Annotated in this window: 53 protein-coding genes and 2 tRNA genes (1 of these 55 running past the window's edge); 37 read left to right on the top strand and 18 right to left on the bottom strand. The window is 70.5% G+C overall.

What is annotated here, in order from left to right; genetic code table 11:
* The 3 genes from tpiA to WFJ36_RS06365 form a co-directional block, all read left to right on the top strand.
* Positions 1-223 carry the end of a triose-phosphate isomerase gene (gene tpiA, locus WFJ36_RS06375; protein WP_071329583.1) on the top strand. Its footprint begins 569 nt before the window's first position, so the window shows 223 of its 792 coding nt (coding positions 570-792); its start codon lies beyond the left edge, outside the window; its stop codon occupies positions 221-223.
* Positions 224-303: 80 nt separating this feature from the next.
* Positions 304-552 carry a preprotein translocase subunit SecG gene (gene secG / locus WFJ36_RS06370; RefSeq protein ID WP_025105023.1) on the top strand — a complete coding sequence of 83 codons (249 nt, stop codon included), beginning with the start codon at positions 304-306 and terminating at the stop codon, positions 550-552.
* Complete coding sequence (locus WFJ36_RS06365; RefSeq protein ID WP_025105022.1) at positions 552-905, top strand: RNA polymerase-binding protein RbpA; 354 nt, start codon at positions 552-554, stop codon at positions 903-905. The genes secG and WFJ36_RS06365 overlap by 1 nt, the downstream gene beginning before the upstream one ends.
* Before the next feature lie 56 nt (positions 906-961).
* On the opposite strand, the gene WFJ36_RS06360 is transcribed toward WFJ36_RS06365, so the two are convergent.
* Both WFJ36_RS06360 and WFJ36_RS06355 read right to left on the bottom strand, forming a co-directional pair.
* On the bottom strand, positions 962-2191 hold the full coding sequence (locus WFJ36_RS06360) for a hypothetical protein (RefSeq protein WP_336642918.1): 1230 nt from the start codon (positions 2189-2191) through the stop codon (positions 962-964).
* Between the two features lie 71 nt (positions 2192-2262).
* Positions 2263-2336: transfer RNA gene (locus WFJ36_RS06355), tRNA-Gly, on the bottom strand.
* Between the two features lie 94 nt (positions 2337-2430).
* Here WFJ36_RS06355 and WFJ36_RS06350 point away from each other — a divergent pair.
* The 11 genes from WFJ36_RS06350 to WFJ36_RS06300 all read left to right on the top strand — a co-directional run bounded on the left by WFJ36_RS06350 (position 2431) and on the right by WFJ36_RS06300 (position 12282).
* Positions 2431-2504 (top strand) — tRNA-Pro (locus WFJ36_RS06350).
* Between the two features lie 60 nt (positions 2505-2564).
* Positions 2565-4043: a trigger factor gene (gene tig, locus WFJ36_RS06345; RefSeq protein ID WP_071329581.1), complete on the top strand. Its 1479-nt coding sequence runs from the start codon at positions 2565-2567 to the stop codon at positions 4041-4043.
* Positions 4044-4115: 72 nt separating this feature from the next.
* On the top strand, positions 4116-4610 hold the full coding sequence (locus WFJ36_RS06340; RefSeq protein WP_336642917.1) for a tetratricopeptide repeat protein: 495 nt from the start codon (positions 4116-4118) through the stop codon (positions 4608-4610).
* A gap of 81 nt (positions 4611-4691) precedes the next feature.
* On the top strand, positions 4692-5279 hold the full coding sequence (locus WFJ36_RS06335; protein ID WP_025105018.1) for an ATP-dependent Clp protease proteolytic subunit: 588 nt from the start codon (positions 4692-4694) through the stop codon (positions 5277-5279).
* A gap of 17 nt (positions 5280-5296) precedes the next feature.
* Positions 5297-5938, top strand: a complete 642-nt coding sequence (locus WFJ36_RS06330; RefSeq protein ID WP_025105017.1) for an ATP-dependent Clp protease proteolytic subunit — start codon at positions 5297-5299, stop codon at positions 5936-5938.
* Positions 5939-6091: 153 nt separating this feature from the next.
* Entirely contained in the window at positions 6092-7027 is a 936-nt protein-coding gene (locus WFJ36_RS06325; RefSeq protein WP_060921184.1) for a sugar-binding transcriptional regulator, read from the top strand.
* Positions 7024-8025, top strand: coding sequence for a deoxyribose-phosphate aldolase (gene deoC / locus WFJ36_RS06320; protein ID WP_143049305.1), 1002 nt, complete (start codon positions 7024-7026; stop codon positions 8023-8025). Before WFJ36_RS06325 ends, deoC begins: the two co-directional genes overlap by 4 nt.
* A 10-nt stretch (positions 8026-8035) precedes the next feature.
* Positions 8036-9478, top strand: a complete 1443-nt coding sequence (locus WFJ36_RS06315) for an aldehyde dehydrogenase family protein (RefSeq protein ID WP_336642916.1) — start codon at positions 8036-8038, stop codon at positions 9476-9478.
* Positions 9475-10326, top strand: coding sequence for an aldehyde dehydrogenase family protein (locus tag WFJ36_RS06310; protein WP_071329578.1), 852 nt, complete (start codon positions 9475-9477; stop codon positions 10324-10326). Before WFJ36_RS06315 ends, WFJ36_RS06310 begins: the two co-directional genes overlap by 4 nt.
* 147 nt (positions 10327-10473) lie before the next feature.
* Positions 10474-11742, top strand: coding sequence for an ATP-dependent Clp protease ATP-binding subunit ClpX (gene clpX / locus WFJ36_RS06305; RefSeq protein WP_025105011.1), 1269 nt, complete (start codon positions 10474-10476; stop codon positions 11740-11742).
* Positions 11743-11745: 3 nt separating this feature from the next.
* The gene (locus tag WFJ36_RS06300; protein WP_336642915.1) at positions 11746-12282 is read left to right on the top strand and encodes an NUDIX hydrolase; all 537 of its coding nucleotides are present in this window, start codon (positions 11746-11748) and stop codon (positions 12280-12282) included.
* 15 nt (positions 12283-12297) lie between these two features.
* Here the strand turns inward: WFJ36_RS06300 and WFJ36_RS06295 are convergent, their stop codons facing one another.
* The 3 genes from WFJ36_RS06295 to WFJ36_RS06285 are packed head-to-tail and all read right to left on the bottom strand — an operon-like array spanning position 12298 to position 15808.
* Positions 12298-12795 (bottom strand): GyrI-like domain-containing protein, encoded by a 498-nt coding sequence (locus WFJ36_RS06295; protein ID WP_336642914.1) that lies wholly within the window; start codon positions 12793-12795, stop codon positions 12298-12300.
* Positions 12796-12814: 19 nt separating this feature from the next.
* Positions 12815-14866, bottom strand: coding sequence for a M3 family metallopeptidase (locus WFJ36_RS06290; protein ID WP_336642913.1), 2052 nt, complete (start codon positions 14864-14866; stop codon positions 12815-12817).
* A 9-nt stretch (positions 14867-14875) separates the two neighbouring features.
* A complete protein-coding gene (locus WFJ36_RS06285) occupies positions 14876-15808 on the bottom strand; it encodes a LysR family transcriptional regulator (RefSeq protein ID WP_071329574.1) in 933 nt (310 codons plus the stop codon).
* Between the two features lie 81 nt (positions 15809-15889).
* Here WFJ36_RS06285 and tdh point away from each other — a divergent pair, with 81 nt between their 5' ends.
* From tdh to WFJ36_RS06265, 4 genes are read left to right on the top strand one after another with little or no spacing between them, the layout of a single operon-like run.
* Positions 15890-16933, top strand: coding sequence for an L-threonine 3-dehydrogenase (gene tdh / locus WFJ36_RS06280; protein WP_071329573.1), 1044 nt, complete (start codon positions 15890-15892; stop codon positions 16931-16933).
* Positions 16933-18111, top strand: a complete 1179-nt coding sequence (locus tag WFJ36_RS06275; RefSeq protein WP_336642912.1) for a glycine C-acetyltransferase — start codon at positions 16933-16935, stop codon at positions 18109-18111. Before tdh ends, WFJ36_RS06275 begins: the two co-directional genes overlap by 1 nt.
* 54 nt (positions 18112-18165) lie before the next feature.
* Positions 18166-18789, top strand: a complete 624-nt coding sequence (locus tag WFJ36_RS06270; RefSeq protein ID WP_292791259.1) for an ArsR/SmtB family transcription factor — start codon at positions 18166-18168, stop codon at positions 18787-18789.
* Positions 18786-19004 carry a hypothetical protein gene (locus WFJ36_RS06265; protein WP_292791257.1) on the top strand — a complete coding sequence of 73 codons (219 nt, stop codon included), beginning with the start codon at positions 18786-18788 and terminating at the stop codon, positions 19002-19004. Before WFJ36_RS06270 ends, WFJ36_RS06265 begins: the two co-directional genes overlap by 4 nt.
* Before the next feature lie 83 nt (positions 19005-19087).
* Here the strand turns inward: WFJ36_RS06265 and WFJ36_RS06260 are convergent, their stop codons facing one another.
* Together WFJ36_RS06260 and valS are read right to left on the bottom strand one after the other, a co-directional pair.
* On the bottom strand, positions 19088-19297 hold the full coding sequence (locus WFJ36_RS06260) for a hypothetical protein (RefSeq protein ID WP_071329569.1): 210 nt from the start codon (positions 19295-19297) through the stop codon (positions 19088-19090).
* Positions 19297-21891 carry a valine--tRNA ligase gene (gene valS, locus WFJ36_RS06255; protein WP_071329568.1) on the bottom strand — a complete coding sequence of 865 codons (2595 nt, stop codon included), beginning with the start codon at positions 21889-21891 and terminating at the stop codon, positions 19297-19299. The genes WFJ36_RS06260 and valS overlap by 1 nt, the downstream gene beginning before the upstream one ends.
* Before the next feature lie 157 nt (positions 21892-22048).
* Between valS and WFJ36_RS06250 the strand changes: the two genes are divergently transcribed.
* Positions 22049-23098: a P1 family peptidase gene (locus WFJ36_RS06250; RefSeq protein WP_336642911.1), complete on the top strand. Its 1050-nt coding sequence runs from the start codon at positions 22049-22051 to the stop codon at positions 23096-23098.
* Between the two features lie 96 nt (positions 23099-23194).
* Here the strand turns inward: WFJ36_RS06250 and WFJ36_RS06245 are convergent, their stop codons facing one another.
* The 8 genes from WFJ36_RS06245 to WFJ36_RS06210 all read right to left on the bottom strand — a co-directional run bounded on the left by WFJ36_RS06245 (position 23195) and on the right by WFJ36_RS06210 (position 32738).
* The gene (locus WFJ36_RS06245; protein ID WP_336642910.1) at positions 23195-24007 is read right to left on the bottom strand and encodes a serine hydrolase; all 813 of its coding nucleotides are present in this window, start codon (positions 24005-24007) and stop codon (positions 23195-23197) included.
* Complete coding sequence (locus WFJ36_RS06240; RefSeq protein WP_336642909.1) at positions 24004-24837, bottom strand: serine hydrolase; 834 nt, start codon at positions 24835-24837, stop codon at positions 24004-24006. The genes WFJ36_RS06245 and WFJ36_RS06240 overlap by 4 nt, the downstream gene beginning before the upstream one ends.
* The gene (locus WFJ36_RS06235; protein ID WP_336642908.1) at positions 24834-25796 is read right to left on the bottom strand and encodes a S66 peptidase family protein; all 963 of its coding nucleotides are present in this window, start codon (positions 25794-25796) and stop codon (positions 24834-24836) included. The genes WFJ36_RS06240 and WFJ36_RS06235 overlap by 4 nt, the downstream gene beginning before the upstream one ends.
* Positions 25793-27442 carry an ABC transporter ATP-binding protein gene (locus WFJ36_RS06230; RefSeq protein WP_336642907.1) on the bottom strand — a complete coding sequence of 550 codons (1650 nt, stop codon included), beginning with the start codon at positions 27440-27442 and terminating at the stop codon, positions 25793-25795. Before WFJ36_RS06230 ends, WFJ36_RS06235 begins: the two co-directional genes overlap by 4 nt.
* 1 nt (position 27443) lies before the next feature.
* Positions 27444-28358, bottom strand: a complete 915-nt coding sequence (locus WFJ36_RS06225) for an ABC transporter permease (protein ID WP_082758500.1) — start codon at positions 28356-28358, stop codon at positions 27444-27446.
* A complete protein-coding gene (locus tag WFJ36_RS06220; RefSeq protein WP_060921166.1) occupies positions 28355-29398 on the bottom strand; it encodes an ABC transporter permease in 1044 nt (347 codons plus the stop codon). Before WFJ36_RS06220 ends, WFJ36_RS06225 begins: the two co-directional genes overlap by 4 nt.
* Positions 29399-29470: 72 nt before the next feature.
* The gene (locus tag WFJ36_RS06215) at positions 29471-31276 is read right to left on the bottom strand and encodes an ABC transporter substrate-binding protein (protein ID WP_336642906.1); all 1806 of its coding nucleotides are present in this window, start codon (positions 31274-31276) and stop codon (positions 29471-29473) included.
* Between the two features lie 313 nt (positions 31277-31589).
* Positions 31590-32738, bottom strand: a complete 1149-nt coding sequence (locus WFJ36_RS06210) for a M20/M25/M40 family metallo-hydrolase (protein WP_336642905.1) — start codon at positions 32736-32738, stop codon at positions 31590-31592.
* 93 nt (positions 32739-32831) lie between these two features.
* Between WFJ36_RS06210 and WFJ36_RS06205 the strand changes: the two genes are divergently transcribed.
* The 11 genes from WFJ36_RS06205 to WFJ36_RS06155 all read left to right on the top strand — a co-directional run bounded on the left by WFJ36_RS06205 (position 32832) and on the right by WFJ36_RS06155 (position 44710).
* Positions 32832-33608, top strand: coding sequence for a GNAT family N-acetyltransferase (locus WFJ36_RS06205; RefSeq protein WP_336642904.1), 777 nt, complete (start codon positions 32832-32834; stop codon positions 33606-33608).
* A complete protein-coding gene (locus tag WFJ36_RS06200; protein ID WP_025104992.1) occupies positions 33605-34294 on the top strand; it encodes a MurR/RpiR family transcriptional regulator in 690 nt (229 codons plus the stop codon). The genes WFJ36_RS06205 and WFJ36_RS06200 overlap by 4 nt, the downstream gene beginning before the upstream one ends.
* Positions 34291-35439 carry an o-succinylbenzoate synthase gene (menC, locus tag WFJ36_RS06195; RefSeq protein WP_336642903.1) on the top strand — a complete coding sequence of 383 codons (1149 nt, stop codon included), beginning with the start codon at positions 34291-34293 and terminating at the stop codon, positions 35437-35439. Before WFJ36_RS06200 ends, menC begins: the two co-directional genes overlap by 4 nt.
* Positions 35440-35471: 32 nt before the next feature.
* Positions 35472-36359: an aminotransferase class IV gene (locus tag WFJ36_RS06190; RefSeq protein ID WP_336642902.1), complete on the top strand. Its 888-nt coding sequence runs from the start codon at positions 35472-35474 to the stop codon at positions 36357-36359.
* Positions 36343-37473 (top strand): dipeptidase, encoded by a 1131-nt coding sequence (locus tag WFJ36_RS06185; protein ID WP_336642901.1) that lies wholly within the window; start codon positions 36343-36345, stop codon positions 37471-37473. Before WFJ36_RS06190 ends, WFJ36_RS06185 begins: the two co-directional genes overlap by 17 nt.
* Entirely contained in the window at positions 37470-38183 is a 714-nt protein-coding gene (locus tag WFJ36_RS06180; protein WP_336642900.1) for a type 1 glutamine amidotransferase, read from the top strand. The genes WFJ36_RS06185 and WFJ36_RS06180 overlap by 4 nt, the downstream gene beginning before the upstream one ends.
* Complete coding sequence (locus WFJ36_RS06175; RefSeq protein WP_336642899.1) at positions 38180-39706, top strand: serine hydrolase domain-containing protein; 1527 nt, start codon at positions 38180-38182, stop codon at positions 39704-39706. The genes WFJ36_RS06180 and WFJ36_RS06175 overlap by 4 nt, the downstream gene beginning before the upstream one ends.
* Before the next feature lie 82 nt (positions 39707-39788).
* The gene (locus WFJ36_RS06170; protein ID WP_336642898.1) at positions 39789-41402 is read left to right on the top strand and encodes an ABC transporter substrate-binding protein; all 1614 of its coding nucleotides are present in this window, start codon (positions 39789-39791) and stop codon (positions 41400-41402) included.
* A gap of 46 nt (positions 41403-41448) precedes the next feature.
* A complete protein-coding gene (locus tag WFJ36_RS06165) occupies positions 41449-42396 on the top strand; it encodes an ABC transporter permease (protein WP_336642897.1) in 948 nt (315 codons plus the stop codon).
* 20 nt (positions 42397-42416) lie between these two features.
* Complete coding sequence (locus WFJ36_RS06160; RefSeq protein ID WP_336642896.1) at positions 42417-43205, top strand: ABC transporter permease; 789 nt, start codon at positions 42417-42419, stop codon at positions 43203-43205.
* On the top strand, positions 43202-44710 hold the full coding sequence (locus tag WFJ36_RS06155) for an ABC transporter ATP-binding protein (RefSeq protein ID WP_336642895.1): 1509 nt from the start codon (positions 43202-43204) through the stop codon (positions 44708-44710). The genes WFJ36_RS06160 and WFJ36_RS06155 overlap by 4 nt, the downstream gene beginning before the upstream one ends.
* Here WFJ36_RS06155 and WFJ36_RS06150 read toward each other — a convergent pair.
* On the bottom strand, positions 44700-45341 hold the full coding sequence (locus tag WFJ36_RS06150) for a pentapeptide repeat-containing protein (RefSeq protein ID WP_336642894.1): 642 nt from the start codon (positions 45339-45341) through the stop codon (positions 44700-44702). The two genes, WFJ36_RS06155 and WFJ36_RS06150, sit on opposite strands and share 11 nt — an antisense overlap.
* A gap of 260 nt (positions 45342-45601) precedes the next feature.
* On the opposite strand from WFJ36_RS06150, the gene WFJ36_RS06145 reads away from it, so the two are divergent.
* From WFJ36_RS06145 to ndk, 6 genes are all read left to right on the top strand, one after another.
* Complete coding sequence (locus WFJ36_RS06145) at positions 45602-46234, top strand: hypothetical protein (RefSeq protein WP_336642893.1); 633 nt, start codon at positions 45602-45604, stop codon at positions 46232-46234.
* On the top strand, positions 46222-46443 hold the full coding sequence (locus tag WFJ36_RS06140) for a DUF559 domain-containing protein (RefSeq protein ID WP_336642892.1): 222 nt from the start codon (positions 46222-46224) through the stop codon (positions 46441-46443). Before WFJ36_RS06145 ends, WFJ36_RS06140 begins: the two co-directional genes overlap by 13 nt.
* A 312-nt stretch (positions 46444-46755) precedes the next feature.
* Positions 46756-50160 carry an isoleucine--tRNA ligase gene (gene ileS / locus WFJ36_RS06135; RefSeq protein ID WP_336642891.1) on the top strand — a complete coding sequence of 1135 codons (3405 nt, stop codon included), beginning with the start codon at positions 46756-46758 and terminating at the stop codon, positions 50158-50160.
* Positions 50157-51509, top strand: coding sequence for a bifunctional folylpolyglutamate synthase/dihydrofolate synthase (locus WFJ36_RS06130; protein WP_336642890.1), 1353 nt, complete (start codon positions 50157-50159; stop codon positions 51507-51509). Before ileS ends, WFJ36_RS06130 begins: the two co-directional genes overlap by 4 nt.
* The gene (locus WFJ36_RS06125) at positions 51506-51922 is read left to right on the top strand and encodes a DUF4233 domain-containing protein (protein ID WP_256209470.1); all 417 of its coding nucleotides are present in this window, start codon (positions 51506-51508) and stop codon (positions 51920-51922) included. The genes WFJ36_RS06130 and WFJ36_RS06125 overlap by 4 nt, the downstream gene beginning before the upstream one ends.
* 1 nt (position 51923) lies before the next feature.
* A complete protein-coding gene (gene ndk / locus WFJ36_RS06120; protein ID WP_071329548.1) occupies positions 51924-52340 on the top strand; it encodes a nucleoside-diphosphate kinase in 417 nt (138 codons plus the stop codon).
* A gap of 67 nt (positions 52341-52407) precedes the next feature.
* Here the strand turns inward: ndk and WFJ36_RS06115 are convergent, their stop codons facing one another.
* Positions 52408-53019: a vitamin K epoxide reductase family protein gene (locus tag WFJ36_RS06115; protein ID WP_292791185.1), complete on the bottom strand. Its 612-nt coding sequence runs from the start codon at positions 53017-53019 to the stop codon at positions 52408-52410.
* Between the two features lie 282 nt (positions 53020-53301).
* On the opposite strand from WFJ36_RS06115, the gene WFJ36_RS06110 reads away from it, so the two are divergent.
* A complete protein-coding gene (locus tag WFJ36_RS06110; RefSeq protein ID WP_336642889.1) occupies positions 53302-55737 on the top strand; it encodes an Rne/Rng family ribonuclease in 2436 nt (811 codons plus the stop codon).
* Here the strand turns inward: WFJ36_RS06110 and WFJ36_RS06105 are convergent.
* Positions 55699-55968, bottom strand: coding sequence for a DUF4031 domain-containing protein (locus WFJ36_RS06105; protein ID WP_071329545.1), 270 nt, complete (start codon positions 55966-55968; stop codon positions 55699-55701). The two genes, WFJ36_RS06110 and WFJ36_RS06105, sit on opposite strands and share 39 nt — an antisense overlap.
* Between the last annotated feature and the right edge of the window lie 196 nt (positions 55969-56164).

The following is a 56164-nucleotide window of genomic DNA, read 5'->3' as shown; positions in this document are numbered from 1 at the left end:
GGCGCAGGACGTCTGCGCGGCGCTCCGCGGTGTGATCGCGAAGGTCCTCGGCGACGAGGCGGCGGCCCGCACCCGCATCCTCTACGGCGGATCGGTCAAGGCGGCGAACATCGCCAGCTTCATGCGCGAGCCCGACGTGGACGGCGCTCTGGTCGGCGGCGCGAGCCTCGTCGTCGACGAGTTCGCGGCGATCATCCGCTTCGAGAAGCACGTCGGCGTGTGAGTGCGGCGGGGCTTCGGCCCCGCTGCACCGTATACTTGACCGTTACGGGGGCGCTCCGGCCCCAGCGAAAGGCTCTTTCCGTGGCAATTCTCGAGTTCGTCCTGCAGGTCGTGCTGGGCATCACCAGCGTCCTGCTGACTCTCCTCATCCTCTTGCACAAGGGTCGCGGCGGCGGCCTGTCCGACATGTTCGGTGGCGGCATGACCACTGCGGTCGGCTCCTCCGGTCTCGCGGAGCGGAACCTGAACCGCTTCACCGTCGTCCTGGCGCTCACGTGGTTCATCGCCATCGTGGCGCTAGGCCTCATCACGAAGTTCGAGGTGATCTGATGGCTACCGGTGGAAACGCGATCCGCGGTACCCGTGTCGGTTCCGGTCCCATGGGGGAGCAGGACCACGGCTACCACGCCGACCGCATCGCGGTGTCGTACTGGGACGGTCTCGGCAACGAGACGGTCCGCTACTTCGCCGCCGGTCTCCCCGAGGAGGAGATCCCGGAGATCATCGATCACCCGCAGTCGGGTCTTCCGGCCGGGCGGGATAAGGAGAACCCTCCCGCGGTCGCCAAGGCCGAGCCGTACAAGACGCACCTGGCCTACGTGAAGGAGCGTCGCACGGACGAGGAGGCCGTCCAGCTCCTGGAGGACGCCCTCACCCAGCTCCGCGAGCGTCGGGGTCAGTGACCGCCGACTGAGCGAGAGGAGAAGCCGCCGTGGCGACCACGGCGGCTTCTTCCGTCTCAGCGGCAGCCGGCCGCCGCGTCGATGTAGTTCTGCGGGGGATACCCGTAGGCCCAGACCCCGTTCGCATCGTCCGTGAAGCCCATGCTGATCGCCCAGGCCGTCGCCCACTTCTCGATGCTGTCCTGGGTGGATGAGTCGTACAGGTCCTGACATTTGACGCTGATGGCGTGGCCCACCTCGTGGGCGACGAGCGCCTTGCTGCGTTCCGCTGGCCACTGCTCCGCGACCGAGTCCGACAGCTCGATGACTGCGCGTCCCGGCGTGTCCCACCACCAGGTCGTGTATCCGCCCATGCTGCCGTTGTACCCGGCGCCGTTGACGACGGGGGCCCAGTCGAACTCCAGCAGGACCCCGGGGGCGAGGGACCGGGCGAAGGCCTCGATCGCCAGTCGGGCGGCGCGGAGCGGTCCCGCCTTCTCCGCCAGTTCCGCCTTCTCCGCCGAGACGACCTCGGTCGCCGCCTTCTGCAGGGCGACGTAGGCCGCCGCGGCCGCGTCGTCGACCTCGGTGACGGCGAGAGCATCCGCGGCGGCTCCGCGCAGAGCGATCACGGCGGCGTTGCGGGTCGACGGATGCGCGCTCTCGAAGGCACCGGCGGCCTCGGCTGCGGCGGTGAGCACGGCCACGCCGTTCGTCCGGACCGCGTCCACGCTCGCGGCGGCGGACGTGGAGGCACTGTCCATCGACTCGGCGACGTCGCGCAGGATGCTCTGGTCCTCGGCGAGACGGCTCGTCGCGGCGAAGAGGTCCCAGAACCAGCCGGGTTTCGTCTCGTCCGCCGGGAGCCGCGTCGCGAGGACGTCCTCAGCCTCGGCGCCGGTGGCCTCGCCCTCCGCCACGGCGGAGTCCAGGGCCGCCCAGAGGTCCTCGGGAACGGCGAGCGCGGGCGCGCCGGTGTCGATGATGACGTGGCCGGCATCCGTCGCCGCGATCAGATCGGCGGTCCGCTGCCGGAGTTCCGTCTGCTGGGCGGTCACCGATCGAGTGGCGTCCTCGACCCCGCTGGCGGCCTCGTCATATCCCTGGTTCGCGACGAGCTGCGTGATGCCGAGACCCGTCAACACCGCGACCGTGCCGACGGTGCCGGCGAGGACGCCCCTGAGCCGTCGCCGGTCACGCGGCGATCGTGGCGGGACGGGAGCGGAGGAGACGACGGGAGGGAGACGGTGCCCGCCCGGAGCCGGCCCCGAGGCGGTCGCGGCCACCGACGGGGGAGGGACGGTCACGAGGCGCTCATCTCGGCAGGCCTTCCGGTCGGGAGCTGATCCTGTCAGCGTATTCGACCGAGGTGACGACGTGGAGGGGGTGACGGGAATCGAACCCGCGCAATCAGTTTGGAAGACTGAGACTCTACCATTGAGCTACACCCCCGGAACCGGAGTCCGGACTCCATCGATCATAGCGGACGGTCGGGCGTGCTCCTGTCCGTTAGACTCGATGGGGCTGAATCTGCGTGCGGATTCCCCGGGGCGTAGCTCAGCTTGGTAGAGCGCCCGCTTTGGGAGCGGGAGGTCGCAGGTTCAACTCCAGTCGCCCCGACTCGACCCCACGACCTTCCAGCCGCGTTCCGCGCGGAAACCACAAGGAGAACACACCAGCATGGCGAACAGCACCGTCGAGAAGCTGACCCCGACCCGGGTCAAGCTCACCATCACGGTCACCCCGGACGACCTCAAGCCCAGCATCGCGCACGCCTACGAGCACATCGCGCAGGACGTCCAGATCCCCGGCTTCCGCAAGGGCAAGGTGCCCGCTCCGATCATCGACCAGCGCATCGGCCGCGGCGCCGTCATCGAACACGCCGTGAACGAGGGCCTGGACAAGTTCTTCCGCGAGGCGACCGCCGAGCACAAGCTCCGCATCGTCGGCCGCCCGTCGGCCGAGATCACGCAGTGGCCGAACGAGAAGGACTTCTCGGGCGACCTCCTCGTCGACGTCGAGGTCGACGTCCGCCCGGAGATCGAACTGCCCGACTACGCGGGCATCACCCTCGAGGTCGACGCCGTGGAGGCCGACGAGGCCGCCCTCGACGCGGAGCTGGAGAACATGCGCGCCCGCTTCGGCACGCTCATCCCCGTCGACCGCCCCGCGGCCACGGGCGACTTCGTCGAGCTGGACCTCGTCGCCACCATCGACGGCGCCGAGATCGACCGCGCCGAGGGCGTCTCGTACGAGATCGGCTCCGGCGAGCTCCTCGAGGGCATCGACGACGCGATCGAGTCGCTCACCGCCGGTGAGGACACCACCTTCCGCTCCGCCCTCGTCGGCGGCGACCACGCCGGCAAGGAGGCGGAGGTCTCCGTCACCGTCAAGGCGGTCAAGGAGCGCGAGCTCCCCGAGGCCGACGACGAGTTCGCGCAGATCGCGAGCGAGTTCGACACGATCGCCGAGCTGCGCGACAGCCTGCGCGAGCGCGTGGAGCAGCAGGGCGTCTTCACGCAGGGCTCCGCCGCCCGCGACAAGCTCGTCGAGACGCTGCTCGCGCAGATCGAGATCCCCGTCCCGCCGCAGCTCATCGAGGACGAGGTGCACAACCACCTCGAGGGCGAGGGTCGTCTCGAGGACGACGTGCACCGCGCCGAGGTGACCGAGGCCAGCGAGAAGCAGTTCCGCACGCAGGTGCTGCTCGACACGATCGCCGAGCAGGCCGACGTGCAGGTCTCGCAGGAGGAGCTCTCGCAGTACCTCATCCAGTCCGCCGCGCAGTACGGCATGGCGCCGCAGGAGTTCGTGGAGGCGCTGCAGTCCTCGAACCAGCTCCCCGCGCTGGTCGGCGAGGTCGCCCGGAACAAGGCGCTCGCGATCGCCCTGGGCAAGGTCAAGGTCGTGGACACCAACGGCAAGGCCGTCGACCTCTCCGACTTCGTCGTGACCGACGACGAGGCCGAGGCCGAGGGCGAGAAGGCCCCCGAGGCCGAGGAGAAGCCGGCCGCGAAGAAGAAGGCCCCCGCCAAGAAGCCGGCCGCCAAGAAGGACGCCGACGCGGACGAGAAGCCCGCCGCGGAGAAGAAGCCCGCCGCCAAGAAGCCGGCGGCGAAGAAGGCTCCGGCCAAGAAGGACGCCGACGCCGCCGAGTGATCGGCATAGTCGAGTGAAGAGGGCGGGTGCTGCGGCATCCGCCCTCTTTCTCATCGAGGGAAGGATCACGGGATGACGAGCTGGGACGATTGCATCGAGCAGGTGTGGGCGGAGGCCTCCGGAGAGGAGGTCGGCGACGAGACGATCGCCCGCATCGACGCTCTCGCCGCCGAACGGGGTGCAGACGACGCCCGGGCCGAGTTCGAGCGCGCCGGTGCTCGCGATTCCGCGGGACGCCCGGCGGAGGCCGTAGAGCTGTACCGCCGCGCTCTGGCCCTTGGCCTCGACGAGGAGCATCGCCCCCAGTGTGTGATCCAGCTCGCGAGCTCGCTGCGCAACCTCGGAGACTACGACGAGGCGCTACGGGTGATCCGCGCCGAGGAGGAACTGGCGGCGGACGGGCCGTATCGCGACGCGGTCGCGGTGGTGCACGCCCTCATCCTCGCGAGCGCCGGCCGGCCCGCTCAGGGCCTGTCGGTGGCCATCCTCGCGCTCGTCCCGCACCTGCCGCGCTATCACCGGTCGATGACGGCGTACGCGCACGAGATCGCCGCCAGCGACACCTGATATGCCGACGGCGAACACGACCTAGGGGCTGTGCGCGCGCCGGTAGATTCGAATCACTGAAACACGGAAGCAGGAGCTGACATGGCTGAACCCCTCGTCGCGACAAGCGTCTTCGACAGGTTGCTGAAGGACCGCATCATCTGGCTCGGCTCGGAGGTGCGAGACGACAACGCCAACGAGATCTGCGCGAAGATCCTCCTTCTCGCCGCCGAAGACTCCGAGAAGGACATCTACCTCTACATCAACTCGCCCGGCGGGTCGATCACCGCGGGCATGGCGATCTACGACACGATGCAGTTCGTGCCGAACGACATCGTCACCGTCGGCATCGGCATGGCCGCGTCCATGGGACAGCTGCTGCTGACCAGCGGCACCAAGGGCAAGCGCTACATCACGCCGAACGCCCGCGTGCTGCTGCACCAGCCGCACGGCGGCTTCGGCGGCACGGCGAGCGACATCCAGACCCAGGCGCAGCTCATCCTGTCGATGAAGAAGCGCCTCGCCGAGATCACCGCCTCGCAGACCGGCAAGCCCGTCGAGCAGATCAACGCCGACGGCGACCGCGACCGCTGGTTCACGGCGGAGGAGGCCCTCGAGTACGGCTTCGTCGACCACATCCGCGAGCACGCCAGCGACGTCACCGGCGGCGGCGGCACGGGCGTCGAGTAAGGATTCGAGAGGACACCATGTACACACCCACGTTCCAGTCCGCCGGAAACCTGCCCTCCAGCCGTTATGTGCTGCCGCAGTTCGAGGAGCGCACCGCCTACGGCTTCAAGCGCCAGGACCCGTACAACAAGCTGTTCGAAGACCGCGTGATCTTCCTCGGCGTGCAGGTCGACGACGCGTCGGCCGACGACGTCATGGCGCAGCTCCTCGTCCTGGAGAGCCAGGACTCCGAGCGCGACATCACCATGTACATCAACTCGCCCGGTGGCTCCTTCACCGCGATGACGGCGATCTACGACACGATGCAGTACGTCGCGCCGCAGATCCAGACCGTCGTGCTCGGCCAGGCGGCCTCGGCCGCCTCCGTGCTGCTCGCGGCGGGTGCCCCCGGCAAGCGTCTCGCGCTGCCGAACGCCCGCGTGCTGATGCACCAGCCGGCGATGGGGGAGGCCGGACACGGTCAGGCCTCCGACATCGAGATCCAGGCGGCGGAGATCCTCCGCATGCGCACCTGGCTGGAGGAGACCATGGCCCGTCACACCGGCAAGCCGGTCGAGCAGGTCAATCGCGACATCGATCGCGACAAGATCCTCTCGGCCAACGAGGCGCTGGAGTACGGCATCGTCGACCAGGTGCTCACCTCGCGCAAGCGCGCGTAGTCCGCATCCGCAGAAGAGGACGCCCGTCGGTCGACGGGCGTCCTCTTCGCGTCTCCGGCGGATGCGCGCGGGAGGATGGCGGGACTGCGCATATGAGCAGATGGGTGCGCGAACGCTGAATCCGGCCTACCCTGGAGGAGGAAGGAGGACACCGTGGAAGAAGATCTGCTCATGGTCCGGGTCGCCGAGCTGTACTACGACGAGGACAAGACGCAGGACGAGATCGGTGGTCTCCTGAAGATCTCCCGCTGGAAGGTCGGGCGCCTCCTCACGCAGGCGCGGCAGCGCGGCATCGTCCGCATCGAGATCGTCCACCCGCGCGCCCGTCGGCTCGGCCTCGAGCGCGAACTCGTGGAGCGCTTCGGGCTCACCGACGCCGTGGTCGTCCCCTCGCCGGAGGGCGACGAGGGCACCCTGGAGCGCGTCGCTCAGGCGGCGGCCGACTTCCTGACCGCCCTCCGCCCTGTTCCGCGCACGCTCGGCGTGAGCTGGGGCAAGACGCTCCGCGCCGTGGCCGAGGCCCTGCCCGACGGCTGGGCGAACGGCGTCACCGTCGTGCAGCTCAACGGCGGCGTCAGCCTCAACCGGCGCTCGGGCGGGGCGGCGGGACTCGCGGTGACCATCGCCCAGCGCGCCTCCGGCCAGGTCTCGCTGCTGCCGAGCCCCGCGATCCTGGAGCACGTCGAGACGAAGCAGGCCATCGAAGGCGACCGCACCGTCGCGGCGGTGCTGGAGGAGGCCGCGGACGCCCAGGCGTTCCTGTTCACCGCCGGACCGTGCGATGCGACCTCCGCCCACGTCGAGAACGGCTATCTCACCGCCGCCGATGTGGAGGAGCTGGCGCGCCGCGGTGCCGTCGGTGACGTCCTCGGGCGCTACGTCGACGCCGAGGGCAACATCGTCGACCCGCAGCTGGATGCCCGCACGGTCGGCGTCTCGCTCGACCGCCTGCGCGGCGCCGCGCGGGCCATCTTCGTGACGGCGGGCCCCGCCAAGCACGACATCGCGCGCACGGTCGTGACCAGCGGCCTGTGCGGGGTCCTGGTGACCGATGAGACCACAGCACGAGCATTGTTGGAGGAACAGTGACGACGACAGAACTCAGCCGCAGGACGGCGGTGGACGTCCTCGGCGGTGAGCCGGACGACGCGACCCTCCGTCGCTTCCTGCACGGCCTCCCCGGCGTGGACGCCGTCGGGCTGGAGCAGCGCGCTGCCGGCCTCGGCACCCGCTCCATCAAGACGACGTCGAAGGCGTGGGCGCTCGACACGATCATCACGCTGATCGACCTGACCACCCTGGAGGGCGCGGACACCCCCGGCAAGGTGCGCTCCCTCGTCGCCAAGGCGAAGAACCCCGACGCCGCCGACCCCTCGACGCCCCGCGTCGCTGCGGTTTGCGTCTACGGCGACATGGTCGCCGGCGCGGTCGAGGCCCTCGGCAGCCTGCACGGCGACCCCGATGACGGCCTCATCTCGGTCGCCGCGGTGGCGACCGCCTTCCCGAGCGGCCGGTCCTCCCTCGCGATCAAGCTCGCCGACACCGCGGAGGCGGTCGCGGCCGGTGCGGACGAGATCGACATGGTCATCGACCGCGGCGCGTTCCTGTCCGGGCGCTACGGACTGGTGTTCGACCAGATCGCCCAGGTCAAGGAAGCCTGCCGTCGTGAGGACGGCTCGTACGCCTCGCTCAAGGTGATCCTCGAGACCGGCGAGCTGAACACGTACGACAACATCAAGCGCGCCTCCTGGCTCGGCATCCTCGCTGGCGGCGACTTCATCAAGACCTCGACGGGCAAGGTGCAGCCGGCGGCGACGCTGCCGACCACGCTGCTCATGCTGGAGACGGTGCGCGACTGGTATCGCGGGACGGGCGAGCGCATCGGCGTGAAGCCCGCCGGCGGCATCCGCTCGTCCAAGGACGCGGTCAAGTACCTGGTGACCGTCGCCGAGACCGTGGGGGAGGAGTGGCTCCAACCGCACCTGTTCCGCTTCGGCGCCTCAAGCCTGCTCAACGACGTGCTCCTGCAGCGCCAGAAGCTCACCACCGGCCACTACTCCGGCCCCGACTACGTCACGATCGACTAGGAAACCCGACATGTCATTCCTGGAATACGCTCCGGCTCCGGAGTCCACGGCGGTGCTGAACCTCAAGGACAGCTACGGGCTGTTCATCGACGGCGAGTTCGTCGACGGCTCCGGCGCCCCCTTCCGCACCATCTCCCCGGCGACGGAGAAGGACATCGCCGAGATCGCCTCCGCCGACGACGCGGACATCGACCGCGCCGTCGCCGCGGCCCGTCGCGCCTACGACAAGGTCTGGTCGCGGATGAGCGGCCGCGATCGGGGCAAGTACCTGTTCCGCATCGCCCGGCTCGTGCAGGAGCGCGCCCGCGAGCTGGCCGTCGCGGAGAGCCTCGACAACGGCAAGCCGATCAAGGAGAGCCGTGATGTGGACGTGCCGCTCGTCGCGTCCTGGTTCTTCTACTACGCGGGCTGGGCCGACAAGCTCGACTACGCCGGTCTGGGCGCGAACCCTCGCGCCCTGGGCGTTGCCGGGCAGGTCATCCCGTGGAACTTCCCGCTGCTGATGCTCGCGTGGAAGCTGGCGCCCGCGCTGGCGGCCGGGAACACGGTCGTGCTCAAGCCGGCCGAGACCACGCCGCTGACGGCGCTGATCTTCGCCGAGATCCTGCAGCAGGCCGATCTTCCCGCCGGTGTGGTGAACATCGTCACCGGAGCCGGGGCGACCGGTGCCGCCCTGGTGCGTCACCCGGACGTCGACAAGGTCGCCTTCACCGGCTCGACGGGTGTCGGTCGCGACATCGCCCGTGCCGTGGCGGGGACGAACAAGAAGCTGACGCTGGAGCTGGGCGGCAAGGCTGCGAACATCGTGTTCGACGACGCGCCGATCGATCAGGCGGTCGAGGGCATCGTCAACGGCATCTTCTTCAACCAGGGTCACGTGTGCTGCGCCGGGAGTCGTCTGCTCGTGCAGGAGTCGATCCGCGACGAGGTCGTCGACCGACTGAAGAACCGGCTGTCGACGCTGCGTCTCGGTGACCCGCTCGACAAGAACACGGACATCGGCGCGATCAACTCGGCGGCGCAACTCGCCCGCATCCGCGAGCTGAGCGACATCGGTGAGGCCGAGGGCGCGGAGCGCTGGACCGCCGACTGCGCGATCCCGGAGCAGGGCTTCTGGTTCGCCCCGACGATCTTCACCGGCGTCGAGGCTTCGCACCGCATCGCCCGTGACGAGGTCTTCGGCCCGGTGCTGTCGGTCCTCACCTTCCGGACGCCCGCCGAGGCGATCGCGAAGGCCAACAACACCCCGTACGGTCTCTCCGCCGGCATCTGGTCCGACAAGGGCTCGCGCATCCTCGCGGTCGCTGATCGGCTGCGTGCGGGCGTCGTATGGGCGAACACGTTCAACCGTTTCGACCCGTCGAGCCCGTTCGGCGGCTACAAGGAGTCCGGGTTCGGCCGCGAGGGCGGTCGCCAGGGACTCACCGCCTACCTCAAGGGAGCCGCAGCATGAGCAAGCGACTGACCGTTCCGAAGACCTACAAGCTCGCCATCGGCGGGGCCTTCCCGCGCAGCGAGTCCGGACGCACCTACGAGGTCGTCTCCCGCAAGGGTGCCTTCCTCGCCAACGCCGCCCAGGCTTCTCGCAAGGATGCCCGCGACGCCGTCGTCGCCGCGCGCGCCGCCGTCAAGGGCTGGTCGGGGGCGACGGCCTACAACCGCGGCCAGGTGCTCTACCGGGTCGCCGAGGTGCTCGAAGGGCGTCGCGCGCAGTTCATCGACGAGATCGTGGCGCAAGAGGGCATCTCGACCTCGGCGGCCACGACGCAGGTCGACGAGGCGATCGACCTCTGGGTCTGGTACGCCGGCTGGTGCGACAAGTACGCCCAGGTGGCGGGCAACGCCAACCCCGTCTCCGGTCCGTACTTCAACATCTCGGTGCCAGAGCCCACCGGTGTGGTCGCCATCGTGGCCCCGCAAGACTCGGCGCTGCTCGGCTTGGTCTCGGTGGTCGCCCCCGCCCTCGTCGCCGGGAACACCGTCGTCGTGGTCGCGAGCGAGCAGTACCCGCTGTCCGCGATCAGTCTCGCGGAGGTGCTCGCGACCAGCGACGTGCCAGGGGGCGTGGTGAACGTGCTCACCGGCTCGCCGGCGGAGATCGCGCCGTGGCTCGCCTCGCACCAGGACGTGAACGCCCTCGACCTCGCCGGCGCGGGCGCACTGGAGTGGGTCGACATGCAGATCGCCGCCGCGGAGACGCTGAAGCGCGTGCTCGCCCCCGGCGACGTGGTCGCCTCGCCGGAGCGGATCGCCGCCTTCACCGAGGTCAAGACGGTCTGGCACACGAAGAGCATGGTCTGACGACCGCCACCGGGGAGCCCCGTCGCGATGCCCGCGTCGGGGCTCTTCGCGCAGGAACCGCCGAGCGACCCGTCGCCAATGCGGCCCGGTGTCGTATGCAGCGGTTAGGCTCGAAGAACGATCCTGATCCCCCCGAGGAGGACGCGCATGGCCCGCATCGGTGAAAGCGCTGACCTGTTCAAGTGCTCTTTCTGCGGAAAGAGCCAGAAGCAGGTGCAGCAGCTCATCGCCGGACCCGGCGTGTACATCTGCGACGAGTGCGTCGAGCTCTGCAATGAGATCATCGAAGAGCGCATGGCGGAGTCGTCCGCCGAGGGTGTCGCCGAGTTCGAGCTGCCGAAGCCCCGCGAGATCTTCACGTTCCTCGAGGAGTACGTCGTCGGACAGGAACCCGCGAAGCGCGCGCTGTCCGTCGCCGTCTACAACCACTACAAGCGCGTGCGCGCGCACGGCACCCTGCAGCCGGCCGAGCAGAAGGCCGAAGAGGTCGAGATCGCCAAGAGCAACATCCTGCTCATCGGCCCGACAGGCTGCGGCAAGACCTACCTGGCGCAGACGCTCGCCAAGCGCCTCAACGTGCCGTTCGCCGTCGCCGACGCGACGGCACTGACCGAGGCGGGCTACGTCGGCGAAGACGTCGAGAACATCCTGCTCAAGCTCATCCAGGCCGCCGACTACGACGTGAAGCGCGCCGAGCAGGGCATCATCTACATCGACGAGGTCGACAAGATCGCCCGCAAGGCCGAGAACCCGTCGATCACCCGCGATGTGTCGGGTGAGGGCGTGCAGCAGGCGCTGCTGAAGATCATCGAGGGCACGGTCGCCTCGGTGCCGCCGCAGGGGGGCCGCAAGCACCCGCACCAGGAGTTCCTGCAGATCGACACCTCGAACGTGCTCTTCATCGTGGCCGGGGCCTTCGCCGGGCTGGAGGACATCGTCTCGGCGCGCGTCGGCAAGCACGGTGTCGGCTTCGGCGCTCCGCTGCACGACAAGGGCAAAGACCTCGACCTGTTCAGCGAGGTGCTCCCGGAAGACCTCCACAAGTTCGGTCTCATCCCGGAGTTCATCGGTCGTCTGCCCGTCGTGACGAACGTGTCACCGCTCGACCAGGCCGCCCTCATCGACATCCTCACCGGTCCGCGCAACGCCCTCGTGAAGCAGTACCAGCGCATGTTCGAGCTCGACGGCGTCCAGCTGGAGTTCGAGGAGGACGCGCTGCGGTCGATCGCCGACCTCGCCGTCGAGCGCAAGACCGGGGCCCGCGGACTCCGCGCCATCCTGGAGGACGTGCTCGGTCCGGTGATGTTCGAGATCCCCTCTGCCGAAGACGTCGCGAAGGTGATCATCACGCGCGCGGCCGTCGACGAGGGCGCCCCGCCCACCATCGTGATGGAGCGCAAGCGCAAGAGCGCCTGATCCATGGGTGCCGACCCCGTTCCATGGACGACCGTCGCGCGGACGACGCTCGTCGCCGATCGGTGGATCACGGTGCATGCGGATGAGTGCCTGGACGAGAAGGCCCGGCGGATCGCGCCGTACTACGTCCTCGAGTACGGCGAGTGGGTCTCCGTCCTCGCCGTCGATCGCGACGGCGACGCGATCGTGGTCGAAGAGTACCGCCACGGAGCGGGAGTCCTCGCGTTGGGCACCGTCGGAGGGGGAGCGGAGCCGGGGGAGAGTCCGGAAGACGCGGCGACGCGCGAACTCCGGGAGGAGACCGGATGCGTCGCGGATGAGCTGGTGGCTCTCGGCGCGACGTGGGCGAACTTCGGAACGCACACGAACAAAGTGCATCACTTCCTCGCTCTCGGCTGCACGCGCGTCACTGAGCAGTCCCTGGACGAGCACGAGGCCATCGTCGTGCGGTCCCTGCCTCTCGACCGGGTGGGGGAGCACCTCACCCAGAGCTACCACCAGCTCACCTGGTACAAGGCGATGGACCGACTCCGGCGATAGGAGCTGAACGCCTGCTCAGGCCACGGGCATGAGCAGGTCGGTGCGGAGTTCGTCGGGAGCGACACCCGGGTCCGAGACGTAGACCTCGATCCAGACGCCGCGCGGGTGCAGCCCCGCCTCTTCGGCGCGCGCGACCAGCCCAGCCCAGCCGGCGCCGAGGCCGTCGTAGGAACCGAAGACGGTGGTCGCGACGGCCTGCCCGGTCGGCAGGGCCGACGCCACGATGGCAGTTCCGTCGCCCGTGGCGATCGGGTCGGAGGGTGGAGCCTGCACGGGGAAGCCGAGCTCCAGATCGAACACGCCCATCGGATCGCCGTGGTAGATCGCGACTGCCGGGCCGGCGGGAATCAGGGTGCCCGCAGCGAAGGCAGCACCGATCGCCGCGTATCCGGAGTCGAAGGCATCGCGGAGGTCGGAGATCCGGATGCCCCCATGACGGATGACGGCCAGCGGAACGGGCTCCAGCTCCAGACTGTCCGTCGGGCCGAAGGGAGCGTCAGGGAATGCGTCCATGCGCTCAGGGTCTCACGACTCAGGAATCCAGTCCACGGCGTTTCAGGAGCGGCCCGATCTCGGCATCCCGCCCGCGGAAGTCGCGGTACGCGGCCAGCGGGTCCTTCGAGCCTCCGACCCCGAGCAGCCGGTCGCGGAAGCGGTCCCCAGTGGCGCGGGTGAGGCCGCCGTTCTCCCGGAACCACTCCACGGCGTCGGCGTCGAGCACCTCACTCCAGATGTACGAGTAGTACCCGGCGCTGTACCCCCCGGAGAACACGTGGGCGAAGTAGGTGGAGGAGTACCGGGTCGGAACGGCGGGGTCGTCGAGCCCGATGTCCGCCAGCGCGGCCGCCTCGAAGCCTGCGACATCGTCCACCGTGTCCTCGGCGGAGAGCCGGTGCCACGCCTGATCCAGCCACGCCGCGGCGAGGTACTCGCTGGTCGCATGACCCTGGTCGAAGGTCGCGGTCTCCCGCAGCCGCTCCACGATGGCGGGATCCAGCGGTTCCCCGGTCTCGTGGTGCCGGGCGTAGTGGTCGAGGACCTCGGGCCAGAGGATCCACATCTCGTTCACCTGGCTGGGGAACTCGACGAAGTCGCGGAACACGTTGGTCCCGGCGAAGTGCGGGTAGGTCACCGTGGCGAACAGGCCGTGCAGCGCGTGCCCGAACTCATGGAAGAGCGTCGTCACCTCGTCGAGCGTCAGCAGCGTGGGCTCGCCGTCCCCGGGCTGCGGGACGTTGAGGTTGTTGACCACGACCGGGGCGCTGCCGCGCAGGCGGGACTGGCTCACGATCGCGTTCATCCAGGCGCCGCCGCGTTTGGAGTCGCGGGTGTAGAGGTCGAGCACGTAGAGCCCGAGCGGCGAGTCGTCGGCGTTGCGCACCTCGAAGACGCGGGCCTGCGGGTGGTAGGCAGCGAGGTCGTGCCGTTCGTGGAAGGTCACCCCGTACAGGCGGGTCGCCGCGAAGAAGACGCCATCCTGCAGCACGCGCTCCGCCTCGAACCAGGGGCGCAGGGCGGCGGTGTCGATGTCGTAGCGCGCAGTGCGCACGCGCTCCGTGTAGAACGCCCAGTCGTGGGCCGCCACGGGGAAGGGCTCCGGTTCGGTCTCGTCGACGATCGCCTGGAGGGCGGCACGTTCGGCGCGGGCGTTCCGCGCAGACGGCGTGGCCAGCCGGCGCAGCATCTGCTCCACGGCCTCCGGGGAGCCCGCCGTCTCGTCGGCGGTGATGTACGCGGCATGCGACGGGTACCCGAGGAGGCGCGCGCGCTCGGCGCGGAGGCGCACGATCTCGCGCAGCACCGGGCGGTTGTCGTTGCCGTTGTCCCGTGATCCGCGCGCGCGGGACGCCGCCATGATCCGGTGGCGGGATTCCCGCACCGCGAGCCGGGCGAGCGCCGGATGGCCGGTGAACAGCGGCAGGGTGAGGAGGTAACGGCCGTCGAGCCCGCGGTCGGCCGCGGCGCGCGCGGTGGCGGACAGCTCACCCGGGCTCAGGCCCTCCAGCTCGGCGGCGGAGTCGAAGACCACGGCGAGGTCGTTCGTATCGCTCAGCAGGTTCCGCTCGAACGTATTCGTGAGCACCGACAGCTTCTGGTTCAGAACCGTGAGCTGCGCCTTCGCCTCGTCGCCGAGCGCGGCGCCGGCATGCGTCATCTCGCGGTGGTAGCGCTCCACGAGATAGCGCTGCTCAGGATCGAGGTCGAGGGTGTCGCGTTGCTCGTACACAGAGGCCACGCGCGCGTAGAGCGCCGCATCGAGTGTGATCGCATCCTGATGGGCAGCCATGAGCGGCGCGAGCTCCTCGTCGATCGCCTGGATCTCCGGTGTGGCATCGGCGGAGCTCACCGTGTAGAACGTGTGGGCCACCCGGTCGAGGAGCTCGCCGGACCTCTCCAGTGCCTCGAGGGTGTTCTCAAACGTCGGCATCGACCGTACGCGGGTGATGTTCGCGACCTCGGCGAGCTGCTCCGCGAACCCGGCGCGGAAGGCGGGGAGGTAGTGCTCCGGGCGGATGGCCCGATAGTCCGGGAGCCCGAAGGGGAGGGTCGACGGCTGCAGCAGCGGGTTCGTGGCGTCGCTCATCCTCCGAGCCTAGCCATCGCCGTCCCCGGAACGCTCCGCGCTCAGACGGGTCATCACCTCTCGCAGGGCGTCCACGACGACCCGAACGGAGCGGCGGCGCAGGTTCTCCGGGCGCGCGAGGACGTCGATCATGCGGTGCGTGCTCACGCCTCGGAGCGGGATGCGTACGATGTCGCGATCGTCGACGCTGCGCGAGGTGAACCGGGGGAGCATCCCCACGACGCCCCCGGCGGCGACCACCGCCGACACCGCACCGTAGTCGTTGATGCGGTGCCGGACCTCGACCGGGCGGCGGGCGACGGCGGCGACCGCGCGGAGCACGTCGTCCGGGGAGTAGCCGACGCGGCTCGTCACCCACTGCTCGTCGGCGATATCGTCCGGTGAGAGAGTGCGGCGATCGGCGAGAGGGTGGTCGGTGGCGACGGCGACGTCCAGGGGTTCCCGGATGAGACCGACGGTGCGGATGCCGTCTTTCGGCCACGGGGCGGAGTGCTCCATCCGGTGAGCGAGGACGAGGTCGTACCGCGCGGTGAGGCCGGGGAACTCGCTCTGCGCGACGTCCTCGTCCGTGAGGCGGACGGTCGGCGCGTGCTCCTTCCCGGACAGCTCGCGGACGAGCGGGCCGAAGAGCGCTTGACCGACGCTGTGGAAGCCGCTGACGCTGACCTCTCCCGTCGCCGCGCCCTCGAAGTCGTCCAGGGCGTGGCGCGCCGCCGCCATCGCATCGATGGCCTCGGCTCCGGCTGCTGCCAGTACCTCGCCGGCGGCGGTCAGCACGAGGGTGCGCCCCTGGCGACGGGTGAGCGGGGCCGGGAAGGAGCGCTGCAGCGCGGCGAGCTGCTGCGAGACCGCGGAGGGGGTGACCCGGAGCGCTTCGGCGACGGCGGTCGCGCTGCCCAAGGCTCCAAGCTCGCGGAGGATCTGGAGCTGATGGAGTTCCACTCCTATAGTTTAGACGGCGCTATAGAGACAATGCAGAAGATGACGATTGTTCTACAGCAACGGATGCGATGAGATCAGAGTATGAGAGCTCTGTTCAAGGAGGAACCCGGCGCGGGCCTCGCGCTCGTGGAGCGTCCCGACCCCGTCGCGGGTCCCGGAGAGGTCGTCATCCGTGTCCTCCGCACCGGCATCTGCGGTACCGATCTGCACATCCGTCGCTGGGACGACTGGGCGGCCTCCGCGATCGCCGCGCCCCTCATCCCGGGACACGAGTTCTACGGGGAAGTCGTCGAGGTCGGGCCGCTCGTCCACGACATCGCCGTCGGCGACCGGGTGTCCGGCGAGGGGCACATCGTCTGCGGCACATGCCGGAACTGCCGTGCCGGACGCCGGCAGATGTGCATCCGCACGATCGGACTCGGGCTGCAGCGCGACGGCGCCTTCGCCGAGTACCTCTCGCTTCCGGCGACGAACGTGTGGGTCCACCATTCCGAGGTCGCCCCGGAGCTCGGCGCGATCTTCGACCCGCTCGGCAACGCCGTGCACACCGCCCTCCGCTTCCCCCTCGTCGGCGAGGACGTGCTCGTCACCGGGTGCGGGCCGATCGGCCTGATGGCGATCGCCGTCGCCCGGCATGCGGGCGCCCGCTTCATCGTCGGGACCGACGTGAGCGCGCCGCGGCTGGAGATGGCACGAGGGATGGGAGCCGACGAGGTCGTCGACGTCTCCCGCCAGGAGATCCGCGACGCGCAGCGGGCGCTCGGGATGCGCGAGGGGTTCGACATCGGCTTCGAGATGTCCGGCGCGGCATCGGCGCTCCCGGCGATGATCGACAACATGAACCACGGCGGACGCATCGCCATGCTCGGGCTGCCGTCGACCGGGTTCGACATCGACTGGGGCAAGCTCGTCACGCACATGCTCACGATCACCGGGATCTACGGCCGGGAGATGTTCGAGACCTGGAACGCCATGGGGGCGATGCTGCAGACGAGTGCGACGTTGCGCGAAGCGATCGCCCGGGTGATCGCCGAGGTCGTACCGGCGCGCGACTGGGAGCGCGGATTCGCGGCGGCGGAGTCCGCCGGCACGGGCAAGATCATCCTCGACTGGACGGAGCTGTGATGTACGCGACCTTCAAAGACCATGTGGCGCAGGAGCTGGCGGGGATCGAGGAGGCGGGGCTCACCAAGCACGAGCGCGGCATCCGCGGCCCGCAGCGGGCGGAGATCACGGCCGATGGCGTCGAGGTGCTCAACTTCTGCGCCAACAACTACCTGGGGCTGGCCGACGACCCCCGGATCCTCGCTGCGGCGCGCACGGCGCTCGACGAGTGGGGGTATGGGCTCGCGAGCGTCCGCTTCATCTGCGGTACGCAGGAGCAGCACCTCGAACTCGAGCGTCGGCTCGCGGACTTCCTCGGCACCGATGACGCGATCCTCTACTCCTCCTGCTTCGACGCGAACGGCGGTATCTTCGAGACGCTGTTCTCCGCCGAGGACGCGATCATCTCGGACGAGTTGAACCACGCGTCCATCATCGACGGGATCCGGCTGTCGAAGGCACGCCGGCTCCGCTACCGCAATCGCGACATGGCGGACCTGGAGGAGCAGCTGCGGGCGGCCGCCGATGCCCGCTTCCGCGTGATCGCGACCGACGGCGTCTTCTCGATGGACGGCTACATCGCCCCGTTGGCCGAGATCTGCGACCTTGCGGAGCGCTACGACGCCCTCGTCTTCGTGGACGACTCGCACGCGGTCGGCTTCGTCGGCGACAACGGACGCGGAACGCCGGAGCTGTGCGGCGTCGCGGATCGCGTGGACATCTACACCGGCACGTTCGGCAAGGCGCTGGGCGGCGCCTCCGGCGGGTACGTCGCCTCGCACGCCGAGATCGTCGCGCTGCTGCGTCAGCGCTCCCGTCCGTACCTGTTCTCGAACACCCTCGCTCCGGCCATCGTGGCCGGAACGCTGACCGCGCTCGACCTGGTCGAGGGATCGGCCGACCTTCGGGCGCGGCTGCGGGACAACGCGGCCCTGTTCCGTGCCCGGATGGCGGAGGAAGGGTTCGACCTGCTTCCGGGCGAGCACCCGATCGTGCCGGTCATGTTCGGCGATGCCGCCCTCACCGCCCGGATCGCCGCGGCGATGCAGGATCAGGGTGTCTACGTGACGGCGTTCAGCTTCCCGGTCGTGCCGCGGGGCAAGGCGCGTATCCGGGTGCAGCTCTCCGCCGCGCACACCCCCGACCAGGTGGAGCGCTGTGTGGCGGCCTTTGTCGCGGCGCGGGATACGGTGAGCTGACCAGATGCAAAGAAATGCTTGCAAAGAGTTGTTTGCAAGTGTATCTTTGCATTCATGACGAACGAGACGCAGGTACGGACGCTGGATGCGAGGGCGCTCAAAGCGCTCGCGCATCCGCTGCGGGTCAAGATCTTCGATCTGCTCGCCTCTCGTGGTCCTCAGACGGCCAGCTCTCTCGCGGCCCTCGTGGGGGAGACCTCGGGATCCACCAGCTATCACCTCCGCGCTCTCGCGGCCCACGACCTCATCCGCGAGGTGGAAGGCCGGGGCACGGCACGGGAGCGATGGTGGGAGCGTCCGAAGGGACGCATCGACCTGCCGGGCCCGGACGAGCAGATGTCGCCGGCCAACCGTGCCGCGGCGCAGATCGTGACGTCGGAGTTCTTCCGGCTCCGGCACGAGACGCTGATGCAGTACCTCAACCGCCCGGAGTCCGAGGTCCCCGAGGGGTGGCGGGACGTGGGCATCACCGTCACGACACACCTCGACGTCACGCCGGCGCAGGCCATGGCGCTGCGGCAGGAGATGGAGGACCTCATCGAACAGGCCATCGAACGCTATCGAGGTCAGACCGGGCCCGATGTCCGGCGGGTCTCCGTGCGGGCCGAGCTGTTCGATCTGCCGACATCGCCGCGGGCGAGCACCGCCGATGCGGGCGAGACGACGGAGGCATCATGACCGCCGCGACCCTGCACCTTGTCAGTCCCACACGGACGGAGCGTGGACTGCTGCGCCTCGCAGACCGGGTCACCGCCGCGGTCGAACACCGGATCGAGCGTCGCGCACAGCGGCGGACCCTCGCCCTCGATCTCCTCCGCGAACAGCAGGCCCGCCGTCACGACCCGCACGCCGTAGATCATCTCCTCGCGCAGCTCGGTGCCCCGCGTCGCTGACCCGAGACCCCGGGTACGCATCGAGACCCCCTCTTCTCTTCGCGGGAAGGAGGGGGTCTCGACGATGAAGCGGGGTCTCGCGATCAGAAGGGGCGGGCGATGACCTCGCCGGAGGGGGTCTGGAGGACCTCCCAGCCGGCATCGAGCTCGGCGATCGCGCGGCCCTCCAGCCAGGTGAGGGTCCAGTGGCCGGTAAGGCCCCGGGACTCGACCTCGGCGATCGCGGGACGCAGCGCCTCGGGGACCGACGCGGGCGGCTGAGCACCCGTCGCCCAGCGCGTGCCGAGCTGCATCAGGAGGCCTCGACCGGGGCGAGCTCGATCGCGGTGACCGCGAACTCCTCTGCCTCGGTGATCTCGAGCTCGGCGATGCGGCCGACCGCGCGGAGGTCGTCCGCGGCGGCGCGCAGGGCCTCGACCTTCGCGGCGGGAGCGGCGATGGCGGCACGGGAGACCGGGGTCTTCTGCGATGCCTTCGCCTCGGTCTTCGCGCGCCGGATGCCGATGAGCGCCTCGCTCGCGGCGGCCAGCACGGCCGGGTCGCCCTCGATGCCGAGCTTCTCGGGCCAGGCAGCGGTGTGCACGGAGCCCTCCTCGAACCACGACCAGGCCTCCTCCGTGGCGAAGGAGAGCACCGGCGCGAGCAGGCGGAGCAGCGTGGACAGGGCCAGACGCAGCGCGAGGGCGGCCGAAGCCTGACCCACGTCGTTCTGGTTGTAGGCGCGCTCCTTCACGAGCTCCAGGTAGTCATCGCAGAACGTCCAGAAGAACGCCTCGGTCAGCTCCAGCGCCCGGGCCGCGTCATACCGGTCGAAGGCCGCGGTGGCCTCGGCCACCACGCCGTCGAGCGCCGTGAGCATCGACGCGTCGAGCGCGTGCGTCACCTGAGCGCCCGCGGGCACCGGGAACGACAGCACGAACTTGGCGGCGTTGAGCACCTTGATCGCCAGACGCCGGCCGATCTTCACCTGCGTCGGGTTCTGCGGGTCGAAGGCCGCGTCCATGCCGAGGCGGCTCGACGCCGCCCAGTACCGCACCGCGTCCGAGCCGTGGGCGTCGAGCACGTCGGCCGGGGTGACCACGTTGCCCTTCGACTTCGACATCTTCTTGCGGTCGGGGTCGACGATGAAGCCGGAGATGGCGGCGTTCTTCCACGGGGCGCGGCCGTCTTCGAGCGTGGAACGCAGCATGGTCGAGAAGAGCCAGGTGCGGATGATGTCCTGTCCCTGCGGGCGCAGGTCGAACGGAGCGGTGAGCTGCCACAGCTCCTCGTCGCGCTGCCAGCCGCCCGCGAGCTGCGGGGTCAGCGACGACGTCGCCCATGTGTCGAGGATGTCGGCCTCGGCGTCGAACCCGCCCGGCACCCCGCGCTGGTCCTCGGTGTAGCCGGCCGGGACATCCGTGGTCGGGTCGATGGGCAGCGCGGCCGCATCCGGGGTGAGCACCCGGTCGTAGTCGCGCTCCCCGTTCTCGTCCAGCGCGTACCAGAGCGGGATAGGCACGCCGAAGAATCGCTGCCGGGACACGAGCCAGTCGCCGGTGAGGCCGCCGACCCAGTTCTCATAGCGGACCCGCATGAAGTCGGGATGCCACGCCAGCTCGGTACCGTGCGCGAGGAGCTGATCGCGCAGCTCGCCGTCGCGGGCGCCGTTGCGGATGTACCACTGCCGGGTCGAGACGATCTCGAGCGGGCGGTCGCCCTTCTCGAAGAACTTCACGGCGTGCTGGAAGGGCTTGCCGACGGCGGTCATGTCGCCGGTCTCCTGCAGCTTCTCCACGATCGCCTTGCGGGCGCTGAAGACGGTCTTGCCTGCCACGTTCTCCGCGTACCAGGCGCGCGCGTCGGCGTCGGCCACGATCGACGGGGCCTCGGGCAGGAAGCGGCCGTCGAGGCCGATCGTCGTCATGTTCGGCAGGGACTCGCCGGCGGTGGTGCGCAGCTCGCGCCACCAGATGATGTCGGTCACGTCGCCGAAGGTGCAGACCATCGCGGCGCCGGTGCCCTTGTCGGGCTGGGCGAGGTGGTGGCCGTGGATCTCGATCTCGGCGCCGAAATAGGGCGTGCGCACCGTGGTGCCGATGAGGTGCTTGTGCGGCCCCTCGGGGTGGGTCACGATCGCGATGCACGCGGGGAGGAGCTCCGGGCGCGTGGTGTCGATCGCGATCGAGCCGGAGCCGTCCGCGAAGGGGAATTCGATTGTGTGGTACGCGGCCTGCTGGTCGCGGTCCTCGAGCTCGGCCTGCGCGATCGCGGAGCGGAAGTCGATGTCCCACAGCGTCGGCGCGAGGGCCTGGTACGCCTCGCCGCGCTCGATGTTGCGGAGGAAGGCGAGCTGGCTCTGCCGGATCGTGTCGTCGGAGATGGTGCGGTAGGTCTGCGTCCAGTCCACGCTCAGCCCGAGCTGACGGAACAGCGCCTCGAACTGCTTCTCGTCCTCGATCGTGAGGCGCTCGCACAGCTCGATGAAGTTGCGGCGGCTGATGGGCTGCTGGTCGGCAGCCCGGCTCGACTTGTTGTCGCCGCCCTCGAAAGGCGGGGTGAAGTCGGCGTCGTAGGGGAGCGACGGGTCGCAGCGGACGCCGTAGTAGTTCTGCACGCGGCGCTCGGTGGGCAGACCGTTGTCGTCCCAGCCCATCGGGTAGAACACGGTCTTGCCGCGCATGCGCTCGTACCGGGCCTTGACGTCGGTGTGCGTGTAGGAGAACACGTGACCGATGTGGAGGCTGCCCGAGGCGGTGGGCGGCGGGGTGTCGATCGAGTAGACGCCCTCACGACCGAGCTCGGCGGCGCGCAGACGGTCGAACAGGTACGTGCCCTGCTCCGCCCAGGCGGCGTCCCACTTCGCTTCGAGACCTTCGAGTGCGGGCTTGTCGGGAATGGCGGACATGGAGGTCTCCTCGAGCGATGTATGCGGCACTGTGTGAGCGTGCCTGAGTGTGGGTGGTGCCGCCCAGTCTACCGAGCGCACGGCCGGGGCGCTCGACCCGGGGGAGCGCCCGGCGCGGCGCTGCGGCCGGCCCCTCCGACGCTGGAAGGATCGGAGCATGAGACCGCCGTCGTCCTCGTCCTCCCGTCCCCGTCTCGCCGACCTCGGCGTGCCGCCCGGAGCCTTCCCGCGCGGCGCGGAGAACGCGATCACCGACGTCCCCGGTGTGCGGGTGGGACACGCCACGCTGCACGGCGACGGTCTGCACACGGGCGTGACGGCGATCGTCCCCGACGCCCTCACCGCCGAGCGCCGCAGCCTTCCCGCGAACCTCTCCGTGGGCAACGGCTACGGCAAGCTCGTCGGCGCCACGCAGCTCCGCGAGCTCGGGGCGCTGGAGACGCCGATCCTGCTGACCTCGACGCTGTCCGTGTTCCGCGTCGCCGACGCGCTCCTCGGGCATCTGTTGGCGACGCCGATGCACGCGCGGACGACGACGCTGAATCCGGTGGTGGGAGAGACGAACGACGGCTTCCTCTCCGACATCCGTCGACGCGCCGTGGGGGAGGAGCAGGTGACGGCGGCCCTGGCTGCGGCGGCTCAGGGAGCGGTCGCGGAGGGAGGCGTGGGCGCCGGTGCCGGGACCGTCGCCCTCGGGTACAAGGGCGGCATCGGAACGGCCTCGCGCCTGGTCGAGGTCGCGGGGCAGCCGGCCACGGTCGGCGTCCTCGTGCAGACGAACTTCAGCGGCACGCTGCGGATCGCCGGCGTCCCGCTGCCCGCGGAGGAGCTGCTCGCCGAGGCTCCGGCACAGCCCGTGGGCAATTCCTGCATGATCGTCGTCGCGACGGACGCCCCCGTCGACGGACGGCAGCTCGGCCGTGTGGCCAACCGCGCCGTGTTCGCGATGCGCGGTGTCGGCGCCGACTATGCGCAGGGCAGCGGCGACTACGCCATCGCGTTCTCGGTGCACGACCAGGCGGACGGCGGTCCGGCGGCGGACGAAGAGCTCTCGCCGCTCTTCGCCGCGACGATGGACGCGGTCGAGGAGGCGCTGATCAACTCCGTACTCGCGGCGGAGACGACCGTGGGCCCCGACGGGCGGTCCGCGCATGCGGTGCCGATCGACCAGGTGCGGGAGCGCCTGACGCGAGCCGGGGTCGTCTGACTCGCGTTCACAACTCAGGAGAAGGTGGGCGGTGGGCGCCGCAGGCGCGGCGCGCCGCGCCGCCATCGGCCGGAACTCCTGAGTTGTGAACGGTGGTCAGTCGGCGAGCGCGGCGTGAATGCCCTCGCCGATGCGGCGCATGGCGGCCAGCACCGGGCCGCGCCCGTCGGCGCCCCGGTCCCAGTTCGCCAGCACTGCGTAGGCGATCCGGCGGGTGGAGGACATGACGATCCCGGTGTCGGCGCGGACGCGGGAGATCGTGCCGGTCTTGTTCAGCAGCCAGACGCCGCGATCGAAGCCCCAGTGCGCGAGCGGGTCGAGGTCGAACGCCGACGCGACCATCGACAGGTCCATGCCCGCGCCCAGCCAGCGGCGCAGCGTGTCGGCCGAGGCGGGGGAGAGATCGGTGCCGTCGGCCAGCCGCGACATGAAGAGCACGAGCTCCGCGGCGTTCGCGTGCGACAGCGTCTTCGGGGCCCCGGGCGGGATCGGCCACCGCACGATGTCGTCGAGGGCCGAGGCAGTGTAGCCGAGCGCGCGGGTGTGCTCCTGCACGGTCGGGATGCCGATGACGCGGCCCAGCGTGTTGGTCGCGGCGTTGTCGCTCACCGCACCGATGAGCGCGGCCACGTCGTACAGCGACAGTTCGGACGCCTGCAGCAGGTACCAGAGCCCGGAGTCCTCGATGGCCTCGACCGGCCGTCGGGTCACGCGCTCTTCGAGAGTACGTGTGCCGGCGTCCACCTCGGCGAGGAGGCGGTGCAGGAGGAAGATCTTGCCGACGCTCGCCGTGTCCTGCACCGTCTCCGGGTCATGGCGCAGCAGCACCTCGCCGGAGTCGATGTCCTGGACGAGGACCGACCACACCGTGCCGTTCTCGTCGGGGAGCTCCACGTCGATCGCGCTCATGCGTCCTCCTCGTCGCGTGCGCGTCCGGTGACGTGCGCGCGGATGAGCTCACCGACCGCGCGCATGCCGTCGAGCACGGGCGCGCGGAGGTCGGCCGCGGAGTCCTTCCAGTTCGCCGCCACCGCATACGCGACTGCGGCCTTCGGGCCCCGCAGCAGTCCGACGTCGACGCGGGCGAAGCTGACGCTGCCGGTCTTGTGGCGCAGCACCATGCCCTGATACTCGGCCTCGACGTGGGCGAGGGGGTCGAGGAGGAAGGCGTCGGCGGTCATCGACGTGTCGGTGTCGGCGGCGAGCCAGTCCAGCACCCGGGCGCTCACCGCGGGGGAGAACGCCTCGCCGGCACCGAGCCGGCGCATCACGTCGGACAGCTCGGCCGCCGTGCCGAACGACGGGGTCCAGGGCAGGTCGGGGGTGCGCTCGTTGCGGATGTAATCGTGCAGCGCGGTATCGCGGTATCCGAGTGCCGGGGCGACGGCCCGGACCTCCTCCAGACCGCAGAGGTGGATCAGGGCGTTCGTGGCGAGGTTGTCGCTCACCGCCCCGACGAGGAGCGCCGCATCGTGGACCGTGATGCGCTGATCGTGCATGCGGTACAGGAGCCCGGAGTCCTCGACGCGGTGCTCGTCCGGGATCTCGATCCGGTCGTCCTCGGCGAGCGTGCCGTCCTCCAGCCGTCGAGCGACCTCGAGGAGCAGGAAGATCTTGCCGATGCTCGCGGTCTCGCACTGCGTGTGCGGTTCGTGCTCCGCCAGGGTCTCGCCGCTGTCGGCATCGACGAGCCGGATCGACCAGGTGACACGGGGATCGAGGGGCGGAAGGGCGATCATGGCCGTCCCACCGTGAGGCGGGGCTCGTCGCCGGTCGCGTCCAGCACTCCGTCGACACCGAGCGGGATGGTCAGGGCGTGCGGGTCGTGGCCGAAGCCCTGCTCCCACAGCACGGGGACCCCGGCGTCCTGGAACTCGTCCCGCATGAGCGCGTGGACGAGGTCGAGGTCGCCGCACTCGTGCCAGGAGCCGAGCACGATGCCCGTCGCCTGGGCGAGTCGGCCCGCGCGCCGGAGCTGCGTGACGAAGCTGTCGAGGCGGTAGGGCTCCTCGGTGATGTCCTCCAGGAACAGGATGCCGGGGGAGGGGACGTGCGCCTCCGGGGCGCCGAGTCCGGCCGCCAGCAGGCTGAGGTTGCCGCCCGTGAAGCGCCCCTCGGCGCGGCCCGGCGTCATGATCTCGGTCTTGGGGCCGATGAGCTCCCGCCCGCGCCAGGGTTCGAAGAGCCAGCGCTGCACGTCGTCGCGCACCTGCTCGGAATCGCGGAAGACGTTGTTCCCCGCCATCGGGCAGAAGAGCGTCGCGACGTCGAGGTGCGCGCGCCACGTCTCGTGCAGGGCGGTCACGTCGGACGAGCCCGTGAGGAGCTTCGGCCGCCCGTCCTTGCGCAGCGCCCCGCGGCGCATGTCGGCCCAGTCGATGCCGTCGAGGAGGCGCAGCGCGCCGTAGCCGCCGCGTGCCGTGACGACGGCGTCCACCTCCGGATCGAGCCAGGCGTCGACGAGGTCGGCGCGGCGGAGGTCGTCCGGCCCCGCGAGGTACGACGCGCGGGGGTGCGGCGTGAGGACGTGCGCGCCCACGCGGACCTTCAGACCCCAGGACTCGTAGTAGCCGACGGCGCGCTGGGTGTTCTCCTCGTTGCCGGGACCGGACGGCGAGACGATCGCCACCGTGTCACCGGGTTGCAGGGGAGCCGTGTCGAGATACGGCGACACCGCCGCCTCCGTCAGGACGCTCATGCCGTCTTCTCCTCGATGCGCGGCGCCGCGGACAGCAGGTGCCGGGTGTACTCGTGCTGCGGGTTCAGCAGCACCTCTTCGGTGGGTCCGTGCTCGACGATCTGTCCGTGGTACATCACCGCGACCGTGTGGGCGATGTTCCAGGCCAGGCCGAGGTCGTGCGTGATGACGAGGGCGGAGAGGCCGAGGCGGCGCCGCAGCTCCAGCAGGAGCCCGAGGATCTCTCCGCGCACGGACGCGTCGAGCGAGGCGACGGGTTCGTCGGCGATGAGCATCTGCGGCTGCACGGCGAGCGCGCCGGCGATGACGACGCGCTGCCGCTGCCCGCCGCTGAGCTCCTGCGGGATGGCGCCGAAGTAGCGCTCCGGCGGGGTGAGCTCCGCGTCGGCGAGGCTCTGTGCCACGCGTTCGCGCTCGTCGCCGGGGAAGCGCTGCACGCGCAGCCCCTCGGCGACGGACTCGTACACGCTGTGCTTCGGGTTCAAAGCGGCCCACGGGTCCTGGAGCACGAGCTGCACCTGCGAGCGGAACCGCGCGAGGTCGCGTCCTTTCGACGGGATCGGTGCGCCGTCGAAGAGGATCTGCGACCCGGGGTCGGCGGGCTGCAAGCCCATGAGCGCGCGGGCGAGGGTCGACTTGCCGGAGCCGGACTGGCCGACGAGCGCGACGATCTCGCCCTTGCGCACCGAGAGGTCGACGTCGCGGACCGCATGCACGGGGCGCCCGCCGGAGCGGTAGGTGACGTTGACTCCGCGCGCCTCCAGCAGCACCTCGTCGCCGTGCGTGATCTCCGGCACGTCGTCCGCATCGCGGCCATGTCGCGTCACCGGGGCCATCCGCGAGGCGGGGTCGCCGATCGTGGGGAAGGCGTCGGCGAGCTGTCGCGTGTACGCCTCCTGCGGGGTCGTGCAGACCGCGTAGCTCTCGCCGACCTCGACCAGCTCCCCGTCGCGCATGATGGCGATCCGGTCGCACGCCGTGGCGAGCACCGAGAGGTCGTGGCTGATCATGAGCATCGAGATGCCGCGCTCCGCCACGAGACGGGAGATCATGTCGAGGATCTGCTTCTGCACGATCACGTCGAGTGCGGTGGTCGGCTCGTCCGCGATGATGACCTCGGGATCGCACGCGAGGGCCATCGCGATCATGACGCGCTGCTTCTGGCCGCCGGAGAGCTCGTGGGGATACGACTCGCTCTTCTGCTGCGGCAGGTCGACGATGTCGAGCAGCTCCCGCACCCGTTCCTTGCGCGCCTTCTCGCCCTTCCACCGGTCGGAGGCGTGCAGCTCCAGCGCCTCCAGGAGCTGCCAGCCCACCGTGCGGACCGGGTTGAGCGAGTGCATCGCGCCCTGGAACACGATGGACGTCTGCGCCCAGCGCACGGCGCGCAGCTGCCCGAAGGACAACGTGGCGACGTCCTGGTCGCCGAGCAGCACGCGGCCGCTGAGCCGGGCGTTGCGCGGCAGGAGCCGGAGCACGCTCATGGCGAGGGTGGACTTGCCGGAGCCGGATTCGCCGGCGATGCCGAGCGTCTGCCCGGCGGGGAGGGTGAGCGAGACGTTGCGCACGGCCGCCACCTCGTCCCGCCCCGACCGCCCCGAGGTGCGGTACGTGATGGAGACGTCGTCGAAGATCAGGTCGGGCATCTCAGCGGCTCCTCAGCGTCGGGTTGGTGATGTTCTCGACGGCGCGGCCCATCAGGGTGAACGACAGCACGACGAGGACGATGGCGATGCCGGGCACGAGCACGTACCACCAGTAGCCGCTGGTCGCGGCGGAGACGTCCATCGCGTTCTTCAGGATCGAGCCCCACGACTGCAGCGTGGTGTCGCCGAGGCCGAGGAACGCCAGGGTGGATTCGGAGATGATCGCCGAGCCGACCGTGAGGGTCGTGTTGGCGAGCACGAGCGGCAGCACCCCGGGGAGGAGGTGCTTCATGATGATGTGCCAGTGCCCGGCGCCGAGGGCCCGCGAGCGTTCGATGTAGTCGCGCGACTCCACCGACAGGGTCTGCGCGCGGACGACGCGGGCGGTGCCGGCCCAGGAGGTCAGGCCGATCGCGATGATGATCGTCCAGACGCCGCGGCTCAGCACCGACGACAGCACGATCGCGAGGATCAGCGACGGCAGCACGAGGAAGAAGTCGATGATGCGCATCATCAGCCCGCCGAAGAAGCCGGTGAAGTGGCCCGCCGAGAGGCCGACGAGCGTGCCGATGATCATCGACATCGCGGTGGCGGCGAGGCCGACGAGCAGGGACACCCGGGCGCCCCACACCATGCGGACCCAGATCTCGCGACCCTGATGGTCGGTGCCGAGGGGATGCTCCCAGGACGGCGGGGCGAAGCGCTGCACGTCGACGAGCTTCGTGACGTCGAGCATGCTGGCGGGGGCGATCACGGGGGCGAAGATCGCGATGAGGGCCACGATCACGAGGAAGACGAGGCCCACCATGCCCGCCCGGTGCTGGGCGAACTGCCGGCAGAAGTCGACGAAGGCGGTGCCGCGGCGGTGCCACGCCAGGGCACGGGGCGAACGGATGGTCGGGGATGCCGTGGTCATGCGCGCCTCACCCTCGGGTCGAGCTGCCGGTAGATGAGGTCCGCGATGAGGTTCATCGCGATGATGATCGTGGAGAACACCACGAACGTGCCCTGCAGGAGCGGGAGGTCGGGGCCGGAGATGGCCTCGAAGGTGAGCTTCCCGAGCCCGGGCCAGGAGAACACGGTCTCCACCGTGACGGCCCCTGCGATGAGGCCGCCGATGTGCATGAAGACGAGGGTGACGGTCGGCAGCAGGGCGTTGGGGACGGCGTGTCGGCGCCGGACGAGGTCCTCCCGGAGGCCCTTGGCCCGCGCGGTGGTGAGGTAGTCGGCGCCCATCTCCTCGAGGAGCGAGCTGCGCATCACCATGAGGTACTGCGCGTACACGACCGCGACCATCGTGATCACCGGGAGCACCATGTGCGAGATCACGTCCAGGACCGCGCCGACCGGATCGGTGGGCGGGTTGGGGGAGACCATGCCTCCGGTCGGGAACCAGTGCAGCGTGCCTCCGAAGACCATCAGGAGCAGCAGGGCCAGCCAGAAGGTCGGCACCGACCAGAACACGAGCGACGTGCCGGAGACGATGCGGTCGAAGGTGGAGCCGTGCTTCCAGGCCGCCTTCTGTCCGAGCCAGAGGCCGAGGGCGATCGCGATGATCGCCGCCGTGCCGGTGAGGAGGATCGTGTTCCAGAAGTACTGGCCGATGAGGTCGGACACCGACGTGCGGTAGACGTAGCTCGTGCCGAAGTTCAGGGTGAAGACGTTGCCGAGGTAGTCGATGAACTGCTGCCACAGGGGCTTGTTCAGACCCAGCTGCTCGCGCAGCTGGTCGGCCTGCTCGGCGCTCATCCCGCGCTCGCGGGCGATCGAGGCGACCGGATCGCCCGGCAGGATCTTGAAGGCGAAGAATCCGAGGAGGATCACCATCGCCAGGCTGATGGCCGCGCCGCCGAGCTTGACCAGGAAGTAGCGGAGGGCGCCGACGCCCTTCGGCTGCTCCTCGGCCGCGGCGCTCGTCGCGATGGCGGAGGTGGACGGGGGAACCGCGTTGGACATGGGGGTCTCCTTACAGCGGACCGGGAGACGCCGCGGGGGCGGAGGCCTGCCACCCGCGGCGTCTCGCCGGACTCATTCGACGTCGGCGATGTTGCGGCGACGGATCAGGAAGAAGATGAGCCCTCCGATGAGGACCACCCCCACGACGACGCCTCCGATGAGGAGCCCGGTGTTCGTGCCGGTGCCGCCGGCGGTCGCGCCCTCGACGGGCTCGACGGTGAGGTAGCCCCAGTAGCCGGCCTGGTTGGCGATGATGCCCCCGTCCTTCGGCTGCAGGGTGAAGCCGGTGAAGCGGTCGGAGCGGTAGGCCTCCAGCGAGTTCGCGTACCAGGTGGCGACCTGCGCGGTGTCGGTGTAGTTCAGCGCGAGCATGTCGTGCACGATCTCCTGGCGCTTGTCGGCGTCGATCTCGGAGCGCTGCGCGGCGTACATCTCGTCGAACTCCGGGTTGCAGTACCCGTCCTGCGTGGTGCCGCCGGTGCCGTCGGTCGCGGTCGGCAGGTTCATGCAGGTGTTGATGCCCAGCTGGTAGTCCGGGTCGGGGTTGACCGACCAGCCGCTGAAGTACAGGTCGTAGTCGCCGGAGGTGGCCTTCGCGCTGATCGTGTCGGAGTCGGTGGACTCGACCGTGATCTCGATGCCGATCTCCTTCATCCAGGGGACGAAGAAGTCGGAGATGGACTGCTCGTTCGCGTCGTCCGCGTCCGTCAGCAGGCGCAGGCTCAGGCGCTGGCCGTCCTTCTCGCGGATGCCGTCGGCACCGGGGACCCAGCCCGCGTCGTCCAGCTTCGCCTGCGCGGCCTCGGGGTCGAAGCCCACGATCACGTCGTCGTCATCCGAGAGGTGCCACTTCGGGAAGGACGCCGGGATGAAGCTCGTCGCGAGCGTGCCCTCGCCGTCCAGGACCTTGTCGAGGAGGGTCGCCGTGTCGGTGCCGAGACGGATGGCCTGGCGCACCTCGAGCTCCTTCAGCGCGGCGTTGCCGGTGCCGTAGGGCACGTTGTCGCGCGTCTGCTGGCCGACGTTGATGCTGATCGAGTGGTAGCGGCGGCCCTCACCGGAGTGCGTGGTGATGCCGTCGACGCCCTCGAGCGCCGAGAACTGCGTCGGGGTGAGGCCGGTGACGAGGTCGACGTCGCCCGCCTTGAGAGCCTGCACCTGGGCGTCCGAGTTCGTGTAGTAGACGTACTGGATCGCGTCGATCTTGGGGGCGCCCCGCCAGAAGCTCTCGTTCGCCTTCAGCACGATGGACTGGTTGGCCGAGTAGCTGTCGAGGACGAACGGGCCGGAGCCGACCACGTCGGCGTCGTTGGTGAAGGTCGTCGGATCGTCGACCTCCTCCCAGATGTGCTTCGGGACGATCGGGATCTCCGAGCCGGGGTTCGGGGCCTGCGGGGTCTTCAGGGTGATCACGACGGTCTTGTCGTCGGGGGTCTCGACGGTGTCGAAGTTGGAGACGAGGTTGCCGTTGGCGGTGCCGAGCGCGGGCACCGTCATCATCTGGTCGTACGTGTACTTCACATCGGCGGAGGTGATGGGCTCGCCGTCCGACCAGACCAGGTCGTCCTGGAGGGTGAAGGTCCACGTCTGGCCGCCGTCGGTCGCCTCCCAGCTGTCGGCGAGACCCTTCGTGGGGGAGCCGTCCTCGGCGTCGTTCTGCACGAGCGACTCGTAGACGTACCGGATGATGTTCGTCGGCGTCAGGTAGATCGAGATGAACGGGTTGAACGTGTCCACGAACCCGGAGGTGGCGATCCGCAGCGTCGTGTCGGATGCCGGGGATTCGGTGGCGGCGCTGACGGACTGCGCCTGAGCGGCACCGACCGGAGCGGCGAGGAGGAGCGCGGAGGCGATCGCGGCGGCGGTCAGACTTCGCACGGTTCTGGAGCGGGGGGCAAGACGCATGGAAGGTCCCTTCGGGCGCCGCCCGGATCCACAGTGAAGCCGGGTCGGTGCTGACCATGCAAGCGGAAGACGGCCCCGCGGTCAAGACATTCGATGCGTATCGCGGAAGAAATCTGCCGCCCTCGGGAAAGATCGCCGGCTGTCGAGGTGGTGTAACACGGCGGAAACACGCGGATGCCAGGATGCGCACGTCGGAACCGATCGCGGAGGCGTCGATCACACGTCGCAGACATCCGGAACGTATCTCGGGCCGTTCGGGTCGGGCACGGGAACCGGAATCGTATCGTCACTCCGCCGTGACGGTGAGCACGGCACGCAGGAGCGCGATGCGCTCGTGCAGAGAGGAGCGCAGGAAATGCTCGTCCACCGCATGCGCGCCGCCGCCTCGGGGACCGAAGCCGTCGACGGTCGGCACCCCGCGTCCGCCGAGGAGGTTCGTGTCACCGGCTCCGGCTGCGGGGCGGCCGTCGACCTGCTGGCCGAGCGCGGCACCAGCCGCGGCGATCCGGGCGAGGAGGTCGGTGTCCTCCGCCGAGGCCTGCCAGGCAGGCCGGGCGCTCAGCACGGCGACCTCGAGGCGGGCGCCGGGGCGCACCGGTGCCAGCTCCTGGAGGGCGCTGAGGACGCGCTGCTCGCTGTCCGGGTCTTGGAAGCGGAGGCCGATCTCGGCGGCCGCGTGCGCCGGCACCACGTTGGTCCTCGCGCCGCCGTCGATGACGCCGACGTTGCAGAGCACCGGGCTCGGCAGGGCGGGGTCGGCCACGATCGCGCGGACCCGGAGGAGCTGGTCCACGAGTTCGTCGATCGCGGAGACGCCGTGCTCGGGGTCGAGCGCGGCGTGGGCTGCGCGTCCGGTGACGGCGATGCGCACCCGGGCGCTGCCGCGGCGGCCGACCTTGAGGGCGCCGTCGGGATGCGGGGACTCGAATCCGATGGCGCAGGCCGCGCCCCTGGCCCGTTCCGCGATCAGGGTGCCCGAGACGGGGGAGCCGATCTCCTCGTCCGCGACGAGCACGATCCGCACGGCGCGCCGCTGCGCGAGCGGCAGGGGCTGCAGGCGTCGCAGGGTCTCCAGCATCACGACGATGCCGGCCTTCATGTCGTACGCGCCGGGGCCGCGCACGACATCGCCGTCCTCGGCCCACGGCAGGTCGTCCGCCAGGGTGCCGACCGGCCACACGGTATCGGTGTGGCCGATGAGGAGGACCGGGTCTCCGGTGCCGGGGACGTCGATGACGAGATCCGTCCCGAGCTCGTGCGGGATCCGCTGGACGCTGCCGCCGACGCCGGCGAACCAGGCGGACAGCAGGTCGGCGATGCGGGCGCTCGCCTCCGTGTCGCGGCTCGGCGTCTCGATCAGCACGAGTTCGCGCACGAGTGCGATGATGTCGTCGGAAGGATGGTCCCCGTCGCGCACTGCCGAGAGAGTCGTCACGGTTACGAACCGTATCTTGCCCCTTGATCGCCCCGCAACCCGCCGATAGCATCGCTCTCAGCAGCAGGACTCCTCGATCTTAGGAAACGTATCGTGCCTCATTCTTCGGTGGCCGCCGGTGTCGCCCACGGCTGCCGCGAACTCACCCGGTACACCGAGTTCCGTGAGGCCGCCGCGCTGTACGCCCGCGTCTTCGCCTACACGGAGAACGAGTACGCCCTCAACGCCAACCTGCTCACCGCCCTCGCCCGCAACGGCGGTTCCGCGGTCGGTGCCTTCGCCGACGACGGGGAACTGATCGGGTTCGCGTACGGCTTCGCCGGCTGCGACACCGCGGGTGCCTCCTTCCACTATTCGCAGGCGGCCGCCGTGGACGCCGCATATCAGGGGCGGGGCGTCGGCCAGGCCCTCAAGCGGGCGCAGCGTGACGTGGCCGTGCGCTGGGGGCAGCGGACGATGCGGTGGACGTTCGATCCGCTGCTCTCGCGCAACGCCCATTTCAACCTGAGCTCCCTCGGGGCCGTCGGCATCGCCTACGAGCGGGACTACTACGCCCGCCCCGACACCGACCGCCTGGTGGTCTCGTGGGACCTGGACGCCGCCGAACGGCCTTCCCACCGGTCCCTCCCGGTCCCTCCCGTGCTCGGGTCGGACGACTGGGGGCGAGCCGTGGCGGCGGACGGCGGCACCTGGATCGCGATCCCGACCCGTCCCGGCGAGCTCGACGTCGAGGCTCGCGCAGTGCTCCGGCGGGAGCTGGAGCGGACGATGACCGCGGTGTTCCGCCGCGGAGACGTCCTCGTCGGGGCCACCCGCCTCGACGACGACACGGCGGTCTACCGCGCGACACCCGGGGAGGGCACGGCATGAACGACCACGATCACGACCAGGAGGATCGCGACCTCGTCTCTCCGCGAGACCGCTACGGCGAGCGCATCCGCACCAACCTCTCCGCCGAGAGCATCCAGGCGCGGATCATCGAGACGGAGCAGCGCACGCTCGCCCAGACCTTCGAGGAGCTCAGCCGTTCGGCTCAGGTCCCGCAGGCCGCCGCGCTGCTGCTCGGCGCCCGGCGACGGTACGTCGCCGGCGAGGGCAAGGCGGCGGCGTACGCGCAGCTCCTCAACGCGGATCTCTCGGCGACGCTGTCGAACGTGTTCCTCGTCGACGGGCACGCGCTGCAGCCGCTCACCGTGCTCACGGACGTGCGGGCCAGCGACGTGCTCATCGCGTTCTCGCTGCGGCGCTACCGCGAGGAGACCGTCCGGCTCGGGCGGCTCTTCCATGAGGCGGGCGGTCAGCTCGTCGTCATCACCGACAGCGAGGACGCCCCGCTCGCATCCATCGCGACCTCGCTCATCCGGGTGCGCACCGGATCGGCGTCGTACGCCGACTCGCCGACTCCGGTCGCGGCCGTGTGCCATCTGCTGAGCGCGCTCACCACGGCGAGCGCGAAGGGAGCGCGTCGGCGGCTGGCCGAGCGCGACCGGCTGGTGGCGCGCCTGGGTCTCTACGGCCCCGAGACCGCGCGGGCCCGCCCGGAGGAGGACGCGTGAGGGTCGTCCGCGTCCGGCTCTTCGCCCTGCGTCAGCCGCTGCGTCACAGCTTCGAGACGAGCTCGCACCGCAAGTCCGGCATCGAGCACGTGCTCGCCGAGGTCACCGATGCCGACGGCCAGACAGGGTGGGGGGAGATCGCGTCGCCGTCCGATCCGTTCTACGGTGCGGAGACCACGGTCACCGCGTGGGAGATCGCCACGCGGTACCTCGTGCCCGCGCTGCTGCGTGCCGAGGGGGAGGAGCCGGCGGAGCTGGAGGCGTCGTGGGCGCGGGTCCGCGGGCACGAGTTCGCGAAGGCCGGGTTCTCCGGAGCGGTGTGGGACCTGGTCTCCCGGAGGCGGGGGATCGCGCTCGCCGCGGCCCTCGGCGGGACGCGCGACGAGGTCGTCGCGGGGGTGTCGCTGGGCATCGAGCCGTCGATCGACGAGCTGCTCGCCCAGGTGGAGCTGCAGCGCGCCGCCGGCTACCCCCGCGTCAAGCTCAAGATCGCTCCGGGATGGGATGTCGAGCCGGTGCGTGCGGTGCGCGGGGCCTACCCCGATCTGGATCTCCACGTGGACGCGAACGGCGCCTACGCCGATGACGAGCGGGCGGCCGCGGTGTTCGCGCGCCTGGATCGCGAGGCGCTGACCATGATCGAGCAGCCCTTCGCGCCACGGGATCTCGTGGCCCACGCCGATCTGCAGGCGCGGCTCGACACGGACGTGTGCCTGGACGAGTCTGTCGTCGACCTCGGCGACCTGCGGACCATGATCCGGCTGGGAGCGGGGCGGGTCCTCAACATCAAGGTGTCGCGGATGGGCGGGCTCACCGTCGCCCGCGCCGCGCACGACGTGGCACGGGACGCGGGCATCCCCGTGTGGTGCGGCGGGATGCACGAGTTCGGCGTCGGGCGGGCCGCGAACGTCGCGTTGTCCTCGCTCCCCGGTTTCCTGCTGCCGTCGGATGTGTCGGGATCGGACAAGTACTACGAGTCGGACATCATCGCGCCTCCGGTGACCGCCGTCGCCGGTCGCGTCACGGTCCCCACCGGACCGGGGATCGGGCACGAGGTGCTCGCCGAGCGCATCGCCCATGACGCGTCCCGCGTCTTCGACTCCTCCGCGGCCGAGGCCCCTGAGGCCGTCCTGACCGCGGGCTGACCGGCCCCCGAACCCTGCGAGAGCGGAATCCCATGCGCGCACTGCTGCTGTACCGACTCGATCTCGCCGCCGAGCCCGCGGAGGACGGGATCCATGCCGTCGATCCACGGGAGCCGATCATCCGGGCGACCGACCTCGGCGTCACCCGCGGCGACGGCGTGTTCGAGACCGCCGTCGTGCGCGGAGGCAGGCCGCAGGCCCTGGAGGCGCATCTCGCGCGGCTGGAGCGTTCGGCGCAGCTCCTGGGGCTGCCCGCGCCAGACCGCGAGCGGTGGGCGCGGGCGGTGCGCCGCGCGGCCGCCGAGGTCTCCCGCCCCGGAGTGCTCCGCGACGGGGAGATCGCCTCGATCAAGTTCGCGATGACCCGCGGGGACGAGATCGACGCGGCCGGCCCGACGGGGTGGGTGCTGGGCTTCGCGGGAGAGGATCCGGAGGCCGTCCGCGCGTGGGGCGTCTCCGCAGTGGTGCTCGACCGCGGGTACCGGCACGACGTCATGGAGACGGCGCCCTGGCTGCTGCAGGGAGCGAAGTCCCTCGCCTACGCGGTGAACCAGGCGGCACTGCGGGAGGCGCGGATCCGGGGTGCGGACGACGTCGTCTTCGTCAGCGCCGACGGCTTCGTGCTGGAAGGGCCGCGGTCGACGCTGATCGCGCGGCTCGACGGGGCGCTGGTCACGCCACCGCCCGAGTACGGGGTGCTCCCCGGGACGACCCAGGCCGACGTCTTCGCGGGACTCGCCGAGGTGCCCTCCCGCGTCGGTCCGATGGTGCGGGACGATCTGGAGCGGGCGGACGCCCTCTGGCTCTGCTCCAGCACCCGGGGTGCGGTGCCCGTGCGCGAGCTGGACGGCGTCGCGCGCGCTGTGGACCCGGTACTCACCGCGCGGATGAACGCGGTGCTGGATGGACGAGAGGACTGAGATGGTCGACGCGGACCTGCCGATCGATCGGGTGATCGACGGCCACAACGATCTGGCCTGGGCGAGCAGGACGCTGCTCGGCTATCGGGTCGCGGAGCTCTCCGGGGCGGTGGCGGCCACGCAGACGGATCTGCCGCGACTGACCGCGGGCGGGGTCGCCGGCCAGTTCTGGTCGGTCTGGGTCGATCCCGTGCTGGAGGGGGCGGAGCAGGTGGTGGCCACGCTCGAGCAGATCGACTTCGTGCACCGCCTCGTCGACGCCCACCCGCAGCGCTTCGCGATCGCTCGGACGGCGGCCGACGCGCGTGCGGCGATGGCGGAGGGGAGGATCGCCTCGCTCATCGGCATCGAGGGCGGCGACCAGCTCGGCGGATCGCTGGCCGTGCTGCGGCAATTCGCGCGTCTCGGCGCGCGGTATCTCACCCTCACCTGGTCGCGGACGATCGCCTGGGCGGATTCGGCGACCGACGAGGCGCGCCACGGCGGTCTGACGGACTTCGGACGCGAGGTGGTGCGCGAGATGAACCGCATCGGTGTGCTCGTCGACCTCTCGCACGTCGCTCCGACGACCATGCGGCAGGCCCTGGAGGTCACGACCCGCCCGGTGATGGTGAGCCATTCCGGCGCCTTCGCCCTGTGCGACCACCCCCGCAACGTGCCGGACGACGTGCTCGCCGCGATCGGCGCGCAGGGCGGCGTCGTGATGGTGCCGTTCGTCCCCACGTTCGTCTCGCAGGCCCGCCGCGACTGGTGGGAAGCCGGGGGAGAGGGAGAGGCGCCGCGCGTCGGCGTCGCGGACGTCGCCGATCACCTGGACCACGTGCGTCGCGTGGCCGGCGCACAGGCGGTCGGGATCGGCGCCGACTACGACGGCTCCGATGCGATGCCGGACGGTCTCGGCGACGTCTCGGGGTACCCGACGCTGTTCGCCGAGCTTCGGCATCGCGGCTGGTCGGAGGACGACCTCCGGGCGGCGGCGCACGAGAACGTCCTCCGCGTGCTGGAGGCGTCGGACCCCGACCACGAGGCCTTCCTCGCGGGCGGCGCAGGAGAGCCGGCCGCGGCCGCGCTCGTGCCGGCGGTCGACACGACGATCCGGGAGGGCGCGCTGTGACCCCGCGCGTCCTCGTGATCGTGAACTCCGCGAGCTCCGGCCCGCGCCGCCTCGGCACCTGGCTGCGAGAGAAGGCGATCGACGTCGACGAGGTCGTGGGAGCCGAGCAGCCGCTGCCCACCTCCCTGGACGGCTACGCCGGACTCGTCATGCTGGGCGGCGGGCTCATGCCGGACGACGATGATCGCGCGCCGTGGCTCGCGGCCGAGCGGGCGCTCGCCGCGGAGGCCATCGACCGTGACCTCCCCACCCTCGGCATCTGCCTGGGCGGTCAGCTGCTCGCCCACGTGGCCGGCGGCGAGGTCGCCGAGAAGACCGGACCCATCGAACGCGGCGCGACCCCCATCCGCCCCACCGCGGCAGGACGTGCGGATGCCCTGTTCGCGGCCCTCGGCGATGAGGCTCCGATGATCGAGAACCATCAGGACATGATCACGCGGCTGCCATCCGCGGCGGTGCTGCTGGCGACGAGCGCCGCTGTCGAGAACCAGGCCTTCCGGCTGGGGGCGCGAGTGCGCGGGGTGCAGTTCCATCCCGAGGCCTCCGCGGCCGACCTCGCCCGTTGGGACGACGCGGCACTGCGGGGAGAGGGACGCTCGCTTCCCGCCCTCATCGCCGCCGCCGAGCGCGTGCACGACCACAACACCGCGGCCAGCCGCGCGCTCATCGAGGCCTTCGCCGACGAGGTGCGCGCCGGGGTCCCCGTATGACCGGGCAGGATGCGGATCTCCTCGTCACCGCCGAGTCCGCCGCGGAGGCCCTCCGCCACGGCCTGGACGAGCGCGCGCGTCATGCCGCTCCGGCCGCCATCTCCGCGGTGGCCGAACGGGGAAGCATCCGCGCAGTGCTCACCCACGGCCATCCACGCGCCGATGAGGCCCCGACGACGCGGGACACGGTCTTCCGCATCGCCTCGATGTCCAAGAGCTTCCTGGCCGCCACCGTGCTCTCCCTTCGAGACCGCGGCCTGCTCGACCTCCACGCGCCGATCCGCACCTATCTGCCGGAGGTCCGACTGCGGCACCGCGATGCGGACGTCGAGGTCACCGGCGACCTGCTCCTCTCCAACCGTTCGGGCCTGGGAGAGGACAACGCCTGGGTGGACCGCCATCTCGGCGCTTCCCGCACGGAGATCGCCGCACTCTTCGCGGGTGGGGTGCAGCTCGCGGCTGCGCCGGGAACCGTCTACCAGTACTCCAACCTCGGCCAGTCGCTGCTCGGCCGCGTCGTGGAAGCGGTGACGGGGCGGGCCGTGGAGGACGTGATCCGGGAGACCCTGCTCGAGCCCCTCGGGCTGGACCGGACGGCGCACGTGGCGGACGGGTATCCGGCCGAGGCGCTGGCCTGCGGGTTCCGGACCTTCGACGACGGCGCCACGTTCCGCCCCGAGCCGTTCGTGGGGTCCGGCGCGCTCGGCTGCATCGGCAGCATGTTCAGCACCGTCGACGACATCGCGAGATGGATGTGGTTCCTCGGCTCGGCCTTCACCGACGACCCGCTGGCGCCCGCCGTGCTGGCTCCGGCGTCGCGACGGGAGCTGCAGCAGGCCCGCACCCCCATCCCGGTGCCGTCGGCGATGTTCGACGGGCGCGACCTCGCGGGGGCCGGCTACGGCTACGGCCTCTTCGTCGAGGACGACCGGCGGTTCGGGCGGATCGTGCAGCACTCCGGCGGTCTTCCCGGATTCTCGGCGCACATGCGCTGGCACGCGGCCAGCGGCATCGGCGTCGTCGCCTTCGGGAACTCCGACGAGTTCGGCGCCCGGCGGATCGCAGGCGCTGCGCTCCAGCAGCTGCTCGAACGGACGGACGCCCCCTCCGCGATCCTGCACCCGTGGGCGGTGACGGTCGCCGCCGCGCAGGCTCTCGACGCCGCGATCCGCTCGGGACGGCCCGCCGCCACGTACCCGTTCCTCGCCGACCATGTGCTCGACGACATCCCGGCCGGCGTCCGCGATGCCCGGCTGGAGGCACAGGTCCAGGAGATCGGCGGATTCCGCGCGGACCAGGATCCGTTCCCCGACCGTGTGGTGGCCGCGGCGACGGAGGCCGAGCTGCGCTGGCGGATCGCGGGGAACCGCGGCGACCTCCTCGTCGACGTGCGGCTGGTCGGGCTGCCGGAGCCTCGCGTGCAAGGGGTGAGCGCGGCGGTCGTCGCGCCAGGGCAGACGCGTATCGAGGGGGAAGGGGCCGGGGCCGCAGAGCGACACCGGATCATCCTGCCGTCGCCCTGATCCCGGGTCACACAGATCGACCGGGTCCAAAAAACCGCCCTAGGATGGAGACATCCCGACCCGTCCGTTCTGAGGAATCCCCATGCCCGCCACCCCTGTGCGTCGCCTCCTTCCCCTCGCTGCGCTCGCCGCCGCCACCGCCCTGGTGCTGACCGCGTGCGCGGGCCCGTCCACGGAGAGCGACGGCGGTGAGCTCGTGTGGTCGATCGAGGGCGCGAACCTGTCCGCGGGGCACATGGACCCGCAGGTGAGCCAGCTCGACGTCTCCGGCATGGTGCAGCGGGCGGTGCTCGACTCCCTGGTCTTCCAGGAGGACGACGGCACGTTCAGCCCGTGGCTCGCGAAGAGCTGGGACGTCTCACCGGACAGCACGGAGTACACCTTCACGCTGCGCGACGACGTGACCTTCACCGACGGCGAGCCGTTCGACGCGGAGGCCGTCAAGGCGAACTTCGACCGGATCGTCGACCCGGCGACCGCCTCGGCTCAGGCGGCGAGCATGCTCGGTGCGGACTTCTACGCCGGCACCGAGGTCGTCGACGAGCACACGGTGAAGGTCTCGTTCACGCAGCCGTATGCGCCGTTCCTGCAGGCGGCCAGCACCCCGCAGCTCGGCTTCTACTCACCGGCCGTGCTGGCCGAGTCGGCCGACAAGCTCAAGGCGGGCGGCCCCGACGTCACGGTCGGCACCGGACCTTTCGTGCTCACCGAGTACACCGCCGACCAGGAGATCGTCTACACGCGCAACGACGACTACGCCTGGGGCCCGCACGAGGCGAAGGCGCCGGCGTTCGAGACGCTGCGCGTGCAGATCCAGCCGGAGGCGTCGGTGCGCACCGGAGTGATCGAGAGCGGCGAAGCCGACCTCGCCAGCAACATCCCGCCGAACCAGGTCGCCGGTCTGGACGACGCCGGCGTCACGGTCGACTCGGTGGAGTACCCGGGACTGCCGTACTCGCTCTACCTGAACGAGAAGTACGGCGTCTTCGCCGACGAGAAGGTGCGGCAGGCGTTCGCCCGCGGCATCGACGTCGACGCGGCGGTCGAGGAGATCTACTTCGGACAGTTCCCGCGGGCATGGAGCGTCCTCGGCAGCACGACCCCGGGCTACGACGCGTCGCTGGAGGACTCCTGGCCGTTCGATCAGGACGCCGCGAACGCCCTGCTCGACGAGGCCGGGTGGACGGAGCGCGACGCCGACGGCATCCGCATGAAGGACGGCGAGCGCCTGTCCGTGCGGTGGATCGCCTGGACCCCGGTCCCCGACGACCGCGCGGCGCTGGCCAACGCGATCCAGTCTGACCTCAAGGCCATCGGCTTCGAGGTTCAGCGCGAGGAACTGGAGCCCGGTGCCTACAACGCCCAGTACGAGCCCAAGACGTTCGACCTCACCGACTGGGGCTTCTCCGGCGTGGACGCCGACTTCCTCCGCGCGCACCTGCACACCGACGGCTTCCAGAACGCCTCGCAGGTGAGCGATCCGGAGATCGACGCGCTCCTGGAAGAGGCCGTCGCGTCGAGTGATCAGGACGCCCGCAACGAGCTCTACACGCAGCTGCAGGAGTGGAACGCGGAGTACACCGCGATCGTCCCGCTCTACAGCCCCTCGGCGATCACGGCGGTCGGCGAGCGCGTGCAGGGTCTGGACTACGACCTCTACGGGCGGCCGCTCTTCTACGATGTGAGCCTCGGCTGACATCCGGCGGCCGTCGTATCGAGGGAGCGGGCGGGGTGATCGAACCGTGACGGCGGTGCTCGGCCGCGCCCTCGGGCTCCTCGCCTCGGTGGTCATCGTGCTGTGGGGCGCCGCGACGGTCGCGTTCCTGGCCTTCCGGGTGATCCCCGGCGACCCGGTCTCGGTGATGCTGGGCCCGCAGGCGCAGGTGAGCGAGGCGGTCAAGGACGGCATCCGCGCCGATCTCGGTCTCGACCGCCCGCCGCTGGAGCAGTACGTCGGCTTCATCGGGCAGCTCGCCCGCGGCGACCTCGGCGAGTCGTACCAGCTGCGGCTGCCCGTGACCGAGGTCATCGGACGACAGCTCGGCGCGACCGTGCAGCTCTCGGCGCTGGCGCTGGCGATCGCCGTCGTCCTCGCCCTCGCGGTCGCCGTCTTCGTGCGGGGCCGTGTCGGGCGCACGGTGGCCGCCGACGTCGAGCTCGTGGTGCTCTCCTCACCGGTGTTCTGGATCGGGCTGCTGCTGCTCAGCGTCTTCGCGTTCGGTCTCGGCTGGTTCCCCGTCTCTGGCACCCGCAATCCGGCGACCATCGTCCTTCCGGCGGTCACGCTCGCCCTCCCGGTGGCGGCACTGCTCAGCCAGGTGCTGCGTGATGGGCTGATGCAGGCGGAGCGGATGCCGTTCGCGGAGACGGTTCGTGCGCGTGGCGCCGGGCCGACCTGGTTCACGCTGCGGCACGGGGTGCGGCACGGCGCCGCGTCGGCGGTCACCCTCGCGGCCTATCTCACCGGCTCGGTGCTCGGGGGCGCGGTCCTCGTCGAGACGGTGTTCGCCCGGCCCGGCCTGGGGCGGGTCACCCTCGCCGCCATCAACGACCGGGATCTCCCCGTCCTCACCGGCATCATCCTGCTGAGCGCTCTCGTGTTCGTCGTCATCAACGTGGTGGTGGAGCTCGTGCATCCGCTGATCGACCCCCGCGTCGCCGTCTCCTCCCGACCGGGAGCCGTCCGATGAGTCGGGGGGAGCGACTCCTGTTGAGCTCCGCCGCGGTCGTGCTGGTCGTGGTCGCCGTCGCCGCCCTCTGGCCGGGACTGCTCGCCACGCACGATCCGCTGCAGACCGAGGTGCGGGCCGCTCTGCTGCCGCCGAGTGCCGAGCACCTCTTCGGCACCGATCAGAGCGGCCGCGATGTCTACTCCCGCGTGGTGTTCGGCGCGGGGCGCTCGGTCGGGATCGGACTTCTCGCCACCGCCATCGCCCTCGCCGCCGGCCTGCTCGTGGGCGCGCTCGCCGGCATGTCGCCGCGGGGCGTGGACGTCACCCTCATGCGCATCAACGACGTGCTCATGGCGTTCCCGGAGTTCCTGGTGGCGCTCGTCGTGGTGGCCGTGCTGGGACCGGGACCGGTGAACATCGCCATCGCGGTGACGCTGGCCGCGGCACCCGTGTACGTGCGGCTCGCCCGCGTGCAGACCCGGACGCTGCGCGTGGCGGAGCACGTCGAGGCCGCCCGCATCCTCGGCGTGCCTCCGCTGCGGGCGTTCCGCCGGCACGTCATCCCGGGAGTGCTGGGATCGCTGAGCGTGCTGGCGACCATCGGTATCGGATCGAGCATCCTCGCCGCGGCCGGGCTGAGCTTCCTGGGCCTCGGGCCGTCCGAGCCGACCCCGGAGTGGGGCCTCATGCTCGCCGGCGGTCGCAACGTGCTCGGGCAGGCGTGGTGGGTGTCGGTCTTCCCCGGTCTGGCGATCACGCTGACGGTGGTGTGCGCGACGGTGATCGGACGGATCCTCCGGGCTCGGGCAGACGGGAGGGACGCATGAGTGCGGCGCTGGAGGTCGAGGGGCTGCGGATCGGCTTCGCGGGGACTCCCGTCGTGGCGGGCGTGTCGTTCGCGGTGGAGGCCGGCGAGTGCGTGGCGATCGTGGGGGAGTCGGGGGCGGGGAAGTCGCTCTCGGCCCGCGCTCTGCTCGGCCTCACGCCGTCGACGGCCGACGTCGCCGTCGACCGGCTCCGCATCGATGGGGTGGATGCCGCCGCCCTGACCGAGCGCGGTTGGCGGCGGCTCCGGGGCACCGGGATCGGCCTCGTGTCGCAGGACGCCCTCGTCTCCCTGGACCCGCTGCGGCGGATCGCGGATGAGATCGCCGAGCCGCTGCGGCTGCACCGCCTCGTGCGCGGTCGGGCAGCCCTCGCCGCGCGGGTGCGGGAGATTCTCGGACGGGTGTGGATGCCCGACCCCGACCGCCGCGCACGGCAGCGTCCGCAGGAGCTCTCCGGAGGGTTGCGGCAGCGCGCGCTCATCGCCTCGGCGCTGGCCGGGAACCCCGCGGTACTCGTCGCGGATGAGCCCACCACGGCCCTGGATGCGACCGTGCAGGCCCGGATCCTCGTGCTGCTGCGGGAGATCGCCGACGACGGCACCGCCGTGGTGTTCATCAGTCATGACTTCGCGGCGGTGCGGCGGGTGGCGGATCGCGTGCTCGTGATGAAGGACGGCCGGATCGTGGAGTCCGGCCCGGTCGCGGAGGTGCTCGCCGCCCCCCGGCACCCGTACACGCAGCAGCTCCTCGCGGCGACGATGCACGAGCCGCGGGAGGAGCGTGCGGCGTCCTCGGAGGCCGTGGTCGTCGCGGAGAAGGTGTCCAAGGCGTTCGGCGGGGTGCCCGCGGTCGTCGACGCGTCGTTCACGGTGACCGCCGGTCGGACGCTCGGCATCGTCGGCGAATCCGGATCGGGCAAGACGACCCTCGCCCGGATGCTGGTGGGCGTGGAGACGCCGGACACCGGGGCGCTGCGGTGGACGCGGGCACCGCGGGTGCAGCTCGTGCACCAGAACCCGCTCGGCGCCTTCGACCCGCGGTGGACGGTCGGGCGGTCCCTGGAGGAGGCGCTGGAGGCGGGGGGAGTGCCGCGCGGTGCCCGTCGGATGCGGGTCGCGGCGCTGCTCGCGGAGGTCGGCCTCGACGAGAGCGTCGTGGTGCGACGACCGGCGGCGCTGTCGGGCGGACAGCGGCAGCGGGCGGCCCTGGCCCGCGCCCTCGCGGCGGACCCGGACGTGCTGGTGCTGGACGAGCCCGTCTCCGCTCTCGACCCGTCGGTGCGGGAGCGGGTGCTCCGGCTCCTGGCGCGGGTGCAGGAGGAACGGCGGCTGACGATGGTCTTCGTCTCCCACGATCTCGACGTCGTGGGCGCCGTCGCGGACGACGTCCTGGTCATGCAGGACGGCCGGATCGTGGAGCAGGGGCCCACGGCGGCGGTGTTCGCCGCCCCGCAGCACCCGTTCACCCGGGAGCTGCTCGCGGCGAGCGGCCCCGTCAGTCCGTGACGATGATCCCCAGTCCCGCCGCCATCACCGGCGCGAGCTGCTGCACCTGAACCGACGAGAGCGTGGCGCCGCGGAGGCTCTGGACGTCGAGGTAGGACAGCGCGTCGAGGCCGCGGAGGTCCACATCCTTCGCGCGCAGGCCCCGGGGGTCGACCTCGTCGCTGCGCGTGGCCTGGAACCGGACGCGCGTGAGCTCGGCCTGCGGGATGTCGATCGTGCGGATGGCGCAGGCCGCGATGTCGAGGTCTTCGGCGCGTGCGGCGCCCAGGTTCAGATAGTCGATGCGCACGTCGCGCAGCTCGAGCTCCGCCACGCGGGCGTCGCTGAGGTCGAGGGTCCCGATGCGCCCTCCCGTGATCCGGAGCCGACGGATGCTCGCGTTCCGCAGCCGGAGCGCCGCGATGCGCGGTTCCGGAAGATCGACGTCGAGGAGCGTGGCCCCGGTGAGGTCGACGCTCTCGGCGTCCGCCTGCACCGCGCACTGCTCGAGCGTGGCGTACGCGAGGTCGACGGTGCCCGTGAGCTCCAGCGCGGCGGCGAGGAGATCGGCGCGGCGCGCGGCTTCACGGGGCTCCAGCACGGGCGGCAGATCAGGCGCGGACACACGGGGTGCGGTCGGGGGCTTCGGCATCCTCCGAGGCTATGTCCTCCCTCCGACACCCCAGTTTTCCTCCTTGCTCCCTCGGGAGCGCGCTGATCTGCGCCGCGTCGCAGGCTCTCGGCGGGAACGTCCGACGGGGCGGGAATCTGCGACATCGAGCGGGGGTCCGGAGGAGGGACTCGGGCTGCACGGGAGGGGGAGTGGGGGAGTTGTGCACAGGGAATGGGAGGAGGTGGCCGAGGCTGAAAACGAGGGAGGGGCAGGGGAGCAGTATCAGGGCTATGAACGGGATGAGGCGAACGCGGCTGTTGCAGGCGATGCGCGAGGTCGACGGAGTCGCGCGGGTCGAGCGGCTCCGGGAACGCGGGGTCAGTCGGTACGACCTCGAGACGGCGCTCTCGGAGCGGATGATCCACCGGGTGCGGGTCGGGTGGGTGGCGCTGCCCGATGCTGATCCGGCTCGGGTGACCGCGGCGCAGCACGGTGTTCTGCTGGCGTGCGTGACGCAGGCGCGACGGCTGGGACTCTGGGTGCATGACGAGAGACCCCGCCTTCACCTCGCCGCCAGCCCGGGCAGCCGGGGAGGGAAGCCGTCGGGGGCCCGCGTGCACTGGGCACGGCGTCTGGTCCCGCGACACCCCGATGTCCTGGAGGACCCGATCGAGAACGTGCTGAGCCTGGTGTCCACCTGCGAGCCGTACGAGCAGGCGCTCGCGACCTGGGAGTCGGCATTGAACAAGGGGCTCGTCGATCGAGAAAGGCTGCTCCGCCTCCCGTGGGGACCGCGCGGTCGGCGGCTCCTGGCCGAGGCGCTGCCGTTCGCGGATGCGGGGCTGAGACCTACCTGCGCGTGCGACTGCGCTGGCTCCGGCTGCCGCTGCGCTTCCAGACATGGATCGCCGGGCATCGGGTGGACGCTCTGATCGGCGAGCGACTCGTGCTGCAGATCGACGGCGGCACCCACGTCGGAGCCCAGCGCGACCAGGACAACCGTCACGATGCGGAGCTGAAGCTGCGCGGCTTCCACGTCATCCGTCTGGGCTATCACCAGGTGATGGACGAGTGGCCTGCAGTGCAGGACCTCGTCATGCGCGCCATCGCCCAGGGACTGCATCGTGCGCGCACGGCGTGATGTCGCAGATCCCGCCGCGGGTCGCAGGGCTGTCTCCAGATCCTGCGACGCCGAAGGGAATCCGCGGGGGGAGGAGCACGCGTACAATGGGCACACGAGCATCGATCCGGCCATCACCGGGGAGCTCTCGGAAGAACGGTCCGGCGACGGACTCAGTAGAACCGAGCGGGGCAGGCCCGTCACAGCCGCAGTGAGAGTGGTCCGTGGGTCTCTGAGCTTGTCGAGGGGATGCAGGGGCACGCGAGGTGGTACCGCGGTCCGCGAGGATCGTCCTCGCAGCAGCATCCGCCACGACGACCACTGCGAGAGACCATGACCTACCCGCGCTCCTCTTTCGGCCCCGCAGCCGACCAGGCCGCCACTGTGGCGCCGAGCCCCCGCTTCCCGCAGATCGAGGAGGAAGTGCTCGACTTCTGGAAGACCGACGACACCTTCCGCGCCTCCATCGAGCAGCGCGAGGGCGCCCCCGAGTGGGTGTTCTACGACGGCCCTCCCTTCGCGAACGGTCTGCCGCACTACGGCCACCTGCTCACGGGTTACGCGAAGGACGTGTTCCCGCGCTTCCAGACGATGATCGGGCACAAGGTCGACCGCGTCTTCGGATGGGACACCCACGGGCTCCCGGCCGAGCTCGAGGCGATGAAACAACTCGGGATCACCGAGAAGAGCGAGATCGAGGAGATGGGGATCGACGTCTTCAACGAGAAGGCGCGCTCCTCGGTCCTGAAGTACACACGGGAGTGGGAGGACTACGTCACCCGCCAGGCCCGGTGGGTGGACTTCGAGCGCGGATACAAGACGCTCGACCTCGGATACATGGAGAGCGTGCTCTGGGCCTTCAAGACCCTGTACGACAAGGGGCTCGCCTACGAGGGCTACCGCGTCCTCCCGTACTGCTGGCGCGATGAGACGCCGCTGTCCGCGCACGAGCTCCGCATGGATGACGACGTCTACCAGATGCGACAGGACCCGTCGGTCACGGTCACCTTCCCGCTCACCGGAGCGAAGGCCGAGGCGCTGGGGCTCACCGGGGTGCGCGCTCTCGCCTGGACGACGACGCCGTGGACCCTGCCGACCAACCTCGCGCTCGCCGTGGGGCCGGACATCGAGTACGTCGTGCTGCCTGCCGGTCCCGCCGGCGCCTCCGACGTACACCAGGGGCGTGCCGCTCCCTCGGCCGACCAGCTCGCGGTCGAGGCCTCCGCGCACCGCTACCTGCTCGCGAAGGACCTGCTCGGCGGGTATGCCAAGGATCTCGGCTACGAGAGCCCGGAGGACGCGCACGCCGCGGTCGACGCCACGCTGCGCGGTGCGGAGTTGGCGGACGTCACCTACGACCGCCTGTTCGACTACTACGCGGACGAGGAGACCTACGGCACGGAGAACGCCTGGCGCATCCTCGTCGACGACTACGTCACCACGACCGACGGCACCGGCATCGTCCACCAGGCACCCGCCTACGGTGAGGACGACCAGCGCGTCGCCGGCGCTGCGGGCATCCCCACGATCCTGTCCCTCGACGACGGCGGCCGCTTCCTCCCGAACGTCACGGATGTCGCGGGCGAGCTGTGGATGGACGCGAACACCCCGCTCGTGCGGATCATCCGCGACAACGGCCGCCTGGTGCGGCTGCAGAGCTACGAGCACTCCTACCCGCACTGCTGGCGCTGCCGGAATCCCCTGATCTACAAGGCCGTGTCGAGCTGGTTCATCCGGGTCACCGACATCAAGGACGACCTTCTCGCGAACAACGAGCAGATCACCTGGGTGCCGGAGAACGTGAAGGAGGGGCAGTTCGGCAAGTGGCTCGAGGGCGCCCGCGACTGGTCGATCAGCCGCAACCGCTACTGGGGCTCGCCCATTCCGATCTGGAAGAGCGACGACCCGGAGTACCCGCGCGTCGACGCCTACGGCTCGCTGGAGGAGCTGGAGCGCGACTTCGGCACGCTGCCGCGCAACCCCGAGGGCGAGGTGGACCTGCACCGCCCCTACATCGACGATCTGACGAGGCCGAACCCCGACGACCCCACGGGCAAGAGCACGATGCGGCGCATCGGCGACGTCTTCGACGTGTGGTTCGACTCCGGCTCGATGCCGTACGCGCAGGTGCACTATCCGTTCGAGAACCAGGAGTGGTTCGACTCGCACTCCCCGGCGGACTTCATCGTGGAGTACATCGGCCAGACCCGCGGCTGGTTCTACGTCATGCACGTGCTCTCGACGGCGCTGTTCAACCGCCCGGCGTTCACGGGCGTCAGCTGCCACGGCATCGTGCTCGGCAGCGACGGCTACAAGATGTCGAAGTCTTTGCGCAACTACCCGGACGTGTCCGAGGTGCTGGACCGCGACGGGTCCGACGCGATGCGCTGGTTCCTGATGTCGAGCGCAGTGCTCCGCGGCGGCAACCTCATCGTCACCGAGGAGGGCATCCGGTCCGGCGTGCGGGAGTTCCTGCTGCCGCTGTGGAACTCGTGGTACTTCTTCGCGACGTATGCGAATGCGTCGACAGGCTCGGCACCCCAGGGAGGCGGGTACGAGGCGTCGTGGCGCACCGACTCGACGGACGTCCTCGACCGGTACATCCTCGCGCGCCTGGGCGACCTCGTCCGCGAGGTCCGGGCCGATCTGGAGGGTCTGGACTCGACCAGCGCGTCCGCGCGACTGCGCGACTTCGCTGAGGTGCTGACGAACTGGTACATCCGCCGCTCGCGCGACCGGTTCTGGGTGGGCGTGACGGACGACCCGAAGAGCCGCGAGGCCTTCGACACGCTCTACACGGTGCTGGAGACGCTGTGCCGCGTGGCCGCGCCGCTCGTCCCGCTCATCAGCGAGCGCGTGTGGCAGGGCCTCACCGGCGGGCGCAGCGTGCACCTGCAGGACTGGCCCGATGCGGATCAGTTCCCCGCAGCCGACGAGATCCGCGACGCCATGGATGCGGTTCGTGAGCTGTCGAGCGTCGGCAACGCGCTGCGCAAGAAGGAGAAGCTGCGCGTGCGGCTGCCGCTCGCACGGCTCACGGTGGTCTCTCCGCTGGCGGCCGACCTCGGCCAGTTCGAGGACATCCTCCGCGAGGAGCTCAACGTGAAGACCGTCGAGCTCGTCCCGCTGACCGACGAGGCGGCCGGGGAGTACGGCATCAGCCACCGGCTGAGCGTGAACGCCCGCGCTGCGGGTCCGCGCCTCGGCAAGGACGTGCAGAAGGCCATCCAGGCCGCGCGCTCGGGTGACTGGTCCGAGACCGACGGCGTCGTGACCGCCGGCGGCATCGCGCTGGAGCCCGCCGAGTACGACCTCGTCCTCGAGACCACGGGTCGCCCCGAGGGGGAGGCTCTGGCCATCGTCCCGTCCGGCGGCTTCGTCCTGCTCGACACCGACACGACGCCGGAGCTGGAAGCCGAGGGCATCGCCCGCGACGCCATCCGCGTCGTGCAGGAGGCGCGCAAGAACGCCGGGCTCGACGTCAGCGACCGGATCGTGCTGGCCCTCAACGCCGCTCCCGCGGAGGCGGCGGCGCTGGAGACCCATGCCGACCTCATCGCCGCCGAGACGCTCGCCGTGGCGTTCGCCGTGCAGCCGACCGACGACCTCGACCGGCTCGTCGACGAGGTCACCAGCCCCGGAGACGGCGTGCATCGGAGCGGGGCGAAGGCCCTCGGGGCCGGGAAGGCGCCGCTCCTCGTCACGATCGACACGAACCTGGAGAAGGTGGGCGCATGAGTGCGAGAGACCGGGCCGATGCCGTCTACGAGACGCTGCTGAGCCGTGCCGGGGAACGCTGGGTGCAGCCGCGCAAGGAGCGGACGGCGCGGATCCTCGAATACCTCGACGATCCGCAGCGCACCTACCGCGTCATCCACATCACCGGCACCAACGGCAAGACGTCGACCGCGCGGATGATCGAGAGCCTGCTGCGTGCCCACGACCTGCGCACCGGCCTGTTCACGAGCCCGCACCTGGAGCGCTTCACCGAGCGCATCATGATCGACGGCGAGCCGATCTCCGATGAGGCCGTCGCCGACGCCTGGGACGAGATCGAGCCGTTCGTGGGGATCGTCGACGCCGAGCTCGAGGCGGCGAGGGAGGCCCCGCTGACGTTCTTCGAGCTGCTCACGGTCCTCGCCTTCGTCGCGGTCGCCGACGCACCCGTCGACGTGCTCGTCCTCGAGGTCGGCATGGGGGGAGAGTGGGACTCCACGAACACCGCGGACGGCGACGTGGCGGTGTTCGCTCCGATCGACATCGACCACGCGGATCGCCTGGGGAGCACCATCGCCGAGATCGCCCAGGTCAAGGCCGGCATCATCAAGGAGGGCGCCGCCGTCGTCTCCGCCCAGCAGCCGGCCGAGGCCGCCGAGGTGCTGCGCCGCGTGGCCGCGGAGCGCCATGCCACCATCGCCTTCGAAGGCGAGGACTTCGGGCTCGCCGAGCAGAAGCTCGCCGTCGGCGGTCAGCTCCTCACCATCCGGGGCCTCGCGGGGCAGTACGAGGAGGAGTACCTGCCGCTGAACGGCGCGCACCAGGGCCACAACGCCGCGCTGGCCGTCGCCGCCGTCGAGTCGCTCATCGGCGGCGCCGGCCAGGCGATCGCCGGCGGCGTGATCTCCGACGGACTCCAGGGCAGCACGTCTCCCGGCCGCCTGCAGCTCCTCGGCATCGCTCCCACCGTGATCGTCGACGCCGCGCACAACCCGCACGGCGCCGCGGCGCTCGCCCAGGCGCTGGACGACAGCTTCGACTTCGACGAGTGGGGCCTCGTGCTCGGCGTCCTCGCGGACAAGGACGCGGCGGGGATCGTCGCGCGGCTCGCGCCGGCCGCCGCACACGTCTTCGCGACCGCGCCGGAGTCGGACCGCGCCAGCGATGCCGACCTCATCGCCGATCTCGTCGAACAGGCCGGACAGCGCGCCACCGTGCACCCGTCCCTCGCAGACGCCGCGGACGCGGCCCGGGAATGGGCGGCCTCGTCGGATCGTCGGGCCGTGGTCATCGCCGGGTCCGTCGTGCTCGCCGGCGAGGCGATCGCGCTCTCCGAAGAGGAGGACTGGAAGTCGGGGTGGCGCGCATGAGCGCCGCCGCGGCCCCGCGTCGACCCCGCGCACCACGTACCCTCGTGCAGAAGCTCGCCCCGGTGGTGCTCGGTTTCGAGGCGATCGTCGTCTTCCTCGTCGGTCTCACGATCTTCGGCCTGAAGGCTCTGCCGGCGGGAATCGAGCAGTGGTGGGGCATCGTGGGCGGTGCCGTCGTGGCCGTGGCCTGCGTCGTCATCGCGGGCATGATTACGAAGCCCTGGGCGATCCCCGCCGGGTGGATCGTGCAGATCGTGGTCGCGCTGTCGGCCATCGCCGTCCCCGCCGTGCTTCTCGTCGTCCTGATTTTCGGCGGCATGTGGGCGTATGCGACCATCATGGGGGCCCGCCTGGACGCACGACGCCCGAGCGAGGCTCCGACCGCGCAGAACGCAGACACAGAGAGTGAATGACATGGCCACCGAAGAAACCCTCGTCCTCGTCAAGCCGGACGGTGTCGCCCGCGGCCTCACCGGAACGATCCTCGCCCGCATCGAGGCGAAGGGCTACGCGCTCGTCGACATCCGTCTCGTCGAGCCCGACCGCGACCTGCTCGCCGCCCACTACGCCGAGCACGAGGGCAAGCCGTTCTACGAGCCCCTTCTCGAGTTCATGATGTCCGGTCCCTCCGTGGCGATCCGCCTCGCGGGCAACCGCGTCATCGAGGGCTTCCGCTCCCTCGCCGGCACGACCGACCCCACGACCGCTGCGCCGGGCACCATCCGCGGTGACTTCGGCCGCGACTGGGGCCTCAAGGTGCAGCAGAACCTCGTGCACGGCTCGGACAGCCCCGAGTCGGCCGCTCGCGAGCTGGGCATCTGGTTCGACTGAGCCCGAGTATCACGACGAAGCCCGTCCGCCGGAATGGCGGACGGGCTTCGTCGTTCTCGTGGAGAGATCAGAAGAGGATCTTCGCCATCTCGCCGAGGAAGTCGAGTCCCTGCAGCTGCGCCAGGAAGATGACCAGCGCATAGGCGAGGACGGTCGCCAGCGGTACCCATGGCATGAGCTTCTCGGCAGCGGCACGGACCTTCGCGTTGCTCGTGAAGGTCCCGTTGCGGGCGAGGTGCACCATGGTGGCGAAGAAGGTGGGGATCGTCACCGCCCAGGTGACCATGCACCAGGGGCAGAGCACGAAGAGGTCGTAGAGGCTCTGGGCGATCAGCCAGCACACGAGACCGAATGCGAAGGTGATGCCGACCCCGAACGCTGCCCAGAACCATCGGGGGAAGCGTGCGCCGGCGAGGATCGCGACACCGACCACGAGCGGCGCCATCCAACCCGTGAGGCCGATGATCGGGTTCGGGAAGCCGAAGACCGAACCCTGCCAGGACTGCAGGTTGGTACTGCACTGGATGAACGGGCTGAGATCGCACCCGAGCGCTTCCTGGGGGTTCTCCAGCAGCGCGAATTTCTCGACCGTGAGCTGGAAGGCGGCGTACCAGCCGATGACGCTCGCGATGATCAACCACACGGCATAGACGACGGGGCGGGTGCGCTGCTCGCTCATGCTCAGGATTATCCCAGCGACGGCTATGGAAAGGGCGAGAACCGCCCGGAGAAAACGCGTGGTGAGCGACGGGATGCCGCGATCGGACCGACTTGGTGCGATAATGACCTGTGATGCGATGAACGGCGTTGCCGCGACACGTGTCGAGCAGACTTCGGGGCCCATGCCCCACGCGACCAGAGCCATGAGCCGGTCGCAGGCCGATTGAGTTCGCGGCACCCGCGGGTGCCGCATGAGATTTCACGGGACACGCAGTGGACCGTGCCAGGGAGCACGCCAGAGATGGCCGATGAGAACAATGACAACAACGCCCCCGCCCTCGACGCCCCGGCTGATGCCGCGGAGCCGCTGACGGCGACCGCCGACGCTCCGGGCGTCGAGACGGAGAGCGACGCTTCCGCGGCGCAGGCTCCGACCGAGGACGTCCCTGCGGAGTCCGACGCTCCGACGGAGTCCGAGGCTCCCGCAGAGTCCGAGGCTCCTGCCGAGCCTGAGGGTCCGGCTGAGGCTCCCGCAGAGTCCGACTCTGCCGCTGAGTCCGAGGCTCCCGCAGAGTCCGAGGCCCCTGCCGAGCCTGAGGCCGCGCCCGAGCCCGAGGCCCCGGCCGAGCCGGAGAAGCCCGCCGCCGTCACCGCCGTGTCGCTCGGTCTGCTGCCCGAGGTCTTCGTGTCGCAGGTGTCGACGCAGCTGCACTTCTACGCGCCGGAGATCGTCCCGCTTCCTGCACGCCCCGGTCGCGACGACCGTGCACCGGAGCGTGACCAGGAGGAGTCTGGGGGAGGGCGCCGGGGGCGTCGTCGCCGTGGCGGCTCCGAGGGCGACGAGCAGCGCGAGGAGCCGCGGCAGCGTCAGCGCGTCGTCGAGTACATCACCGAGCCGAAGGCGATCAAGGGCTCGACGCGCCTCGAGGCCAAGAAGCAGCGCCGTCGTGACGGCCGCGACGCCGGTCGCCGTCGCCCGGTCGTGACCGAGGCCGAGTTCCTCGCGCGTCGCGAGTCCGTCGACCGCAAGATGGTCGTGCGCTCCAAGAACGGCCGCACGCAGATCGGCGTCCTGGAAGACGGCGTGCTCGTGGAGCACTACGTCGCTCGCAACCAGGACGCCTCGCTGATCGGCAACGTCTACCTCGGTCGGGTGCAGAACGTGCTTCCCAGCATGGAGGCCGCGTTCGTCGATATCGGTCGTGGCCGCAACGCCGTGCTCTACTCGGGCGAGGTGGACTGGGACGGCGTCGAGACCGGCAACCAGCCCCGTCGCATCGAACTGGCGCTCAAGCCGGGCGATCGCGTGCTCGTCCAGGTCACCAAGGACCCGGTGGGTCACAAGGGCGCCCGCCTCACGAGCCAGATCTCGCTGCCCGGCCGCTACCTCGTGTACGTGCCCGGCGGTTCGATGAACGGCATCAGCCGCAAGCTCCCCGACAACGAGCGGGCGCGACTCAAGCGCATTCTCAAGGAGGTGCTGCCGGAGTCGTCCGGCGTGATCGTCCGCACGGCGGCCGAGGGCGCCACCGAGGAGCAGCTGACCCGCGACGTGCAGCGCCTCACCTCGCAGTGGGAGCACATCCAGAAGCAGGTCGAGAGCCAGCAGGCTCCGGCGCTCCTGCACGCCGAGCCCGACCTGCTCGTGAAGATCGTCCGGGACGTCTTCAACGAGGACTTCACGAAGATGCTCATCCAGGGCGAGGAGTCGCAGCGCACGATCAGGGCGTACCTGGAGAGCGTCGCACCCGACCTGCTCGAGCGCGTCGAGGCGTACGAGGACGACGTCGACCCGTTCGACGCGTTCCGCATCACCGAGCAGATCGAGAAGGCGCTGGACCGCAAGGTGTGGCTGCCCTCCGGCGGTTCGCTCGTGATCGACCGCACCGAGGCCATGACGGTCGTCGACGTCAACACCGGTAAGTTCGTCGGCTCGGGCGGAAACCTCGAGGAGACCGTCACCCAGAACAACCTCGAGGCCGCGGAGGAGATCGTCCGCCAGCTGCGCCTGCGCGACATCGGCGGCATCATCGTCGTCGACTTCATCGACATGGTCCTGGAGTCCAACCGCGATCTCGTGCTTCGGCGCCTGATCGAATGCCTGAGCCGCGACCGGACCAAGCACCAGGTCGCCGAGGTCACCTCGCTCGGGCTCGTGCAGATGACGCGCAAGAAGCTGGGGCTCGGCCTGCTGGAGACCTTCAGCGAGGCGTGCGAGGTCTGCGCCGGTCGCGGCGTGATCGTGCACCACGACCCGGTCGTGAAGCACCGCGCGAACGGCAACGGCAACAGCAACGGTGGCAACGGAGGACGCCGGCAGCGCGGTAACGGCAACGGTAACGGCAACGGCGGGGGCACCAATCACTCCACGCCCGCCGCACCGCCGGTGACCCACGCCATCACCGAGGGGGCGAAGTCCGCTCTCGCGCAGATCGCTGCCTCCACCATCGTGCCGGCCGGCGAACCGGCTGCCGAGGTCCCGGCCGCCGAGCCCGCTCCGGCGTCCGCATCCGAGCGCCCGAAGAAGGCCCGGAAGAAGCGCGGCGACCGCAAGGGGCCGAAGACGCCGACCGAGGAGCTGCTCGACTCGGTGCTGGACGCGCTTCCGGAGCCCAAGGCGCCGGGTCAGGGCCGTGGACGGCGCCGGGTCACCACCGCCGCGCTCTCCGGCACGCCGGTGTCCGTGAACTCGGAGGCGTCAGTGCCGCCGGTCGCGTCCGCGGACCCGGAGGCCTGAGGCGATCAGGCGCCGGACGAGCTCCTTGCCGGGGACGTGCTGCGCACCACCGGCGATGAGCCGGGGAACGGCGTCCTCCGGGACGTCGTAGTGGTCGAGGTCGAAGGCCCGGGCGGGGATGCCGTGCGCGTGGGCGAACGCGTGCAGCTCGTCGAGGTTGTCGTCGCTGACCAGGTGCGCCCACAGGCGTCCATGGGCGGGCCAGCGGGGGTCGTCGACGAGTACGGTCACTCCGTCAGCCTACGACCGGCCCCGTCACCCGGCTCACTTTGCGAGGTCAGCCGGCATCCGGTAAAGTAGTCCCTTGGTGCGCATGCCGCGTCGTCCTCGACGGCCGAAGCGGAGAGTCTTGCATTCGCGCCCGTCGTACCAGCGACGCATGCAAGCAACAGTCTTCCCGTGAGATTCTCGGAGCCGCGTGCTCCCC

Origin of the sequence: Microbacterium sp. MMO-113 (assembly GCF_037148555.1) — a bacterium.
GTDB lineage: Bacteria > Actinomycetota > Actinomycetes > Actinomycetales > Microbacteriaceae > Microbacterium.
Note: the sequence above shows the minus strand (reverse complement) of the source record. Positions and strands in the feature narration are given on the sequence as shown.

Excerpts from the sequence above, each read along its gene's own strand:
- WFJ36_RS06300 (WP_336642915.1), top strand. The coding sequence starts at position 11,746 with ATGGGTGCCGACCCCGTTCCATGGACGACCGTCGCGCGGACGACGCTC.
- WFJ36_RS06230 (WP_336642907.1), bottom strand. The coding sequence starts at position 27,442 with ATGCCCGACCTGATCTTCGACGACGTCTCCATCACGTACCGCACCTCG.
- WFJ36_RS06290 (WP_336642913.1), bottom strand. The coding sequence starts at position 14,866 with ATGAGCGACGCCACGAACCCGCTGCTGCAGCCGTCGACCCTCCCCTTC.
- WFJ36_RS06235 (WP_336642908.1), bottom strand. The coding sequence starts at position 25,796 with ATGAGCGTCCTGACGGAGGCGGCGGTGTCGCCGTATCTCGACACGGCT.
- WFJ36_RS06145 (WP_336642893.1), top strand. The coding sequence starts at position 45,602 with ATGAGGCGAACGCGGCTGTTGCAGGCGATGCGCGAGGTCGACGGAGTC.
- WFJ36_RS06125 (WP_256209470.1), top strand. The coding sequence starts at position 51,506 with ATGAGCGCCGCCGCGGCCCCGCGTCGACCCCGCGCACCACGTACCCTC.
- valS (WP_071329568.1), bottom strand. The coding sequence starts at position 21,891 with ATGTCCGCCATTCCCGACAAGCCCGCACTCGAAGGTCTCGAAGCGAAG.
- WFJ36_RS06365 (WP_025105022.1), top strand. The coding sequence starts at position 552 with ATGGCTACCGGTGGAAACGCGATCCGCGGTACCCGTGTCGGTTCCGGT.
- WFJ36_RS06185 (WP_336642901.1), top strand. The coding sequence starts at position 36,343 with ATGGACGAGAGGACTGAGATGGTCGACGCGGACCTGCCGATCGATCGG.
- WFJ36_RS06200 (WP_025104992.1), top strand. The coding sequence starts at position 33,605 with ATGAACGACCACGATCACGACCAGGAGGATCGCGACCTCGTCTCTCCG.
- WFJ36_RS06270 (WP_292791259.1), top strand. The coding sequence starts at position 18,166 with ATGACGAACGAGACGCAGGTACGGACGCTGGATGCGAGGGCGCTCAAA.
- WFJ36_RS06340 (WP_336642917.1), top strand. The coding sequence starts at position 4,116 with ATGACGAGCTGGGACGATTGCATCGAGCAGGTGTGGGCGGAGGCCTCC.
- tdh (WP_071329573.1), top strand. The coding sequence starts at position 15,890 with ATGAGAGCTCTGTTCAAGGAGGAACCCGGCGCGGGCCTCGCGCTCGTG.
- WFJ36_RS06115 (WP_292791185.1), bottom strand. The coding sequence starts at position 53,019 with ATGAGCGAGCAGCGCACCCGCCCCGTCGTCTATGCCGTGTGGTTGATC.
- WFJ36_RS06175 (WP_336642899.1), top strand. The coding sequence starts at position 38,180 with ATGACCGGGCAGGATGCGGATCTCCTCGTCACCGCCGAGTCCGCCGCG.
- WFJ36_RS06245 (WP_336642910.1), bottom strand. The coding sequence starts at position 24,007 with ATGAGCGCGATCGACGTGGAGCTCCCCGACGAGAACGGCACGGTGTGG.
- WFJ36_RS06190 (WP_336642902.1), top strand. The coding sequence starts at position 35,472 with ATGCGCGCACTGCTGCTGTACCGACTCGATCTCGCCGCCGAGCCCGCG.
- WFJ36_RS06225 (WP_082758500.1), bottom strand. The coding sequence starts at position 28,358 with ATGACCACGGCATCCCCGACCATCCGTTCGCCCCGTGCCCTGGCGTGG.
- WFJ36_RS06150 (WP_336642894.1), bottom strand. The coding sequence starts at position 45,341 with ATGCCGAAGCCCCCGACCGCACCCCGTGTGTCCGCGCCTGATCTGCCG.
- WFJ36_RS06295 (WP_336642914.1), bottom strand. The coding sequence starts at position 12,795 with ATGGACGCATTCCCTGACGCTCCCTTCGGCCCGACGGACAGTCTGGAG.
- ndk (WP_071329548.1), top strand. The coding sequence starts at position 51,924 with ATGGCCACCGAAGAAACCCTCGTCCTCGTCAAGCCGGACGGTGTCGCC.
- WFJ36_RS06275 (WP_336642912.1), top strand. The coding sequence starts at position 16,933 with ATGTACGCGACCTTCAAAGACCATGTGGCGCAGGAGCTGGCGGGGATC.
- clpX (WP_025105011.1), top strand. The coding sequence starts at position 10,474 with ATGGCCCGCATCGGTGAAAGCGCTGACCTGTTCAAGTGCTCTTTCTGC.
- WFJ36_RS06240 (WP_336642909.1), bottom strand. The coding sequence starts at position 24,837 with ATGATCGCCCTTCCGCCCCTCGATCCCCGTGTCACCTGGTCGATCCGG.
- WFJ36_RS06330 (WP_025105017.1), top strand. The coding sequence starts at position 5,297 with ATGTACACACCCACGTTCCAGTCCGCCGGAAACCTGCCCTCCAGCCGT.
- WFJ36_RS06110 (WP_336642889.1), top strand. The coding sequence starts at position 53,302 with ATGGCCGATGAGAACAATGACAACAACGCCCCCGCCCTCGACGCCCCG.
- WFJ36_RS06315 (WP_336642916.1), top strand. The coding sequence starts at position 8,036 with ATGTCATTCCTGGAATACGCTCCGGCTCCGGAGTCCACGGCGGTGCTG.
- WFJ36_RS06250 (WP_336642911.1), top strand. The coding sequence starts at position 22,049 with ATGAGACCGCCGTCGTCCTCGTCCTCCCGTCCCCGTCTCGCCGACCTC.
- WFJ36_RS06310 (WP_071329578.1), top strand. The coding sequence starts at position 9,475 with ATGAGCAAGCGACTGACCGTTCCGAAGACCTACAAGCTCGCCATCGGC.
- WFJ36_RS06220 (WP_060921166.1), bottom strand. The coding sequence starts at position 29,398 with ATGTCCAACGCGGTTCCCCCGTCCACCTCCGCCATCGCGACGAGCGCC.
- WFJ36_RS06260 (WP_071329569.1), bottom strand. The coding sequence starts at position 19,297 with ATGCAGCTCGGCACGCGCTGGGCGACGGGTGCTCAGCCGCCCGCGTCG.
- tig (WP_071329581.1), top strand. The coding sequence starts at position 2,565 with ATGGCGAACAGCACCGTCGAGAAGCTGACCCCGACCCGGGTCAAGCTC.
- WFJ36_RS06335 (WP_025105018.1), top strand. The coding sequence starts at position 4,692 with ATGGCTGAACCCCTCGTCGCGACAAGCGTCTTCGACAGGTTGCTGAAG.
- WFJ36_RS06155 (WP_336642895.1), top strand. The coding sequence starts at position 43,202 with ATGAGTGCGGCGCTGGAGGTCGAGGGGCTGCGGATCGGCTTCGCGGGG.
- WFJ36_RS06170 (WP_336642898.1), top strand. The coding sequence starts at position 39,789 with ATGCCCGCCACCCCTGTGCGTCGCCTCCTTCCCCTCGCTGCGCTCGCC.
- WFJ36_RS06130 (WP_336642890.1), top strand. The coding sequence starts at position 50,157 with ATGAGTGCGAGAGACCGGGCCGATGCCGTCTACGAGACGCTGCTGAGC.
- WFJ36_RS06265 (WP_292791257.1), top strand. The coding sequence starts at position 18,786 with ATGACCGCCGCGACCCTGCACCTTGTCAGTCCCACACGGACGGAGCGT.
- ileS (WP_336642891.1), top strand. The coding sequence starts at position 46,756 with ATGACCTACCCGCGCTCCTCTTTCGGCCCCGCAGCCGACCAGGCCGCC.